This is a genomic window from Methylopila sp. Yamaguchi (genome assembly GCF_002897035.1).
Lineage (GTDB): Bacteria > Pseudomonadota > Alphaproteobacteria > Rhizobiales > Methylopilaceae > Methylopila.
The window spans coordinates 112,302-161,366 of the sequence record NZ_BAUX01000011.1; the positions used below are offsets into that span (position 1 = coordinate 112,302).

General features: G+C 65.9%; 37 protein-coding genes (1 of these 37 cut by a window edge). 20 read left to right on the top strand and 17 right to left on the bottom strand.

From position 1 onward, the window contains the following. From METY_RS14030 to METY_RS14085, 12 genes are all read left to right on the top strand, one after another. A protein-coding gene (locus tag METY_RS14030; protein ID WP_244593653.1) for a PAS domain-containing sensor histidine kinase crosses the window boundary here: on the top strand, positions 1-1,726 show its 3' portion. The gene continues 128 nt to the left of window position 1, outside the view; the window shows 1,726 of its 1,854 coding nt (coding positions 129-1,854); its start codon lies beyond the left edge, outside the window; its stop codon occupies positions 1,724-1,726. Beyond that, entirely contained in the window at positions 1,723-2,388 is a 666-nt protein-coding gene (locus tag METY_RS14035; RefSeq protein WP_103122007.1) for a response regulator transcription factor, read from the top strand. The genes METY_RS14030 and METY_RS14035 overlap by 4 nt, the downstream gene beginning before the upstream one ends. A gap of 101 nt (positions 2,389-2,489) precedes the next feature. Further along, entirely contained in the window at positions 2,490-2,861 is a 372-nt protein-coding gene (locus METY_RS14040; protein ID WP_103122008.1) for a response regulator transcription factor, read from the top strand. A 248-nt stretch (positions 2,862-3,109) separates the two neighbouring features. Then, positions 3,110-3,367: a hypothetical protein gene (locus METY_RS14045; RefSeq protein WP_103122009.1), complete on the top strand. Its 258-nt coding sequence runs from the start codon at positions 3,110-3,112 to the stop codon at positions 3,365-3,367. 371 nt (positions 3,368-3,738) lie between these two features. Continuing rightward, a complete protein-coding gene (locus METY_RS14050; RefSeq protein WP_103122010.1) occupies positions 3,739-4,371 on the top strand; it encodes a hypothetical protein in 633 nt (210 codons plus the stop codon). Between the two features lie 116 nt (positions 4,372-4,487). After that, on the top strand, positions 4,488-5,345 hold the full coding sequence (locus METY_RS14055; RefSeq protein ID WP_103122011.1) for a cytochrome b/b6 domain-containing protein: 858 nt from the start codon (positions 4,488-4,490) through the stop codon (positions 5,343-5,345). Next, positions 5,342-6,115 carry a molybdopterin-binding protein gene (locus tag METY_RS14060; RefSeq protein WP_103122012.1) on the top strand — a complete coding sequence of 258 codons (774 nt, stop codon included), beginning with the start codon at positions 5,342-5,344 and terminating at the stop codon, positions 6,113-6,115. The genes METY_RS14055 and METY_RS14060 overlap by 4 nt, the downstream gene beginning before the upstream one ends. Positions 6,116-6,212: 97 nt before the next feature. Further along, positions 6,213-6,647 carry a chorismate mutase gene (locus tag METY_RS14065; RefSeq protein ID WP_244593654.1) on the top strand — a complete coding sequence of 145 codons (435 nt, stop codon included), beginning with the start codon at positions 6,213-6,215 and terminating at the stop codon, positions 6,645-6,647. Between the two features lie 335 nt (positions 6,648-6,982). Beyond that, positions 6,983-9,832, top strand: coding sequence for a PAS domain-containing protein (locus METY_RS14070; RefSeq protein WP_200819685.1), 2,850 nt, complete (start codon positions 6,983-6,985; stop codon positions 9,830-9,832). A gap of 384 nt (positions 9,833-10,216) precedes the next feature. Further along, on the top strand, positions 10,217-12,394 hold the full coding sequence (locus METY_RS14075) for an ATP-binding protein (RefSeq protein ID WP_103122013.1): 2,178 nt from the start codon (positions 10,217-10,219) through the stop codon (positions 12,392-12,394). A 161-nt stretch (positions 12,395-12,555) separates the two neighbouring features. Next, complete coding sequence (ligD, locus tag METY_RS14080) at positions 12,556-13,497, top strand: non-homologous end-joining DNA ligase (protein ID WP_103122014.1); 942 nt, start codon at positions 12,556-12,558, stop codon at positions 13,495-13,497. Between the two features lie 150 nt (positions 13,498-13,647). After that, positions 13,648-14,559 (top strand): PhnA-like protein, encoded by a 912-nt coding sequence (locus METY_RS14085; RefSeq protein ID WP_103122015.1) that lies wholly within the window; start codon positions 13,648-13,650, stop codon positions 14,557-14,559. A 672-nt stretch (positions 14,560-15,231) separates the two neighbouring features. On the opposite strand, the gene METY_RS14090 is transcribed toward METY_RS14085, so the two are convergent. Together METY_RS14090 and METY_RS14095 are read right to left on the bottom strand one after the other, a co-directional pair. Further along, positions 15,232-18,948, bottom strand: a complete 3,717-nt coding sequence (locus tag METY_RS14090) for a CheR family methyltransferase (protein WP_146035725.1) — start codon at positions 18,946-18,948, stop codon at positions 15,232-15,234. Between the two features lie 170 nt (positions 18,949-19,118). Next, positions 19,119-20,126, bottom strand: coding sequence for a chemotaxis protein CheB (locus METY_RS14095; protein WP_103122017.1), 1,008 nt, complete (start codon positions 20,124-20,126; stop codon positions 19,119-19,121). A 665-nt stretch (positions 20,127-20,791) separates the two neighbouring features. Here METY_RS14095 and METY_RS14105 point away from each other — a divergent pair. Beyond that, complete coding sequence (locus METY_RS14105) at positions 20,792-21,313, top strand: ferritin-like domain-containing protein (protein WP_244593655.1); 522 nt, start codon at positions 20,792-20,794, stop codon at positions 21,311-21,313. A 333-nt stretch (positions 21,314-21,646) separates the two neighbouring features. Continuing rightward, positions 21,647-22,393 carry a Crp/Fnr family transcriptional regulator gene (locus METY_RS14110; protein WP_103122019.1) on the top strand — a complete coding sequence of 249 codons (747 nt, stop codon included), beginning with the start codon at positions 21,647-21,649 and terminating at the stop codon, positions 22,391-22,393. A gap of 106 nt (positions 22,394-22,499) precedes the next feature. On the opposite strand, the gene METY_RS14115 is transcribed toward METY_RS14110, so the two are convergent. After that, positions 22,500-22,685: a hypothetical protein gene (locus METY_RS14115; protein ID WP_103122020.1), complete on the bottom strand. Its 186-nt coding sequence runs from the start codon at positions 22,683-22,685 to the stop codon at positions 22,500-22,502. A 446-nt stretch (positions 22,686-23,131) separates the two neighbouring features. Between METY_RS14115 and METY_RS14120 the strand changes: the two genes are divergently transcribed. From METY_RS14120 to METY_RS14140, 4 genes are all read left to right on the top strand, one after another. Beyond that, on the top strand, positions 23,132-24,010 hold the full coding sequence (locus METY_RS14120; protein ID WP_103122021.1) for an MBL fold metallo-hydrolase: 879 nt from the start codon (positions 23,132-23,134) through the stop codon (positions 24,008-24,010). A 602-nt stretch (positions 24,011-24,612) separates the two neighbouring features. Next, on the top strand, positions 24,613-25,074 hold the full coding sequence (locus METY_RS14125) for a (2Fe-2S)-binding protein (protein WP_103122022.1): 462 nt from the start codon (positions 24,613-24,615) through the stop codon (positions 25,072-25,074). Further along, positions 25,071-27,389, top strand: a complete 2,319-nt coding sequence (locus METY_RS14130; protein ID WP_103122023.1) for a xanthine dehydrogenase family protein molybdopterin-binding subunit — start codon at positions 25,071-25,073, stop codon at positions 27,387-27,389. The genes METY_RS14125 and METY_RS14130 overlap by 4 nt, the downstream gene beginning before the upstream one ends. Positions 27,390-28,045: 656 nt before the next feature. Continuing rightward, the gene (locus tag METY_RS14140; RefSeq protein WP_103122025.1) at positions 28,046-28,465 is read left to right on the top strand and encodes a DUF6894 family protein; all 420 of its coding nucleotides are present in this window, start codon (positions 28,046-28,048) and stop codon (positions 28,463-28,465) included. 72 nt (positions 28,466-28,537) lie between these two features. On the opposite strand, the gene METY_RS14145 is transcribed toward METY_RS14140, so the two are convergent. The 5 genes from METY_RS14145 to METY_RS14165 all read right to left on the bottom strand — a co-directional run bounded on the left by METY_RS14145 (position 28,538) and on the right by METY_RS14165 (position 36,935). Then, positions 28,538-29,131: a sigma-70 family RNA polymerase sigma factor gene (locus METY_RS14145; protein ID WP_103122026.1), complete on the bottom strand. Its 594-nt coding sequence runs from the start codon at positions 29,129-29,131 to the stop codon at positions 28,538-28,540. 441 nt (positions 29,132-29,572) lie between these two features. Next, positions 29,573-31,516, bottom strand: coding sequence for a hybrid sensor histidine kinase/response regulator (locus METY_RS14150; RefSeq protein WP_103122027.1), 1,944 nt, complete (start codon positions 31,514-31,516; stop codon positions 29,573-29,575). Between the two features lie 409 nt (positions 31,517-31,925). Beyond that, positions 31,926-32,675 (bottom strand): universal stress protein, encoded by a 750-nt coding sequence (locus METY_RS14155; RefSeq protein WP_103122028.1) that lies wholly within the window; start codon positions 32,673-32,675, stop codon positions 31,926-31,928. Between the two features lie 1,108 nt (positions 32,676-33,783). Then, positions 33,784-34,017 (bottom strand): c-type cytochrome, encoded by a 234-nt coding sequence (locus METY_RS21425; RefSeq protein ID WP_244593659.1) that lies wholly within the window; start codon positions 34,015-34,017, stop codon positions 33,784-33,786. Between the two features lie 323 nt (positions 34,018-34,340). Continuing rightward, entirely contained in the window at positions 34,341-36,935 is a 2,595-nt protein-coding gene (locus METY_RS14165) for a cation-translocating P-type ATPase (RefSeq protein ID WP_103122029.1), read from the bottom strand. 122 nt (positions 36,936-37,057) lie between these two features. Here METY_RS14165 and METY_RS14170 point away from each other — a divergent pair, with 122 nt between their 5' ends. Beyond that, a complete protein-coding gene (locus tag METY_RS14170) occupies positions 37,058-37,900 on the top strand; it encodes a universal stress protein (protein ID WP_103122030.1) in 843 nt (280 codons plus the stop codon). Positions 37,901-37,926: 26 nt separating this feature from the next. On the opposite strand, the gene METY_RS14175 is transcribed toward METY_RS14170, so the two are convergent. Then, on the bottom strand, positions 37,927-38,697 hold the full coding sequence (locus tag METY_RS14175) for a Crp/Fnr family transcriptional regulator (RefSeq protein ID WP_103122031.1): 771 nt from the start codon (positions 38,695-38,697) through the stop codon (positions 37,927-37,929). A 140-nt stretch (positions 38,698-38,837) separates the two neighbouring features. On the opposite strand from METY_RS14175, the gene METY_RS14180 reads away from it, so the two are divergent. Further along, positions 38,838-39,362: a hypothetical protein gene (locus tag METY_RS14180; RefSeq protein WP_103122032.1), complete on the top strand. Its 525-nt coding sequence runs from the start codon at positions 38,838-38,840 to the stop codon at positions 39,360-39,362. Positions 39,363-39,375: 13 nt separating this feature from the next. On the opposite strand, the gene METY_RS14185 is transcribed toward METY_RS14180, so the two are convergent. From METY_RS14185 to METY_RS14220, 8 genes are all read right to left on the bottom strand, one after another. Continuing rightward, positions 39,376-42,078 carry a bifunctional acetate--CoA ligase family protein/GNAT family N-acetyltransferase gene (locus METY_RS14185; protein ID WP_103122033.1) on the bottom strand — a complete coding sequence of 901 codons (2,703 nt, stop codon included), beginning with the start codon at positions 42,076-42,078 and terminating at the stop codon, positions 39,376-39,378. Between the two features lies 1 nt (position 42,079). Further along, the gene (locus METY_RS14190) at positions 42,080-42,919 is read right to left on the bottom strand and encodes a universal stress protein (RefSeq protein ID WP_103122034.1); all 840 of its coding nucleotides are present in this window, start codon (positions 42,917-42,919) and stop codon (positions 42,080-42,082) included. A gap of 162 nt (positions 42,920-43,081) precedes the next feature. Beyond that, a complete protein-coding gene (locus METY_RS14195) occupies positions 43,082-44,131 on the bottom strand; it encodes an Ldh family oxidoreductase (RefSeq protein ID WP_103122035.1) in 1,050 nt (349 codons plus the stop codon). Then, the gene (locus tag METY_RS14200; protein WP_103122058.1) at positions 44,128-45,108 is read right to left on the bottom strand and encodes a phosphoglycerate dehydrogenase; all 981 of its coding nucleotides are present in this window, start codon (positions 45,106-45,108) and stop codon (positions 44,128-44,130) included. Before METY_RS14200 ends, METY_RS14195 begins: the two co-directional genes overlap by 4 nt. Positions 45,109-45,118: 10 nt before the next feature. Further along, positions 45,119-46,003 carry a dihydrodipicolinate synthase family protein gene (locus METY_RS14205; protein WP_103122036.1) on the bottom strand — a complete coding sequence of 295 codons (885 nt, stop codon included), beginning with the start codon at positions 46,001-46,003 and terminating at the stop codon, positions 45,119-45,121. A 93-nt stretch (positions 46,004-46,096) separates the two neighbouring features. After that, positions 46,097-47,086, bottom strand: coding sequence for a Bug family tripartite tricarboxylate transporter substrate binding protein (locus METY_RS14210; RefSeq protein ID WP_103122037.1), 990 nt, complete (start codon positions 47,084-47,086; stop codon positions 46,097-46,099). A 59-nt stretch (positions 47,087-47,145) separates the two neighbouring features. Beyond that, positions 47,146-48,276, bottom strand: coding sequence for an iron-containing alcohol dehydrogenase (locus tag METY_RS14215; protein ID WP_103122038.1), 1,131 nt, complete (start codon positions 48,274-48,276; stop codon positions 47,146-47,148). Then, on the bottom strand, positions 48,273-49,065 hold a 793-nt coding region (locus tag METY_RS14220; RefSeq protein WP_103122039.1), incomplete at its 5' end, for an IclR family transcriptional regulator. The genes METY_RS14220 and METY_RS14215, both read right to left, overlap by 4 nt.

Genomic DNA, 49,065 nt, shown 5'->3' on the forward strand with positions numbered 1-49,065 from the left:
CGTCGCTTCAGCGGCGAGCGTGGCGTTGGCGGCGCTGGCTTACGTCTACATGCACGGCGTCGATCAATTCGGATCGTCGACGATACGTCTGGCTGTGAGCTTCTCTGCGATCGGCATCGGAACGGTGCTCTCGCTGCAGAACCTGAAAGCGACGAACAGGCTCCGCGAGCAGGCCCGACTGCTCGACCTCTCGCACGACATGATCTTCGTTCGCGACGCGGCCGGGGTCATCCGGTTCTGGAACCGAGGAGCCGAAAATCGGTATGGGTGGCCGGCCGAGTTGGCGATCGGCAAGGTCGCGGACGAACTGCTAGCCACGGAGTACCCGGCGAGGCGGGCCGACATTGAGCAACAGCTGCTCCGGACCTCGCGCTGGGAAGGCGTGCTGCGCCAGCGCACGAGCGCGGGCGCGACCATCGTCGTGGAAAGCCGCTGGGCGCTGCAGCGCGGCGGTCCGGGCCAGCCGTTCAGGGTCCTGGAGACGCACCGGGACGTCACTGAGCGCGAGGCGTCGCACAGGGCTCTCGCTCAGAGCGAACGCCGCTACCGGCGCATGTTCGATGCGAACCGCGTGGGCCTTCTCCAGGAGGACTGGTCCGAGCTCCGGACGGAGCTGCGGCGGCTGACCTCCACGGATGAAGCCGATCTCCTCCGCTACATCGACGCGAACCCGGCCTTCGTGGAGCGGGCGAAGGCGCTCGTCCGCATCACCGACGTCAACGCCGCCTTCCTCGAGATCACCGGGGCCGACAGCGCGGTGAGCTTGCCCGGATCGCTCGACGGCATCCTCGGCGAGGCCGACCAGACCTTCGTGGGCTCGCTCGCGGCCTTTTGCCGGGGCGACAGGTTCTTCGAGGGCGAAACGGAGATACGGGCCTCCGACGGACGGCGCGTGCCCGTGATCTTCGGACTGACCTTCCCGGCCGTCGAGGAGGGTAACGACGGCGAGGTGCTGGCCTTCGTCGTCGACGCCTCGGAGCGCAACGAAGCCCAGAACGCGCTTCTGGCGGCTCAGGCGGAGCTCGCCCACGCCGCCCGCGTCGCCACCCTGGGCGAGCTGACGGCTTCGATCACCCACGAGGTCAACCAGCCGCTCGCCGCGATCGTCACCAATGGCGAGGCCGCGCTCCGCTGGCTCCGCCGGGCGGAGCCGGACCTCGAGGAGGTCTCGACCGCGCTCGTCCGGGCGATCGAGGAGGGTAAGCGGGCGAGCGCCGTCGTCCGCCGGATCCGGGCCTTCCTCACGAAGGGGCCAATCAGGCGCGACGTCCTCGACGTGACGGAGCTGGTGCAGGACGCGCTCCTGCTGGTCGAGCGGGAGCTGACGAAATCCGGGGCGACCGTTCACCTGCAGCTCGACCCGAAGCTGCCGAGGATCTTGGGCGATCGGGTGCAACTGCAGCAGGTGCTGGTGAACCTCGCGGTGAATGCGACGCACGCCATGGCCGGCGCGCCGGATGGCCGGCTGTGGGTCGGAGCCGCGACCGACGGCGCCGGTCATGTCGCCGTGACGGTCGCCGACAGCGGGCCCGGGATCCCCGAGGCGAACCTCGGCAAACTGTTCGATCCGTTCTTCACGACCAAGGAGGACGGCATGGGGATGGGCCTTGCGATCTGCCGCTCCACCATCGAAGCTCACGGCGGTCAGCTCTCGGTTGAGAGCCGGGCGGGCGAAGGCGCTCGCTTCATCTTCACGATCCCCACCGCCGCACAGGGCCCAGAATGATCCGGCAGGGCGGCAAAAGTTCGGGCGGCTCCGAGCCTGCGGACAAGCGCGTCGTCGTGGTGGTGGACGACGACGCAGGAATCCGCGAGTCCCTCGGCAGCCTGTTCCGGTCGGTGGACCTTCACGTCGAACTGTTCGGCTCGCCGGCGGACCTGCTTGCGCGACCGGCGCCGGACGTCCCGAGCTGCATCGTCCTCGACGTTCGGCTTCCAGGGATCAGCGGGCTCGACTTCCAGCAACAGCTCGCGGCCGCCGGCGTGCATCTGCCAGTCATTTTCATGACCGGGCACGGCGACATCCCGATGTCCGTGCGCGCCATGAAGGCGGGCGCCGTCGACTTCCTGGCGAAGCCGTTCAGAGACCAGGACATGCTGGACGCGGTCATGAGCGCGATCGAGCGCGATGCGCTGCGGCGGCGCGACCTGGCGGCCGAGACGGATCTCAAAGCCCGTTACGCCGCGCTCACCGCCCGCGAACGCGAGGTCATGGGTTACGTCACCGCCGGCCTCATGAACAAGCAGATCGCGGGTGAGATCGGTCTGAGCGAAATCACAGTGAAGATCCACCGCGGCTCCGCCATGCGCAAGATGAACGCGAAGTCGCTCGCCGAGTTGGTGCGGATGGCGCAAGCGCTGGGCGTGACGGACCCGCGGTCGTCGTGACGCAAACCTGTGTATGATTTTCGGGCTCTGCGGGCTGCCTTAAATTGAACCGGAGCTGAGCACCGCTCGTTGCGTCCGCGAGGGACGCACAGAGGATTCCCATGGCCGAGGCGCCGACCATCGCGATCGTCGACGACGACGAGGGCGTCCGCATGTCGCTAGCGAGCCTCGTGCGCTCGCTCGGCTACCATGCGCGCACCTACGGATCAGGCCCCGAATTCCTGCGCGCGGACAGCGCGGAGGAGCCCGCCTGCATGATCGCTGACGTGCAGATGCCGGCCATGACGGGCGACAAGCTGCAGGAAGCCCTGGTCTCAGCGGGCCGCCGCTTCCCGATCATCTTCATGACGGCGTTCCCGACCGAAGATGTGCGCTGCAGGGTGATGGCGAACGGCGCGCACTGCTTCCTCGTCAAGCCAACCGACGGCGAGACGATCATCCGCTGCATCGAGGACGCCCTCGCCGTCCCATGACTGCGCCCCGCGTCGCTTAGTCCCCGCATGCCCAGCCGGCAGGCCGACCTATCGCGGTCCCTCGCCGTCGAGAGGGCGGGCACATGGGCAGTCTCGCGTTCGCGACCAACCTATACGAAGGTTTTGTGTCGCCTTCTTCAATGGTTATGACCTTATCCCGCGAGATAATGTCCGAACGTTGCTTGGACCTCCATCTTATCTCGCAGATCAGAGCCGCATGGGCGGCCTGATGAAAAAGGATGGATGTCATGAACGCCAAGTCTTTCGCTGTTGCGGCTCTTGCGGCCGTGGTTTCGCTGTCCTCCGCCTCCACGTTCGCCTTCGCCCAGGGCGGCGGCGCCGCAGACCGCCTGCAGCACTTCACCAAGCCCGTCCGGCACGATGATGCGGCGAAGCCTGCGCCCGTTGCGACACGCACCGTCTCGATGAAGCGCGAGGTCGCCGTTCCGGCCGCCCGCAAGGCCCAGCCCGCCCTCGTCTGGGACGGCAACGACAACAACGGCTGATCCCGGCCACGATCGGCCCGGCCCTTTGGCGGCCGGGCCGGCCGTGGTCCGCTCCGGCGGCAGCTCCGCACGCCCCGGACAGGCTTCCGCTCCCCGGAGCACACCTTCGTATGACCAGCTGATATCCAAGTAGGATGCCTTTATCTTCTTGCTTGCCTAGGTTTCATCCGCAGAACGACGTTACGCGGAAGAACTCGTCGAACGTCCAAGACCACGTCATCGGTGGCGCGGCTTCGACCTCAAGCCCATAGAGGCGAGAACCCGCCCCGCGGCGGCGTCGCGACGTCGAATGACAAAGCGCGGCCCGATCCGCCGCGCGGCGTCTGCGACCCCGCAACGATCAGCCAAATCTGTTCCGTCGAGGAGACGACATGCTTCGCAAATTTGCTCCGGCGCTTTTCGCCGCCATGGTCAGCCTGCCGCTCTCCGCGGCCTTCGGCCCGTCCGCTTTCGCCCAAAACGCCGTGGGCGATCCGATCCGCGTCCGCGGCGCGATCGTCGATTTCAGCGGCCAGGTCCTGAAAGTGAAGACCCGCGAGGGCCAGACGGTCGACATCGGTCTGGCCCCCGGCTGGACCGTCTCGAGCGTGGCCCGCGCCAGCGTGGGCGACATCAAGCCCGGCGACTACGTCGGCGTCGCCTCTCTCCCCGAGAAGAACGGCGGCGACGGCGCCCTTGAGGTTCTGATCTTTCCGGCCGCGCTGAAGGGCCTCGGCGAGGGAAGCTATGGCTGGGATCTAAAGCCCAACAGCACCATGACCAACGCCACGGTCGCCGACGCGGTCAAGGACGTGAACGGCCGATCCCTAACCGTGTCCTACCACGGCAAGGAGAAGAAGATCGCGATCCCGGACGGCACGCCCGTGGTCACGCTGGCGCCGGCGACCCAGGCCGACCTGAAGCCGGACGCGGTGGTCTTCGTTCAGGGTCAGAAAGCTCAGGACGGGGCGATCGCGGCCCAGAGAGTTGTCGTAGGCAGCAACGGCGTCGTCCCGCCGATGTAAGCCCGCGGCGCAGCCGGCCCGGCGCGCTGTCCCCCGCGCCGGGCCGTTCGGCCCTGCAAGCTCTACCTCCACAGCTGCGCTCGCCCGATCGGCGCTCGGCTCTTCAGGATGGATCGATGATCGAGGAAACCACGGATCTGCAACCCGAGACGCGGGTGAGCACCGTACTCATCCGGCGCCATTCCGGGGTCACGCGGCTGACGCATTGGCTGAACGTGCTGTGCCTCGCCGTGCTTCTCGCCAGCGGACTTCAGATCTTCAACGCCTATCCGCGGCTGCACTGGGGCCAGTACGGCGCCGACGCCGATCCCGCCATGCTCGAGATCGGCGCGCGCGGCGATCCGGGAAAACCGCGCGGCTTCGTGAGGGTCGGCGGCGCCTCGGTCGACACTACGGGCGTGCTTGGCCTGTCAAAGGCGGACGGCGAATGGACGCCCCGGGCGTTCCCGGACTGGCTCACGCTGCCGTCCTATCAGGACCTCGCCGCGGGTCGGCGCTGGCACTTCTTCTTCGCCTGGGCGTTCGTCATCAACGGCCTGATCTACCTCGGCTACGGGCTCCTGAGCGGGCATCTCCGCCGTGACCTGGCTCCCGCCGCGAAAGAACTCGCGCCGCGCCACCTCTGGCGGGAGATCGTCGATCACGCGCGCCTGCGCTTCCCCTCGGGCGACGACGCCAGGCGTTACAATGCGCTGCAGAAGCTCGCCTATGTCGCCGTGCTCGCCGGACTGCTCCCCCTGATGGCCTTGACCGGCCTGACGATGTCGCCCGGCATGAACGCGGCCTTCCCCGTTCTTCTCGACATCTTCGGCGGGCGGCAGTCCGCCCGGACCATCCATTTCGTCACGGCGTCGCTGCTCGTCGCCTTTGTCCTCGTCCACGTCGCCATGGTGGTTCTCTCCGGCCCCTGGAACAACATGCGTTCCATGATCACAGGCCGCTACGCCATCCGGCGGAAAGGGCCTGACGCATGATCTCTCTGACACGCCGCCGGCTCCTGATCGGGAGCGGCCTCGGAGCGGGCGCGCTTGCTCTCGGAGGCTGCGACCTGCTGGAGCCGAACGATCAGACCCAGGCGGTCCTCCGGTCGGCCGAGACGCTGACGATGAAGATCCAGCGACTGCTTCAGGGTCGAGGGGCGCTCGCGCGCGAGTACTCGGAGGCCGACATCTCGCCGACGTTCCGCGTGAACGGGACGAGCGCGCCCGACATCGACGAGTATGCGCGGCTCCTCGAAGGCAAGTTCGTGGACTGGCGGCTGAAGATCGACGGCCTCGTTGAGCGGCCGCAGGCGTTCTCGCTGGCGGAGCTGAAGGCGCTTCCGGCGCGCACACAGATCACCCGTCACGATTGCGTCGAGGGGTGGAGCGCCATCGGCAAGTGGACCGGCGTTCCGCTCGGAGGCCTGCTGGATAGGGTCGGGATCAAGCCTTCGGCGCGATACGTCGTGTTCCATTGCGCCGACGAGCTGGAGAAGACCCTCGACGGCAGCGGCCGCTATTATGAAAGCGTCGATCTGATCGACGCCTTCCACCCGCAGACGATCCTCGCCTACGCGATGAACGGCCAGGACCTGTCCGTGGGGCACGGCGCGCCGCTGCGACTGCGGGTCGAGCGCCAGCTCGGCTACAAGCAGGCGAAGTATCTGATGCGGATCGAGGTCGTCGACAGCTTCGCCTCCTTCTGGGGCGGCGGCGGCGGTTACTGGGAGGACCGCGGTTACGAGTGGTACGCGGGGATCTGACCGGACGGTCGGTCCGCCCTGTCATGGTCAGCGCCTTTGAAGGGATCCCGCCTGATCCTAACGGAGCGCCGGCTCTACCCCGGGAGGGATCAAGACGATGAACATGCAAAGCGCGATCAGAATCCTTGTGATCGGCGGTTTCGCCGTCGCGGGCGTAAAGGCCGCACTCGCGGACACGCGCGCGGACACCGAGGCGCCCGCCTTCTGGGGAGCGCCAACGGTGGACGGCGGGAAGTGCTGCGCGAGCCTCGGAGAGGTCCGAGAGAACATCGACCGGATCGACGCCGCTCTCATCGCACTGATGGCGGAACGCGGTCGCTACGTGCACGAAGCCGCCCGGTTCAAGCCGAACCCGGCCGCCGTCGAGGATAAGGCTCGGGTCGAGGCGATCATCCGCAAGGTCCGAAGGCTCGCCGAGGAGCGGAAGCTGAACCCCGGCGTCGCGGAGACGACGTATCGGGCGATGACCGCGGGCTTCGCCGAGGACGAGCGCCGGGTCGCCGCCGAGATGATGCGCCATCCGGCGCGCTGAAGCGCGGGCCGACTGGTTCGCGCTTAGGACCATCACCGCGGAGCGTACTACCGCTCGAACCCGCGCGGCCGCCGGGCCAAGCGCCAGCGTCGCGCGGCGTCACGATGACGCGAGCGGCCGTGGCGGGTAGTATCCCCGTCGCCACTTCTTCGTGTTCAAGTCGGTGGCGGCGCAGGACGGTCCAGTTGGAACCAGCAAGTGGAGAAACGAACAAGGCGTCGGCACTGATCGCGAGCGGCGAGTTCCCCGCGTTCGTGCGCGATTGCGTCTGGAGTGACACGCCGCTCGGTCCAATGAGCAGTTGGCCGCCCGCCCTCCGCACGACCGTCGAACTGATGCTCGCGTCCCGACAAGCGATGTGCCTGGCTTGGGGGCCTGAGCTCACGCTCATTTACAACGACGCCTACGCCCCCGTGCTCGGCCTCAAGCATCCTGCGGCGATCGGCCGACCTATCCAGCAGGTCTGGTCCGACGTCTGGGCCGACATCGAACCCATGATCCGACACGCGCTCTCGGGTCAGGCTGTGTGGTTCGAAGAGCTTCATCTCGTCATGGAGCGAAACGGCTACCCCGAAGACACGTGGTGGCAGGTCTCGTACAGCCCGGCGCGCGACGACGAGGGCCGCATCGTCGGCATGCTGAACGTCGCCACCGAGATGACGGGCAAGGTGCAGATCGAGGCGGCGCTCCGCGCGAGCGAGGCGCGGCTCCGCTTTCTGAGCGAGCTCGACGAGGCGCTCCGCTCGTCGCGGGACGCGCCGGCGGCCATGCTCGCGGCCGCCGAGCTGCTCGCGCTGCGGCTTGGCGCTACGCGCTGCGCCTATGCCGACGTCGATCCCGACAACGACCGCTTCGTCATCCGCAACGATTTTTCGGCGCCGGGCGTCGCGACTTCGGCCGGAACTTACCGGCTCGACCTTTTCGGTTCTCGCGCCTCCGCCGACATGCGTCACGGGCGAACGCTGGTCGTGGCCGACGTCTCGGAGGAGCTCGCTCCCGAGGACGGCCGCGACATGTTCCAGTCGATCGGGATCAACGCGGTCGTATGCTGTCCGCTGATCAAGCAGGGGCGCCTCGCGGCCATGATGGCGGTTCATCAAGACCGGCCGCGGCAGTGGCAGGACGACGAGGTCGCCCTGGTCGAAGCGGTGGTCGAGCGGTGCTGGGCGCACATCGAGCGGGCGGGCTCGGAGGCGAGGCTGCGCGAAAGCGAAGAACGCCTCCGGCTGTCCGTCGAGCACGCGGAGATCGGCTTCTGGGACGTCGACCTCGTCCGCAACGAACTCATCTGGCCGCCGAGGACCAAGGCGCTGTTCGGGATCAGTCCCGACGTGCCGGTGACGATGGCGGACTTCTACGGCGGGCTGCACCCGGACGACCGCGACATCACCAGCGAGGCCTTCGCCGCCTCGGCCGACCCTGCGCGCCGCGCCGTCTATGACGTCGAGTACCGAACGATCGGCAAAGAGGACGGCGTCGTTCGCTGGGTCGCCGCCAAAGGCCGCGGCGTATTCGACGACACGCGAGACGAAGCCCGCTGCATCCGCGTCGCCGGCACAGCCGTCGACATTTCCGCGCGCAAGCGGGCCGAGGAGGAACTGCGCGCTCTCAACACCCAGCTCGAGCAGCGCGTAACCGAGCGTACGCTCGAGCTGCGCCGCTTCCGTGACATCGTCGACGCGACCCGCTCCCCAATCTGCGCCTTCGACGCCGACTACCGGCTGATCGCGTTCAATAGAATGCACAACGCCGAGTTCCGCCGCGTCAACGGCTTCGACACGAAGCTGGGCGACGTCTTGCCAGACCTGTTCATCCCCGAGCAGCGCGAGGTCATGCGCGCCTTGATGACCCGCGCGCTGAGCGGGGAAAGCTTCACGGTCGTGGAGCAGTTCGGCCGGCCGGAGTACGGCACACCATTCTGGGAGATCACCTACACGCCGCTGTTGGATGAGGACGGCCGCGTCATAGGGGCTTTTCATCTGGCGCTCGACATCTCGGATCGCCTTCGCGCAGAGGCCGAACTCGAGACCGCCCAGGAGGCGCTCCGCCAAAGTCAGAAGATGGAGGCCATGGGCCAGCTGACTGGCGGCGTCGCGCACGACTTCAACAATCTGCTGACGCCAATCGTTGGATCGCTCGACCTGCTTCAGCGCAGAGGCGTCGGCGGCGAACGCGAGCAAAGGCTGATCGCGGGCGCGATCCAGTCGGCGGAGCGCGCCAAGACGCTCGTTCAGCGGCTGCTGGCCTTCGCGCGCCGTCAGCCGCTTCAGCCAGTTCCCGTCGACGTCGCCGCCCTCGTCAACGGCATGGCGGATCTTCTCTCAAGCACGACCGGGCCGCAGGTGCGGGTCGTAGTGAACATCGCCGAGGATTTGCCCCCCGCTAAGGCCGATCCCAACCAACTCGAGATGGCGCTCCTCAATTTGGGCGTGAACGCGCGCGACGCGATGCTCGACGGAGGGACGCTTCGGATCACGGCGACCCGCGAAAGCATGCGCCAGTCCCGGGGCGATCTCCGGCGCGGACAGTACGTCCGCCTGTCGGTCGCCGATACAGGCGTCGGCATGGACGAGGCGACGCTCGCCCGGGCCGTGGAACCCTTCTTCTCGACCAAAGGCATCGGCAAAGGAACGGGGCTCGGATTGTCCATGGCGCACGGGCTTGTGGCCCAATTGGGCGGGGCGCTCACCATCGAGAGCCAGCTTGGCGTTGGGACGAATGTGGAGCTTTGGCTGCCCGTCAGCCCGAACATCGTCACGGCGACGGAAGCGCTGGCGGCGCCCCTCGCTTCGCTCGTTGAGCGGGGACTGGCCCTTCTGGTGGATGACGAAGAGGTTGTCCGGGCGAGCACCGCGGACATGCTGGAGGAGCTTGGCTACCGGGTTCAGGAGGCTTCGTCCGCCGAGGCGGCGCTGGCGTTGGTTGCAGAGGGGGCACGGCCGGATCTGCTCGTCACGGACCACTTGATGCCGGGCATGACCGGGGTCGATCTCGCGCGCGTGCTGAAAGAGCGGCTGCCTGACCTGCCGGTGCTCATCGTCTCCGGTTATGCCGACGCCGAAGGCATCGCGCCGGACCTGCCACGCCTCACCAAACCGTTTCGAAGCGCGGAGTTGGCGGCGAGCGTGATGGGACTGACCATCTATGCGGGCGCCTCAAAAACCCATGGGTTCACCCCCACGTGACCGCGGGGGCTTACCCAGAAGCGCAAATGAAGGCGAGGTTCAGCCCTCTTTCTCTCGCCGTGCTCCTTGCTCGGCAGGCTGACGGGTTGTTGATCGAGAGCATTCGAGGGATGGAGCACTTGTGCGATGGCCCTTCGCGGCCGCTCACCGCCCGACCGATTTCGCTTCGTGGATGCTATCAACCCGTGGAAAAAGGCTCGGTCAGTCTAAAAAGAACGGCCGCGATGATAAAAATAATAATGCTGCTTTTCCGTTTGCAGGGAGCTGCGGCCGCTTGGGCGGCTTAAGCCCGAGACCCCACTAGCGGCTTCAACCAGCCGCGCGGGCTGGTCGACGTTCGTGTCGGCCCAAGCCAGCAAGAAGCAGCTTTGACGAGCGTGCCGCATGACCGAACTGAACACGAAGACCCTCTCGAAGATCCTCGACAGCGCGATCGACACTGGGATTATCACTCTCGACGCTCAGGGCTTTGTCGTCGCTTGGAACGCCGGGGCCGAGCGGCTGCTCGGTTGGACTGAAGCCGAGATGAAAGGAGCTTCCCTCGATCGCCTTTTCGAGGCCGAGGATGTCCAATCCGGACGGCTCGCCGCCGAGATCCAGGACGCGGCTCGCCATGGACGCGGCGGCCAGGAGGGGTGGCGCATCCGCAAGGACGGCGAACGGATCTGGGCGATCGGGGAAATGGCTCCCATCCGTGAGGGCGATGGTCCGATCGAAGGGTTCGTCAAGATCGTCAGGGATCGCACCGATTGGAAGCGCGCCGAGACCGCTCTCCAGGAAGAGACCCGCATTCTAGGCGTCCTGCAGCGCGCCGGTTCGGCCTTGAACCGCGAACCCGACCTGGATCGCCTCGTCCAAGCCGTGACCGACGCCGGCGTCGAGCTGACCCGGGCGCAGTTCGGAGCCTTCTTCTACAATGTCCTGAACGAGGCGGGCGAGAGCTACATGCTCTACACCCTCTCCGGCGCGCCCCGGTCGGCGTTCGCCTCGTTTCCGATGCCGCGCAACACCGCCGTGTTCGCGCCGACGTTCGACGGAGCGGGCATCGTCCGGTCCGACGACGTCACGCAGGATCCACGCTACGGCCTCAACACGCCGCGCCGCGGCATGCCCGAGGGCCATCTCCCGGTGCGCAGCTATCTGGCCGTGCCGGTATTCTCACGGTCGGGCGAAGTCCTCGGCGGCCTGTTCTTCGGTCATTCATCCATCGGCGTGTTCGACGAGCGCTCGGAGCGCGGCCTGGTCAGCCTCGCCGCTGAAGCGGGCGTCGCCATCGACAACGCCGCGCTCACCAAAGCTGCTCAACGTGAACTCGCCGAGCGCAGGCGCGCCGAGGAGGCGTTGCAGGCGCTGAACGCCACCCTCGAACAGCAAGTGGCCGAACGGACCGAGGCGCTGCGCCGCAACGAGGCGGCGCTTCGCCAGTCGCAGAAGATGGAGGCCGTCGGCCAGTTGACGGGCGGCATCGCCCACGACTTCAACAACCTTCTGCAGGTCGTCGTCGGCAACCTCGAAACGCTTCAGCGAAATCTCGGCGACTCGTCGCCGCGCCTGGCTCGCGCCACCGCCAACGCTATGAAGGGCGCGCAACGGGCGGCCGCCCTGACCCAAAGGCTTTTGGCCTTCTCACGCCGGCAGCCGCTGGATCCTAAGCCAGCCAATCTCAACACGCTGGTTGGGGGACTGTCGGAGCTCCTGCAACGCACCCTCGGCGAAGCGATCGCCATCGAGACGGTTCAGGCGGCCGGCCTTTGGCAGGTCGAGGTCGACGCCAACGAACTGGAAGCCGCCGTTCTCAACCTGGCGGTGAACGCGCGCGACGCGATGCCGGAAGGTGGAAAGCTCACGATTGAGACGGCCAACGCCTCTATCGATGAGGCCTATACGGCCGCGCACGCCGAGGTGGTCCCGGGCCAGTATGTCGTGGTCTCGGTGTCGGACACCGGCGTGGGAATGGACGCCTCGACCCTCGCCCACGCGTTCGAGCCCTTCTTCACCACAAAACCCGTCGGAAAGGGCACCGGGCTGGGCCTCAGCCAGGTCTATGGCTTCGTTAAACAGTCGGGCGGCCACGTGATGATCTATTCGGAGGTGGGCCAGGGTTCGACGGTCAAGATCTACCTTCCCAGGCTCATTGGGGGCGCAGCTTCGTTCACGGCTGACGAAGCGGGCCCCATTCCGGAAAGCGGAACCGAAGAAACGATCCTGGTGCTCGAGGACGACGACGACGTCCGGACCTATTCGGTCGAGTGCCTGCGCGAGCTGGGTTACCGTGTGGTCGAGGCTCACGACGGTCCATCGGCGTTGCGGCTGCTCGAGCGGCAGACCCGCGTCGACCTGCTGTTTACGGATGTGGTGCTTCCTGGGGGAATGACCGGGGCAGAGGTCGCCGCGCAGGCCCGCGTGCTCCGACCCGATCTGAAAGTGCTGTTCACCACTGGCTACGCCCGTAACGCGATCGTTCATCACGGTCGGCTGGATCAGGGCGTTCAGCTGATCACCAAACCGTTCAGCTACAGCGATCTGGCCGGAAAGGTGCGCGACGTACTCGATCGCATGTGACGGGATCGGCCAGCGTGCGACGAGCTCCGGGTTCGACGTCCGAGCGTTGGTCGCGATGCGCTTACACGACGCGGAGGCGAAGCTACGCCGTTCGCTGAACGCGCGGGCGGCGCTGTCGCCTGAACACCCCGCCTTAACCGCGGCCGGCCACGCTCTCGTCCATGACGAGACGCCCGCGGCCGCCACGCGAGATCAAACGCTCAACCGACGCCGTCGACGCCGCGGTCTCGAGCGGCGTTCGCGTCCGCCGTCGCGACGCGCGCCAGGCCGAGCTCTTCACGACCGGTTTCATCCCGCCGTGCAAGCCGACGCTGCGGCCGAAGGCGCCGTCGGGCATGCGGTGGCAGTTCGAGATCAAGCACGACGGCTATCGCGCGCAGTGTCACGTCGCCGGAGACAACGTCCGGATCTTCACGAAGAGCGGGTTCGACTGGGCGGCCCGTATGCCGGCGATCGGCGCCGCGCTCCGGAAGCTGCCTGTGGCGGACGCCGTGATCGACGGCGAGGCCGTGATGGAGGCGCCCGACGGCGTGACCGATTTCTTCGCGCTCCACGCCGCACTGGCGGCGAAGAGCGCGCCCCGCGCCTTCCTCTACGCCTTCGACCTGCTGCACCTGGACGGCGAGGATCTCCGCGCCCTGCCCCTCGATGAGCGCCGGCTGCTGCTGGAGGATCTCCTGACCGACGCGCCGCCGGCGCTCCGCTTCAGCGAGCACGTGCTGTCCGACGGGCCGGCCGTCTTCGAGGCCGCGCAGGCGCTCGGTCTTGAGGGCGTGGTGGCGAAGGTCCGGGACTCGCCCTATCGCTCCGGCCGGAGCGACACCTGGCTGAAGATCAAGAGCACGAAGGTCAGGACCTTCGTCGTCACGGGCTACGACCCCGACGGCTCCCACGGGGTCCGCTCGCTCATGATCGCGGAGCGCGACGGCACGAGGCTGATCCCCGCGGGCTCCGTCGGCTCGGGGCTGACGGCCGCCACCAGCCGCGACCTGCGCCGTCGCCTCGACGCTGGCGAGACGATCAGCGTCGAGGTCGAATACCGCGGCCGCACGCCGAGCGGGGGGCTGCGTCACGCGGCGCTTGCGGGAATTCCGGAGCACTGAAGCGTCCGCAACGTGTTCCCCCTGAGCCGCTTTGAGTTTGCGATGGCGCTCCCATGGACCGATCGTCGCTGCAATTCGCTGGAACATTCGCCGCACGGGTTCGTTTGCCCCGCACGCGCCGCAGCATCTTGCGGTCCAGTGGAGGGCGACATGACGAATATCTCAGGCCATGAAGTTGAAAGACATCCAGCATTTGCTGCGACCGATCGCACAGCAGATTTCAATCAGATTTCATGTGGCGCTGTTTTTGCTGGCATGGTGCTAGCACTAACCGTCCAATTTCTTCTCAATTTGCTGGGCGTCGCTATCGGCACCGCTGTGCTCGACCCTGCAGGAGGCGATAATCCCGCTGCCAGCTCAGCCTCCATTGCGGGCGGCGTGTGGTACGTAGTGGCGGGGGTGATCGGCGCGTTCGCCGGCGGGTTCGTCTCCAGCCGTCTCTCCGGCCGCCCGGTGAAATCGACGGGCTCATACCACGGACTGATCACATGGGCGGCGACCACCTTGGTCGTGCTCTATCTGCTTACGACCTCTGTCGGCGCTCTCGTCGGCGGCGCCTTCAATGGGCTGTCGAGCGCAATCGGCGGGGTCGGCGGCGCGGCGTCCACGGCTCTCCAGACGGCGGCGCCTTCCATCGCAAACATGAACCCTCAGACTGATCTTGAGCAGCAGGTTCGCGAAAGCACCGGTTCCGATCCGCAGGCGCTCCAGTCGGCAGCGGTCGCTGCTATGCAAGCGGTCGTCAATGGCGATCCGGCAAAGGCGGAGGAGGCCCGCGGTCGAGCCGCTGAGGCGCTGGCGAAAGCGCGAAACATTCCCGTTGAGCAGGCTCGGGGCCAAGTCGACGCCTATGAAGCGAGGTACCGCGAGACCGTCGCTCAGGCTAAGCAGCAGGCGACTGAAGCGGCGGAGACCGCCAGCAAGGTAATCTCGAGCGCCGCATTCCTCGGCTTCGTCGCCCTTGTTCTCGGCGCGATCGCCGCTTGGCTCGGTGGCGCAGCGGGCACCGTTCGTTCGCCTGCCGGCGTGACGACGGCCGCAGCGACGCGGTCGCGCGTCTGACGACAGACTCGATATGCGGCGGGCCATTTTTATCGGCCCGCCGCTACATTGCCTTGGGCCTCCTTCGAATGGATCGGCGTGAGCTTCCGGGCGGCTCATTGATCCGCGACGACTGGTTCTCGGGCGCCCGACATTTGGACGACCGCGATCATGAAGATGGATCAAGACCACCCGAACAGTCGCCGATGTGAGGCGGCCGTGAGGAACAGGATCTTGATGATCGGTCGAGATGGGCGTCCCGAATGGAAAGACGTCGAGGCGCTATGCAGACGCCGCGCATCCGAAGGCGGTAAATGCTGGCAGCATGCGAAGCGCGGAAGTTATCGACCTTGATGATCGCTCCGCGGCGCTGACAAGCAGCGGCGGGGCCGCGAGACACGAAGCTTCGGAACAAACGCCCCGTTAAACACTTAGGCTGCCCGGGCAATGCTGGGGAACGGGATGCGGCTCTACGACGTGGTTGAGCGTCTGGTTCTGCAAGACATAGAAGATGGCGCGGAGCTCTCTTGGGATGCGAGGCGACGCTTCAGCGTCTGTTCGCCCTGGGCCTCATACGATCCGAAGATGGGAAGTGGATGATCACGCCGCAAGGCCGCGTTGTAGGCCGCGCCGCAGCCGGTCCCTGACCTTCTCCGTAGTCCCCGACGCCTGTCGGGCTGGCGTTTGTTCTTACTACTTGCCGCCGGTCTCACTATCGAGGACGAGTATTTCCTTCGTCGCGGGGAAATCGATTGTACAAGACAGACCCCCAGCGCCAAAATCAAGCGAGGTGGCGGCGCTGAAATCGTAGGCCAAGCTTCGTTCCAGAAGCTCCGTTCCGAAACCCCGGCGCCGGGGTACCTCGCTCGACAGCTCGACGCCCTGCTCGCTCCAGCTGAACTTCACCCAGCGGGAATCATCCTTCACATTCATCGCCCAAGTCACCGCCAGGCGGCCTTTGGGGGTGGCGAGCGCGCCGTATTTCGCGGCGTTGGTCGCAAGCTCATGGATGGCAAGCCCGAACGTCTCAGCCGCTTTGGATTGAAGCCTTATTTTTGGACCGTCGATCTCGATGCGATCCGCTGCGCTGCCGTGATAGGCGCCGAGTTCGTTCGAAATCAGGTCGCCGAAATCCACGCCCTCCGAGGGCTCGCGCGTCAGCGTCGCCTGAACGCGCGCGAACGCGCCAATGCGCCCGTCGAAGTTCTTGACGTACTCGTCGATGGTGCCGGTGCTCTGCGCCGTAAGGCGAGCGATCGAGCGGATCACTGCGAGCGTGTTCCGCACGCGGTGCTGGAGTTCCGCCAGAAGCAGCCGCTGTCGCTCGTCCATCAACTGGGACTGGGTTTCGTCCCGCAGTATCTTCACGAACCCGATAACGTCAGGGTCCTTCAGAGGCGTTAGCGTGCCCGAACCCCAGAACCGAGACCCATTCTTCCTTCGGTGCCAGCGCTGGTCGACGGCGCTGCCGTCCTTGATGGCTTCCTCGATCTCCCGATGGACGGCGCGCGCCGCGCGGTCCTCTTCCGTGAAGATCAGGCCCAGATCCTCTCCGACCGCTTCGGCGGCGCTCCACCCAAAGATCACCTCCGCTGCGGGATTCCACGCCGTTATCCGCCGGTCGGAATCGGTGGTGATCACCGCGTATTCGGCCGCGCTTTCGAAGATCGCCCTGAACCGGGCCTCGCTCTCGCGGAGCGCCTGCTCCGCCCGCGTCAGAGGCGTCACATTGGTGAAAGTGACCACAACGCCGGCGATGAAGTTGTCGACGCTCCGGTATGGCAGGACCCGCGCGATGTAGCGCGTGTTCTCAACCGGATCGACGACCGGGTGTTCGACGCTCGCCAGAGTCCGCAGGACCCGACGCATGCTGTCGTAGATCTCTTCGACGGGGATCCGGGCCTTGATGTGAGCAAGCGGTCGACCAACGTCGCTGTCGACCAGATGAAAAAGCTCGGTTGCAGCAGGGGTGAAATTCATCACCCGCAAATCGTTGTCTAGGAACACAGTCGCGATCTGCGTGCTTTCGAGCAAGTTCTTCAGATCGCTCGTGGCCCTGGTCAGCTCATTGACGCGGTGCCCCAACTCCCCGTTGACGGTCGTCAGTTCCTCGTTGATCGATTGAAGCTCCTCCTTGGAAGTTTCCAGCTCTTCATTGGCTGATTGCAGCTCCTCGTTCAGGGATTGATATTCCTCATTGGAGGATTTCAATTCCTCGTTGGTGCTTTCCAATTCTTCGATCGTGGCCTGGAGACGCTCACGGCTCACACGCAGGTCGCTCTCAAGACGCTCGATTTGTTCGTTGAAGTTCGAGCGCGCCGCGCGTCTGATCTCGCCCAGCGAACTCGGCCGCACGACGCCGTCCCGGAAGACGACGACCAGGTTTCTGGTTTTTCCCGAGCCATCTTTGATCGGCTCGACATTGATTCCGACCAGCGCATCGAGCCCGTCGATCTGCATTTTTAGACCGTCGATTACGACCCCCTCACGCGTCTCCGAGGCGCGCTGTAGGGCGTCGCGCAGATCCATCCGCAGATCGCGGTGGATCAGGTTGATAAGGTCCAGCGTGGCGGTCCCCGTGGTCGGTCCGAGGTAACGCTCCATCCGGCCGGAGAAATGAACCACCTGCCCCCCCGCATCGACGATCACGTAGGCAGGGGCGAAACGCGCCACGATGCGATCCGCTTGTCTGGCGACCGCCCCTTCGGCCGCGCGCACCGGCACTCTGACGACGTCGCTCCGACGAGGCTGCGCCACCACGGAGATCGGAAACGATGGCAGAACGTGCGGGTCTCCGCTGAGACGGCGGAAGATGCGAGAGCGCGGCTCTATGGCCTCGAAGTGCTTCACGTGCTTTGTCGCGTTCTCCGAGTTGCCTAGGAAGAGAAAGCCGTTCGGCGCGAGAGCGAAATGGAACAGCGGGATGACCTGACTTTGCAGATCGCTGTTCAGATAGATCAGCAAATTTCGGTAGGAGATCAGATTAAGCCGCGAGAATGGAGCGTCCTTAAGGATGTTGTGCGACGAAAAAATGCACATTTCCCGGAGTTCTTTCACGACGCAATAAGTCTCGCCCTCTTTGACGAACCAGCGCGCCAGTCTCTCCGGTGAAATGTCTTTTGCAATTGACTTAGAGTAACGGCCAATGCGCGCAGCTGCGAGGGCTCGCACGTCGATGTCGGTGGCAAAGATCTGTATTTGAGGCGTCTGGTCGATCTTGGCCAGATGCTCTCGAAGCAGGATGCCGATCGAATAGGCTTCCTCCCCGGTCGCGCAGCCAAGCACCCAAATGCGGACCTGATCGGTCGCGCCCTTGCCTTCGAACATACGAGGCACGACCTCGCGCTCCAGCCGCGCGAACTCCTTCGCATCTCTGAAAAACCGGGTCACGCCGATCAGGAGATCGTTGAAGAGATTCTGCACCTCTTCGGAGTTTTCCTTGAGGTACGCGAGGTAGTCGCTGACCTCGTCGAGCTGCACGACCTGCATCCGGCGCTGCACGCGCCTCATGACGGTGCCCGGCTTGTAGCCGTGGAAGTCGTGTCCGGTCTTGTTCCGAAGCACCGTCGCGATCTGCGCGAGCGCCGCCCTTATCTCCACCGCGCTCTGATCGAAGGTGTGCTGGCCTTCAAACTTGAGCAGCTGCGCGACATGGGCCTGGATCCGCCCCGGGACTTCTTCGGGCGGGAGCAGGAAATCGGCCAGCGAGCCGGGCGCGTCCGTCGGCGCAGCCTCGCCGTCGCTCTCTTCCGGTCCCCTCTCGGCGATCGTTAGTCCGCCGAGCTCCTTGATCCGCGCCAGGCCCAGCGTGCCGTCGCCCGCTGTCCCTTTCAGCACTACGCCGATGGCGCGATCGCCCTCGTTCTCCGCGAGCGACACGAAGAAGCTGTCGATCGTGCCGCGGAGGCCAGGCTGCTCCTTGGCGGCCCTGACCTGGAAGCGATGGTCCTCCATCGTCAGCAGGAGATCAGGCTCGAGCAGATAGAGCTTGCCGCCCTCGACCGGCGCTTTGTCCTCGATTCTGGTCAGTCGCCGACCCGCGAGCATGCGCTCCAGCCGTGCGGGGTCCAACGCCTCCCTGTGCTGGAGCACGATGACGATCGACACGTCGCCCATAGTGGTGAGCGCGCCGACGAACTTCTCGACGCCGTCAGGCGCTGCGCCGGAGGCGCCGAGCGCGACCACGAACGGCCGTCCCGACGCGGGCCCGACGTCGTCAGAAGCCTCGCGGTCCTCGGTCTCGCTCTGATCTGCGCCCGTCATCTCAGTCACGCCTTCAACATCCGGCAGACACCCAACACCCCGCCAGCCGTCCACGTTCCAGACGTCGCGGGAGATCGCCAAAACCTGCCACTGCGGCCTCACCGCGCTCGTTGAAGATGCTCTCCCGGCGCTGGTGCGAACAGCCATATCACGCGCTTCGATGAGCGTCGCCAAATGCCATGGCGAACGCAGAACTCGAGGCGGCCGGCGAAACCTTCAAGCTTTTGGAGCCTGTCGCCGGCTCCACTCGGGAAATTTCATCTCCTAAAGAGGAAAAACCACGGCCGATGGCAGGTAATGACGGCCGGACGCAACGCCTAGTTCTTATCGTTGGTCGCGTCCGGCGGCAGTGATCTCAGCGCCGCCTGGCGGAGCGTTTCGGCGTACCGTCGATACTCCTCAGCACGACCGTCGTACATGTCCGCCACGGCCCCACGTCCGGATTTCCGGGCGTCGTCCGCCATCCGACTCACGAGTTCCGCCCGCTCCTCGATTATCCTCAGCGCGACCCGCAAGGCCTCATCGACTCGTCCCTCCTGTTCGCTGGCGAGCGCGTCGGCGGCGTAGGCGTGGCCGACCTGGCAACGAAATCTCAGCGGTCGGCCCTCGTGCATATGCGACAGAACCCCGCCGCAGGCGGGACAGGTGAGCGCTGCCGGCGAAGCGACCTCGCGCAGAAAATCAGCGCCGACGCGCTCTCCCGAAGCGATGTCGACCTCGAGGCGCAACTCGGGCGGGCTCGGCAAACTAGGACCGGGCTCCTCGCGGGATAGGTCCGCGAGCACGTCCCCGAGCAACGCCCCTCGCACGCTAAGATCGACCGTCGTCGCTTCTGCGGCGCGGCGCGGCATCTCATCGGCGATGGCGTCAGCAGGATCCTGAACCAGGGCTACCCCGCCACAGCGCTTGATCGCGTTCAGGCCCGCCGCTCCGTCGCTCAGCAGCCCGCTGAGGACCACGCCGATGACCCGAGCGCCATAGGACAGGGCGGCTGACCGAAAGAGAGGGTCGATCGCAGGACGGGCCATGTTCTCGCGGGGCCCGCGGCCGAGCCTTATCACGTCGTGGCCCAGGAGCATGTGGTGATCAGGCGCCGCGAGATAGACCTTTCCCGGCGTGATCGGCATCTCATCTTCGACCTGCACGACAGTCAACGGACCAGCTGCGCTCGCCACAGTGGCCAGAATGCCGGTGCTTCGGGGCGGGATGTGCAGGATGACGAAGACGGCGGCTGGAAGATCCGCAGGCAGGGTTCCGAGGATCGCTTTGAGCGGGATCGTAGCTCCGCTCGAGCCGCCAATAACGATGATGTCACGGTTGGCCATATCGCCTCGCTCTTCGATGTTGAAGCGCTCGCGGGACGATTGGTTCCGAGCCCAGGGGAATAGCCCAGGGGCGAAATTTTCGGCCGATGGTCCATCGACGAATTCTGGGACTGAGACATAACCAGTGCGAACGGAGGGCTCGCGCCAGCCGGGGCGTTACGATGGACTGACGGGCGAAGGCATGACGTTGAACGGGCGACGCATCCTCGTGGTGGAGGACGAGTTTCTAATCGCTAAAGACATCTTGAGGTCCTCGACTCTCTGGGCGCTGAAACGGTCGGACCGGCGGCCACCCTCGACAAGGCTCTGCAGTTGGCGTCATCGCAGGACGCGTTGGACGCCGCGATTTTGGACGTTCACGTTCACGGCCAGCTGATCTTCCCTGTGGCCGAAGTCCTGCAGAGCCGAGGTGTCCCTTTCGTCTTCGCAACGGGATACGATTCCAGGTTCTTTCCTGCGTGGTTGACGGATGCGCCGCGGCTGCAGAAGCCGTTCGAGCCTGAAGCGGTTGCTTCTGCGTTGGTTGCGCTAATGCCGTGTTGACACGCTTACCGAGGGCGAACCGTGCTCCGCGGGCTCCGTCGGAGGCCTCCCGGCGCGCAGCCGGGGAACATTGCCTCGCCGCGGCGCTTTCAGGCGTCCACGACCAGGGAGATGCAGAACCAGTGGCCGCCATCGATCATGAAACCGTCCGCTCGAATTTTGTCGTCGGCCTTCGCGACGTCCACGCCGTTGAGAATCAAGCGCTGGCTCTAATCGATCGCCAGCTCGACAGGCTCAAGAACTACGATGACGTCGCGGAGCAGCTCCGGCGCCACCGCAGCGAGACGGAGACGCAGATCGAGCGGGTTGAAGCGATCCTTGATTCGCTGAGCGAGAGCCACTCGGCGCTCAAGGACGTCGGCATGAAGCTCACCGGCAACCTCGCGGCCCTGGGGCACACGATCGCGGACGACGAGATCCTTAAAAACACCTTCGCCAACTTCGCGTTCGAGAACTTCGAGGCTGCGAGCTATCGCTCCCTGATCGCCATGGCGGACGCGGGCGGCTTCGGGAGCGCGCTCGATCCGCTGAAGCAGAGCCTGGACGAAGAGCTCGCCATGGCGGCCTGGATCGAGACGCGAATCCCGGCGTTGACCCTGAAATACCTCGATCTCGCGTCACGAGGCGAAACGGCCGGTCGGTGACACGGCCGGCGGCCCCGACCGCCAGCGCGTGGCCGGGGCTGTATCCGGCGCCAGTAAGGCTTCCGTTTTTCCGATCGCGACGGCCTTCGCGGCTGGCGGCGACGTTCGAAGCGGCGCGCTTATTCTAGCGAGCGCAGGATCTTGAAAGTTGACGCTGTGGGGCAGCAAGGTTTAGATCGGTCCTGTCGATGACGTGCTATGTTGCCTCGTCGCGGAGCAAGTACGTCTGCTGCCGCACGTTGATAATAGAGACATTCTATAGTTGAGCCGCACCGGCAGCACGAACTAAGTAGCCGTCAGCTGACCGTATCTGATTTTTATGAAGGATACGCCATGTCCGCCCCCTCCCCGCAGCGCGACTTGCGGAACCGACCGCTCGCGTCGCTTCCCGACGCGGACTTTGAACTTTTGCGTCCTCGTCTGCGCTTGGTCACGATGGAAAAGGGAGACATGCTGCGATGGCAGGAAGGCCCGGTGCCTTCCGTCTGCTTCCCGCTCTCCGGAACGATCTCGACGATCGTCAATCTCTCAGATGGTCGATCGGTCGAGGCCGGGATGACCGGGTTCGACGGGATGATCGATCTTTGCGCTCTCGGGAGCGGAGTGGCCTTCGGCGACCATATCGTGCAGGGAAGCGGCGAAGCCTACATGGTCGATGCCTCCTTCCTCTTTCACGCCGCTCAAAGCCGACCCGCAATTCTCAAGATGATCTTTTTGGCGGCCGAAGCCTCCGCCGCCTATTGCCATCAATCGTTGGCCTGCAGGACGTTTCACCAGCTTGAAGCCCGCTTCTGCCGTTGGCTTCTGATGGCCCGATACCATCTGAAATCCGACAGTCTTTCGCTGACGCATGAGTTTCTCGCTACAATGCTTGGCGCGCAGCGAAGCACCGTCACCGGAATGGCGTACAAACTTCAAGTCGACGGATTGATATCGTATCATCGCGGCTCGATCGTATTGGCGGACATCAGCCGCCTTAAGGCTCGATCGTGCGAGTGCTACCAACGGGTCGTCGACCGATCCGAATTGGCTTTTCCCTCGGCTCCGTCCGAGCACACGCAGGAGCCGACTGCGCCGTAGCCATCTCCCGGAGCTCCTGATCCAGGCGCCGAAGCGCCGAGAAGGACGTCTGGCTGACGCTGATGCGCCGGCAGGCGACGTGCGCGTCTCAGAACGCGGCCGAGGCCTAGTCGTCCAATGGATCCTCGTCGTCGCGCTGGGCCCGCTCGGCCAACGCTCTGTCGAGCTCTTCGGCGAGTTTCTGAATTTCCGCCGGGACGGGCTCGTCTAGGATCGCTCGCCAATCCAGCTGAAGGTCGGCGCCCAGCTTCATCATCGTCGCCAATCCGATACCATTCTTCTTCATCTTCATCTGCGCGGCCTCTGAGAGGTGCCCAGATGAAACCGGGGACGGTCCGTTTGTTCCGAGCGCTGGGTCGAAGCTTCTGCTTGAAATGAGGCGCTGGGCGCGCGCTGCGTTTAGGGCCGCCGCCGCGGGAACAATCGGAGGGGATGGGGCTTAGGAATTCGTGGAGCCTTTCCTTCTGCTCCGCAGACTATGGCTGGCCCGCCCGCCGGCCATCTTTTTGTTTGTGGACCCTTCGTCCTGCGAAACGTGCTTGGGAGCGCCGGGTGCGACCGCGAGAGGGATCGAAGCGCTTTCCGAGCGCCAGAGCGCTTGGCCCCCCAAGAAGGCTCTTCGTCACGCCGAGCGGGAGCCAGCGAGCGCGCGCCCGGCGAAGCTTGAAGCGAAACGAAAGAGGAGGCGGAACATCTCCGACCTTCCGCGCTTGGCGATGAAACGACAAGCGAGGCCTCATGTCCGTTCAGCTGCCCATGTCCGACCGCGCTGTTGTGGCGGCTGACACGTCGGAGGCCGCGCAGGAGATCGCGGCCGAGTTGGCCTACAAGCGTCTGCTGATGGTCAATGTGGTGTTCATCGGCCCGAGACACGCCGCCGACCGTGGGTGGACCATGGTGGACGCGGGGCTGGCCGGAACGGCGGGGGCGATCCGGCGCGCAGCGGCGGAACGCTTTGGGCCCGCGTCGCGCCCCTCCGCCATCATACTCACCCACGGTCATTTCGATCATGTCGGCGCGCTGGGGGCGCTCGCGGAAACTTGGGACGCGCCGATCTACGCGCACCCGCTCGAAGCCCCTTATCTCACTGGGCGCTCGGCCTATCCTCCGCCGGACCCGAAGGTTGGAGGAGGGACGCTCGCCATGCTTTCGCGGTTTTACCCGCGAGGCCCGATCGACGTCTCCAAGCGGCTCAAATCTCTGCCGCCGGGAGGGGCGATCCCGCATCTGCCCGAATGGCGGTGGATCGCGACGCCCGGCCATAGCGTCGGGCATGTATCTCTCTGGCGGGAAAGGGACCGCGTTCTTGTGGCCGGAGACGCTTTCGTCACGACCCGCCAAGAAAGCGCCTATGCGGTCGCGCGGCAGACTGCCGAGCTTCATGGGCCGCCAGCCTACTTCACCGTGGACTGGGGCGCGTCCGAGTCATCGGTCCGAAGGCTCACAGAGCTCAACCCGGAACTTGTCGTCGCCGGCCACGGGCGGCCGATGCGCGGCGAGGAGATGAGGGCGGGATTGGATCGCCTCGCCGCGTCCTTCGCCGCCGTCGCAGTCCCGAAGCGGGGGCGTTACGTCGCCGCTCCCGCCCGTGTTGATGATGGAAGCGCTTACTGTTGACGCTAAGGAGGCGACTTCCCGACCTGGCGACCTGCGGGGCCGCCCAGCGCTGACCCCGCCGGGAACTCAGCCCGAGTTTTCGCGAGCCTCGCCAACATCTGACGCTCGGCGGAACCTATTCGGCGCAATCAACTTTTAAATTGGCCGAAGCAGGAGAACAGGCGATGCGGCCTTACGCACTAGGGGTTATGGTAGGTTTAGCGACCTCGCCGGCCCTTGCTCAAAACACGAACTCGAGCATCGACCCTCCGGCGCCGTCCGGCATGGAAAGGAAAGCTGATCCAAAGCAGTCTTCGCCGAAGGAGACTGGCGCCATGCAGAACGAAAGCGCCGGTGTCGCGACCGACCCCGACCAGGTCCGCGCTCAGTCGAAAGGCGGCGTAGATGCAGGGCGGGGCCAGACGTCGCCCGGGACAGTCGGGGCGACGCCAGGCAGCGACGAGCCTAGACCCGAGAAGAAGTAACTTCGCCGATCCGTGCCGGTCCGCGCGCCGCTATTACCGATCGAACGCCTATTCTTCGCGGATACTTGACGTCCACAGCGTTTCATGTTTCACCATCCGCCCGATGATGAGGGCGTCCGTCACATCTGAGGTGGGCCCATGGTCGACTTTACCGTCAATGGCACAGACAAATCCTACGACGGCGATGAGGCGATGCCGTTGCTCTGGTATTTGAGGGACGAGCTCGGACTTACCGGCACGAAGTTCGGCTGCGGCATTGCCGCCTGCGGCGCCTGCACGATCCACATCGACGGCGAGGCGGTCCGCGGCTGCGTGACGCCAATCTCCGCCGCCGCGGGCAAGGCTGTGGTGACGATCGAGGCGCTCTCGAAGGACGGAGACCATCCAGTGCAGATCGCTTGGCGGGAGCTTAACGTCGCCCAATGCGGTTATTGCCAGCCGGGGCAGATGATGCAGGCCGCCGCCTTGCTCGCCACGACGCCGGAGCCGACCGACGACGACATTGACGAGCAGATGTACGGCAACCTATGCCGATGCGGCACCTACCCGCGGATACGGGCAGCGATCAAGCTGGCCGCTGCCAAGGCCGCGCGGCCATGAGGCCCGGTATCGCCGCCGACGCGAAGACGCAGGCGCTGGGCGCTTCGTCCGAGCTGAGCCGCCGGACGGTGCTTGGGGCAGCGGCTGCGCTCATCGTCTCTGCGGCGCTTCCTACGGGCAGCCTCGCGCAGGAGTCGAACGCCCCGCTGAAATTCGGCCGCGACGCCATGCCCAACGGCTGGCGCGACGATCCTAGAGTGTTCGTCGCGATCGACCGCGAGGGCATCGTGACCGTAACGTGCCATCGCTCCGAGATGGGCCAAGGCGTTCGAACCTCGATCGCCATGACCGTGGCGGAGGAGCTCGGCGCTGAGTGGTCCAAAGTCCGCATCGCGCAGGCCTGGGGAGACGAAACGCGGTTCGGCAACCAGGACACCGATGGATCTCGCTCGCTCCGCCACTTCTTCATGCCGCTGCGGCGTGCGGGGGCGGCGGCGCGGATCATGCTCGAGCAGGCGGCGGCCAAGGAGTGGGGCGTTTCCGCCTCCGAGGTTCGAGCCGAGGACCACATGCTTCGCCACGCGGCCTCGGGCCGCGAGGCCGGCTGGGGCGAGTTTGCGGAGCGCGCCGCACGCCTGCCGCTGCCGGACGAAAAATCCCTGACGCTGCGGCCCGCAGCCGAGTTTCGCTACCTCGGCAAGGACCACACCGGGCTGATTGACAACCACGACATCACCACGGGCAAGGCCACCTATGGCATCGATGTCCGTCTCGACGGGCTGCTTTACGCGGTCATCGCTCGCCCGCCGGTGTTCGGCGGCGCGGTGAAGTCGTTCGACGGGGCCGCCGCGATGAAGGTGCCGGGCGTCCTCAAGGTCTTCGCCATCGAGCCGTCTCCGCCCCCGACGGAGTTCAATCCCCTCGGGGGCATAGCCGTCGTCGCGAAGAACACCTGGGCGGCGATCAAAGGTCGCGAAGCGCTGAAGATCGAATGGAACGACGGGCCGAACGGCTCCTACGACTCCGCGGCGTTCCGCGCGTCGCTGGAAGATGCCGCGCGCAAGCCCGCAAAACCGGTGCGCGCCGACGGAGATGTGGACGCGGCGCTCGCAGGCGCGACGAAGCGGGTCGTCGGCGAGTACTACATCCCGCATCTGGCGCAGGCCCCCATGGAGCCCCCGGCGGCGACGGCGCGGGTGGCGAACGGGACGTGCGAGGTGTGGACCTGTACTCAGGCTCCGCAGGCGACGCACGACCGGCTCGCAAAGCGCCTCGGCCTGAAGCCCGATCAGGTTCGAGTGAACGTGACGCTGCTCGGCGGCGGCTTCGGGCGGAAGTCGAAGCCGGACTACGTCGTCGAGGCGGCGCTGTGCAGCCAGGCTATGGATGGCGCGCCGGTGAAGCTGACCTGGACGCGCGAAGACGACATCCAGCATAGCTACTACCACACGGTCTCGGTCGAACGCATCGAGGCGGCGCTTGACGAGAAGGGGATGCCCACGGCTTGGCTCCATCGCAGCGTGGCGCCCACGATCGGTTCGATCTTCGTCGACGGCGCCAAGAACGAACTTCCGTTCGAACTCGGCATGGGGCTTGTGAATCTCCCGTTCGCCATCCCGAACGTGCGGATCGAGAACCCGGAAGCGGCCGCTCATGTGCGGATCGGCTGGTTCCGATCGGTCTCCAATATCCCGCACGCCTTCGCCATTCAAAGCTTCGTGGCGGAGCTTGCGCACGCCGCGAGCCGGGATCCGAAGGAGTATCTTCTCGAGCTCATCGGACCGGATCGAATTCTCGACGCAGTCAAGCTCGGCGATGTCTGGAACTACGGCGAGGACCCGTCCGTCTACCGTTTGGACACCGCTCGCCTGAAGCGCGCAATCGACGCCGCCGCCACCGGGATTGGATGGGGCCGAAAGCTCGAGAAGGGCCGAGGCCTCGGCATCGCCGGCCATTACAGCTTCGTGACCTACACGGCGGTTGCGGCCGAGGTCGAAGTCACGGACGGCGGGATCGCCGTGCGGCAGGTCGACATCGCGATCGACTGCGGGCCGCAGGTGAACCCCGAACGCATTCGCTCCCAAATGGAGGGAGCCGTCGTGATGGGCATGGGCCTCGCCCTGAGCGCCGAGATCAGCTTCAAGAACGGGCGCGCGGAGCAGGGCAACTTCGACGCCTACGACCTCACGCGGATCGACGCTGCCCCGCGGATCCTGAACGTCCATCTTCTCCCCGCCACGACCTTCGATCGGCCTCTGGGAGGCGTCGGAGAGCCCGGCGTTCCGCCGGTCGCGCCCGCCATCGCCAACGCGGTCTTCGCGGCCACCGGCAAACGCATCCGCGCGCTGCCGCTCAACAAGGAGTTCAGCGCGTGAGGGAGAGAACCTTGAAGATGCGGACGTTTATCGTGGCGATGGCTCTCGCTCTCGTCGCAGGGACTCCGGCTGTCGCGCAGTCCTGCGGCGACGAGATCACCGCGCTCGAACAGCGCATCGACCGTGAGGGACGCGAAGCGGTCTCCACCTCGACAAGCGGCAAGGAAACCAGCGCCCGGCGCGAGGCTCAAGGCGTCGAAGCCCACCGCGCAAACACGTCGCCGTCAAACCTCCCAGGCGGTCCTGCTCCGGGGACAGGCGAGGCGGCCGCCCAGAACGAAGCGGCTGATGCGGGAGGGGCCGGAACCGGCGTCATGAGCGCCAAGGCGAGCTTGAACGAGGCCCGGACCGCCCAGAACGCGGGGGACGACGCGCAATGCCGTCGCTTCGTTGACGAGGCAAAGAGGCAACTGGAAGGAAGGCCCTGACGGCAAGTCGGGTGATCGACGATGAAGTCTGGCGGATCATCGCAGACGAAGGGAGCGCCGGAACTAAACGACCCATGAGGTTCGATGATATGCGGTGAGGGCGACACTGCTGACGCGGGGGAACTTGGTCCGACGACGCTTCCGGCGCGTACCGTGAGTTCGATCCGCTAGGTCACTACGCTGGCCAATAGGATCAGGACGCTCGCGGGCGATACGAGGATCGAAGCGATGCCTCATTACTTCTTGAACATCAGGGATGGAGATCGGCTGATAGCTGACTGCGAAGGGGGGCCTTACATCAATCTCGAAGCCGCCAGAGAGGCCGCTGTCGCGGCGGCTCGGGAAATGCTCTCCGAGCACATGCGCGTCGGTCGGTTCCCTATCGGATTGCGAATTGAGATCTGCGGCGCGGACAATGACGTGCTGACCGTGGTGCCCTTTCGTCACGCTTTGACCGGCCTATCTGGCGCAGATGACGAAGCCGAACTTGGCGCGCGGCTGGATCGACTGCTCAGCGAGAATATGGCGCTCCGGCTGGAATTCGAGCGTCACAAGCGGAGAGCCCGCACGCTATGTGACGCGCTATCGAAATTCGCTATTGCAGGAAAGCAGGCCAACCTCCGCCCGCGTGCGGAGCGCGGGGCCTAATAGTCCAAGGCAATAGCGCTGTGCGGCGCGCTTGAGCAATCGAACCTATGAGCTTCGGCTTTGAGGGTTCTGCTACACGAGGTCGTCGGCCGTCTCCGCCTCAAGTATTCGTCGCAGTCCCTCGCGCCCCCGATTCAGGCGGCTTTTGACGGTGCCGATCGCGCAACCACAGGTCTCTGCGCATTCTTCATAGCTCAGCCCGAGACAGGAGATTAGGACAACCGTCTCCCGTTGATCAGGCGGCAGCTGAGATAGCGCCTTCGCCACAACCTGCGACGCGCTTGACCAACTCTGCGGCGCCCAGCTTCCGGCGACGGCCTCACAGTCCGCCGGCCTGAACATCCGGGTTTCCCGCGACGATCTCTTGCCTTGCGAGATGTAGGTGTTCCGCATGATCGCAAAGATCCAGGCCTTCAGATTGGTCCCAGGGCAGAACTGGTCAATGTGCCCTAAAGCCCGCACGAAGGTTTCCTGGAGCAGGTCATCCGCCGCAGCGTGGCTCCGTGTCAGCGAACGCGCAAATGCCCTTAGTCGTGGAACAAGATCGACAATCGACGCTTCAATGCCGAGAATTTCTTTGGTTTTGACTGGAAAGGGCGCACGGGCAAAGTTGTGAGCCTCGCTTCCAAGGGAAACACCTTTCGTACGTGTCAGTGCTTCCGCCACGGCTGTCCTCCGGTGAGCGACTGATTAACGCGGCGTGGCGCGCGCCCCGTCTGTCGGCTAGCCAACAAACCATAACATTGAGCTTTGTTCCGCAGAGCACGAGGGATACGGCCATGTTCGCAGCCGTCGTCTCAGACCCGATCGTCGAACCTCGTCTCCGCGGGTGAGCATGCTGGCTCCCAAGTGGGAAATCCGGTGTTGGGGGCCTACCGGAATGCATCGAATACGATCGAAATATCCGGGAGATAGCGCTTCTTCAGCGTCCGGTTCTGCACCGCGGCGGCGATGGAAGAGCCTTCCGGCATGCCAGCGGGAGCTTCCCTCCTAGGGACGTCGACGGCTCGGGGAAAGACGCACTTCGGTCTTCGCGCCTGTAAGACCGGAGCGCGAGCCTGACCGCCGCTTCAATGGCTTCCGGCGATCTCAGCGGCGCCGACGCTGTCAGTTGGGCGACGGCATGGCATCGTTGATCGCCCGCTCGATCTCGTGCCGCCGGAAGGGCTTGGAGAGCCTCGGAAATTGCCCAGTATCAGGCGCTAGTTCGGCAAAGCCGCTTACGAGAATGATCGGCAGCGCAGAGTGACGGGCGCGGGCCACTTCTGCGAACTCCAGCCCCGTCATTCCTGGCATCATCACATCGGTGATCACCAGATCGAACAGGTCTTGGCCTTCCAATAGCGTGAGCGCCGCCGCTCCCGAGTTCGCCACGTGGACGTTGTGTCCGAGATCGTCCAGCAACTCGGCTGTACTGGCGAGGACGAGACTGTCGTCATCGACCAGGAGAACCTTCAGCGCACGTGATCGTTCAAACTCGGCTCGTCCGATCTCTTCCGGCCATGGTCTGCCCGCGGGTTTAGTCGCGACGGGAAGCCACATCTCGGCGGTCGTCCCGGCGCCGAGCGCGCTCCGGAGAACGAGCTTCCCGCCGACCTGCTCCGCCGTCCCCTGCACCATCGACAACCCAAGACCGGTTCCTTTGCCGACCCCTTTGGTGGTGAAAAACGGCTCCGAGGCACGCTCCAGTGTCGCCTCGTCCATGCCCGAGCCGTGATCCTTCACCGACAGGCATACGTAGCGTCCGGCGGCGAGCCCAAGACCATTGTCGGCGGGAAGCTCGGCCTCCCGGCCCGTGATCTCGATCTCTCCTCCTTCCGGCATAGCGTCACGCGCGTTCACGACCAGGTTCAAAACCGCAAGCTCGAGCTGGTTGGCGTCGGCCTGGGCCGGGGCGAGACTGAGCGGTAGGCGCGTCTCGATCTTGCACCGCATGCCGAGCGTGCGGTCGATGAGTTCGGCCATCCCTTGGACCAGAACGTTCAGATCGACCGGCGCGAGCCTGAGTTCCTGCCTGCGCGCGAACGACAACATCCTCTGGGTGAGCGAGGCGCCGCGCTGCGCCGCCTGGACAGCGTTGTCCAGCAGGGGAGCGGTCCGCGGATCCGAAGGCAGCCGCCGCTTGAGCAGATCCAAGCTTCCGAGAATTACCATAAGCAGGTTGTTGAAATCGTGCGCCACGCCGCCGGTCAGCTGGCCGATGGCCTCCATCTTCTGCGACTGGAGAACGGCCTCCCGCGCCTGCTCAAGGGCGATCTGCGCCTCGCGCTTCTCGGTGATGTCGCGGGTGATCTTGGCGAACCCGACCAGCGCGCCGTCGTCATCGAGAATCGCATCTATGACGACGTGCGCCCAGAAGCGTGAGCCATCCTTGCGGTGGCGCCAGGCTTCCGTCTCGAACCGCCCGTCCCTCAGCGCGGTCTCCAGCCCGACGCCGGGGAGGCCGGCCTCGCGGTCCTCGGGGCTGTAGAAGGTGGAGAAATGACGCCCGATGATCTCGTGTGGAGCATAGCCTTTGATGCGCTCCGCCCCAGAGTTCCAGTTGGTCACCATGCCCTGGGGGCTGAGCATGTAGATCGCATAATCCGACACACCCTGCACCAGCAGCCGGAACTGCTGCTCGCTCCGCGCCAGGGCGATCTCCGCATTCCTGCGTTCGGTCAGGTCGCGCGTGATCTTGGCGTAGCCGAGCAATCCGCTGTCGGGCGCGTAGATCGGGTCGAGCACGGCGAGCGCCCAGAAGCGCGATCCGTCCTTGCGTATCCGCCACCCTTCGCTCTCGAACCGGCCCTCGCTCCGGGCGGTGGCGAGCGCTCTCTCCGGCAGGCCCGCCTCCCGATCCTCGGGGGTGAAGAACTGCGAAAAGTGCTGGTTGAGGATCTCGCCCGGCGCGTAGCCCTTTAGCCGCGCCGCGCCGGCGTTCCAACTCATGACCCGGCCGGAAGGGTCGAGCATATATATGGCGTAGTCGGTGACCGCCTCCACAAGCAGCCGATACTTGTCGTCCGATCCGGCCGAGAGCGCCACGTCCGAAAGAGCATCAGCGGTCATTTGTGGATCCAAACACGCACGACGTGAGGCTAGAGTCGCCGCTTTCGAACCGACGTACGCAGTTTTACGCTATGTGCTTTGCGCCCGCGCGTCGAGACGACGCAATGACGAACAAGGCCACTGGTCGCCGGGTTCGTGGGCGCCGTGGTCGTGATAGACCTTGATCGCGCTGGCGCAGACGGCGAGCTCAGCCAATTCGGGCGTTCGTCTTGTCCCTCCGTCCGCTCGGCGAATTCGCGACATCACGGGCGGCGCGGACGGCGGAGGACCACGATTTGCGAGCGTCGGACCGCGCGTCGAGACCGCCGCGGTGGTCGGGGCCTGCCCTCGCGCGGCTTGCTTCGGACGCGGCCACGCTCGATTCTGGACGTGCAGGCCTGGGCGTCGCGGACCGGTCGTCGTGGCACGGTCAGTGCGACATCAGCAGACAGACGTTCGAACTCTGCAGCAGGTCGTGGGTGACGCCGCCGAAGATCCACTCGCGGGTCCGGCTGTGCCCGTAGGCCCCGGACACGATCAGTCCGGCTTCCGCTTCCCTGGCGACCTCGAGCACCTCGCCCGCGATCGAGGAGATCTCGCCGGCGCGCACGACGGAACGCGCCGTGACGCCATGACGGCCGAGATAGCTGACGACGTCCTCCGCGCCGCGATCTCGGAGCTCCAGCGTCGCGCTCACCACCAGGACCTCCTCAGCCCTCTGTAGGAACGGCATGCTGTCCCGGATGGCGCGTCGCGCTTCGCGCGTGTCCTTCCAGGCGACCACGACGCGCTTGGCTGAGAGCCGATCGATCTTCGGCGGCGCGACGAGTATGGGGCGCCCGCACTCCATCGCCGCCGCGCCGGGCGATACGCTGAGCCCTCCGTCTCGAGGGTCGCCGCCGGCTTTTCGGCCCACCACCACGAGATCCGCGGCGCGCGCTTGTTCGGCCAGGAAGCGCCGAGGGTCGCTGATGTCAGAGCGCCATTCGACATTGTTCCCGGCGCCGACAGTGGAGACGAAGCTCGCCCTGGCGGCGGCGAGGTCGCTTTCGACCCGCGCCCTCTCGTCATCCATCAACGTCACGGACACGTTCGGCGTCATGTCTGTGTAGATCGGCACCAGCATCTGTTCGGCCGCGACGCCGATGAGATGGGAGCCGAAGTCGGCGGCGATCCCCATTGCAAGCCTGCCGCGAGACTTTGACTGCGGCGTCAAATCGAAATGGACGAGGATGCTCGCAAAACTGGCTGTGGGTTGTGTCGAGAGAGGCATCGTAGTCTCCCGTGGTCGATCCTTGTCTAACCGTCGGGCTGAACCTGATCCGCCGCCTTGACTTGGCTCAACGACGCCTGAGGGGGAAACCTGCTTCGGAGCTGACTCCTACGAAACTCCATCCGGTCGTTTGCAGGAGGTCATCGTGAAAAACTCTTCGCCAAAGGGGGATGAGCGCTCGCCTCGATCGATCACGGGAGAAATCTTGACCGGCACTTATCCTCCGACTTGCCGCCAACGTAAGCCGCAGCCGCGACAGATATTCTATTGCGGCTAATTACTTCAAGATTTGAACGCAAGTAACAGCGCTTTTGATCCAGATCAACATGCGCGTCCAGCTTGGTCTACAAACTGCCGCACTGTCTCAATTGCTCGCCAGGGTGAATGATGGACCCCAATAAGTGGATCAAAATGACCTGCAAATGCAATGAACCCATCCGCCGGAGGACAATCGAACGCAAGTCCCTATCTGAAGGACAGTGGGTGGTTGTCGACGCCTATTGCGAGCGCGCTGCAGGTGATGGCGGGAAATGCTGGCAGCACTCGGGGCGAGCAAACGCAAGTACGTCAGCGCGAGGCGCTTGAACGCAACCCATTCCGGTCAGGCGGAGAAGGTCTTCCCCCGCCCTGGGCCGCCTGCGTAAGTCCGCATCACCGCAAAGTCTGATGCGGAGCCGGGCTGTCGAAACTCGACGCGCCTCCCAAAAAAGCGATCAGTCAGCGGCGTCTCGGTCGTTGGGCGCGCCGTTCCTGTTGGCGGACAGCGATCCGGTCATCCGGGGAACAAAGCCGAACTTTCTGTCCGGGCTTCGGGAACGACCTCAGCGCTCCTACGCGCGCCGTGGCAGGCGAGCAGGCCGGCGGTCATCAACACCGAAGCCAAACTGGCGACCCGGATGCTGCTCATGTCCGCGACATGGTCTGGGGCCTCAAATCCGCTCGCCTTCTAGTCGTCGCGCGGATGTTGAAGTGTTGTGAGATTGGCGATGAGGTCTGCGATCTCAGCGCTGTCGAGCTAAAATGTCGGCATTGTGGGGTGCCCGGTGACGATGCCTTCGGCAAGCGCCTCGGCGAGCATGTCGACCGAATATCGTGTGTGAAGGTCTCGGAACGGCGGCGCAATCCTTAGCGCGCTCACGCCGGACCTGCCGATCGCGTGGCAGCCGTCGCAGTTGGTCTTCGCAAAGGCGAGACCCCGTTGTTCTGCTGGCTCGATGGCAAGCGGCGATCCACCCGAGTGGCGGCCCAGAGGACCAACGACGGCGCGCAGGACCTGGGCCCCGTGCAAACCTCACGGCCTCGCGCCGAGTGGGGCGCGCGCAAGATCCTGGAGCCGCTGTAGTTTTTTGCGCAGCCGGGCTCGGGCGACCTGGCGCCGACTACGCCGCACGGCCTCCAGATTGCCGCTCAGATGGGTCGCGATCGAGACGACCCGACCTGTCCCGGGCACACGCGCGACCGCCGGTTTCCGACGCACGCGATCGCCAAGTCCAACATCGGCTTTCCGTTTGTGGGCTATGAAGATCCCGTCGCCGGCGCCGCCGATGGGCGGCGGCCTTATCGGCTGGCGATCTAGGCGCTTGCGCCGGTCGCCAATGGTCGGGGCTTCGCTTTGAGCCGTTTCGTCACTAGGCTCCACCCGCCGGCCAGCATCGCCACGGCCAATGCGGCAGTTTCGATCGGCGCGGGCGGCGCGGCCACCTTCAGCAACGAGCCGGCGGCCGGAACGTAAAGCGCCGCCCCGACGACGATCGCCGCTGCGCCGACGACGCCATAGAACACCACTCGGTGGGGTTCTATTAAGCGTTGGCCCGGAACCGACAGTTCGGCATAGGCCATCGACAGGTTCGCCACGATCAGCATCGAAAGAAGCACGCCACGAGCTTGCTCCTCCGGAAGCCCGGATCGAAGAGCGAGGGCGAAGCTGGACATCGTGACCGCGAGCACGACGAGCCCCTGGAACAGCCCACGGCCTATGTCCTGAGATCCGAACAGCGAGCGCGTGGCCGGACGCGGCGGTCGCTCCATGACGTCCGACGCCTCGGGCTCGGCCTCGAAGGCAATAGAGCATACCGGATCGATGATCAGCTCCATAAGCACGACGTGCATTGGGAAGAACGCGGGCGGCATGCCGATCAGGATCGGCAGCAGAGACAATCCGGCGATCGGCACGTGTATTGCCGTGATATAGGTCATCGCGCGCCGCAGGTTTTCAGAGATGCGCCGCCCCAACCGGACTCCATTCACCACCGATGTGAATTGGTCGTCGAGCAGCACGATGTCGGCGGCCTCCCTCGCGACATCAGTGCCGCGTTCGCCCATCGCGATCCCGATGTGGGCGGCGCGCAGGGCGGGCGCGTCGTTCACGCCGTCGCCTGTCATGGCGACGACTTCGCCGCTCTCCTTCAGGGCGTTGACGAGCGCGAGCTTCTGGTCCGGCGTCAGTCTCGCGAAGACCGAGGTCCTCGCGGCTCGCAACGCCAGTTGGTGCGGCGTCAGGCCGGCGATGTCCGAGCCGGAAAGAACTTGGTTTTCAGACGCGATCCCAGCTTCGCGCGCGATCGTGGCCGCGGTCAGAGCGGCGTCGCCTGTCATCATGATCACCCGGATGCCCGCGCGCTGGCAAATCGCGACGGCCGCCGGGACTTCCGTTCGGACCGGATCCTCGAAGCCGATCAGACCGCGAAAGATGAATGCGAGATCGTCGATATCGTTCAGTGCGGACGCTGGCGCCCATTCCGCCTCCGCGACGCCCAAGACGCGAAGACCTCGGCGCCCCATGCCTTCGGCGACCCTGTGAGCTCGGTCGCGCTCCACGGCAGAGAGACGGCACATGTCGTAGACCGTTTCGGGGGCGCCTTTGGCTGCGATCACCGAAGCAGAGCCGGGACTGATCCATTGTTGGGCGAAGACCATCCGGCCCGCCTTGAGCGGAAATACGGTCTTGAGACGTTGGTCCGGCGCGGCGGCGTCTTTCGCACCCGAGGCTTGGGCGATGGCCCGGTCCATTGGGTCGATCGCTGGACTCGCGCATGCGAGGACTGCGATGCGCACCAGCGAGGCGTCCGGCTCGATATCGAGGGCCGTCCTCGACGGGAAAGGCGCACCGCCAGCCCATCTTTCCGCGATACGCATCCGATTTTCGGTGAGAGTGCCAGTCTTGTCGACGCACAGGGCGGAAACGGACCCGAGCGCCTCCACGGCGGCCGGCCTGCGCGTCAGGACCTTCTGGCGCGACAGCCGCCAGGCCCCGAGCGCCAGAAAGATGACCAACACCATGGGAAACTCTTCCGGCACCAGAGCGATGGCGAGCGTCAGGCCTGCGAGGCCGCCTTCGAACCATTGGCTTCGGAGGAACCCATAGGCGGCCGCGACCACGGCGCAGAACCCAAGCGCTGCGATGCCTAACCTCATGACGAGCCGATTGGTCTGAACCTGCAAAGGCGCAGGCGTCGTTTCGATCGACGCCAAGGACGCGCCGATGCGGCCCAGATGGGTCGCGCGCCCCACACGCGCCGCCTCGACTGCGCCCTGCCCTCCCACGACCATAGCCCCGGCGAACACTGCGGCGGCCTCGGCACCCCCGGGCTCCATGTTCACGGCAGCCTGCCGTGCGGCTTCGTCCCGCGCGGCGGTCTTTGTGACCGGAGCCGACTCTCCGGTGAGCACCGACTCGTCGACGCGGAGAGGCCCCCCGTCAACGAGGACGCCGTCCGCCGGGACGCGGTCGCCCTCGACGAGAATCACAAGATCGCCGGGTACTAGGTCGCGCGTGGCAATACGGGCCACCGCACCGTCTCGCATGACCTTCGCCGTTGGCTCGGCGAGCGCCTTCAGCGCCTCAAGCGCGTGTTCCGATCGCACCTGCTGAACGACGACGAGTCCTATCGACAACCCGGCCGCGGCGACCATGATCGCGCCTTCGGCATGGTCGCCCACAGCGAAGTACAGGCCGGCCGCGCCTGCGAGCAGCAGGAACATCGGCTCACGGATGACGCCCAAGGCGATCCTGAGCGTGCTTCTGTTCCGGCTGGGCGCTTCATTCGGGCCAAAGCTCCGCAGACGGATGGCGGCTTCGGCACTCGAGAGCCCGCGCCGACGAGAGGGAGGCGGCTGCTGAGCCGCACGACCTGATCGAGCTGTTCCGTCCGGGTGGAGCTGGGTCATGGCCTGATGTCCGTCCACGGGACGCCAAGCTTCCTTGATCGGGCGCCGAAGATGTTTGATCTCGATCAGAGCGCCGCCGAGGAACTCGGCTTCTGATCGGCTCCGAACCGGAGATCCGCGCCATGCCGAAAGTCGCAAACATCAAGAATGTGCTGATCGCGCTGAACGAAGAAGGCGAAGGTCGTCCCTCCGACGCGCTCAGTTATGGGTTGGCGCTCGGGAAGGCGACCGACGCCCACGTTTCCGTGCAGGCGGCGTCGGTGAAGCTGGACATTCCGAGCGCCCACGGATCCGCGGTCGTCGCGGGCTTGGTCCATCAAGAGAACCGCCGCCTTCAAGAGCTCACCCGGAGGATCGCCGAAACCACGCGCGCAGAAGGCGCCATGGCCGGCCTGATATGCGAAGTCGACGCGCCGCAGTTGACCTATGCGGAGCTGAAAGCGGCGGCCTTGGCCCAAGCACGCGTGAACGACGTCGTCGTCGTCGACGCAGATCCCAGCGCAATGACGGTCGACGGCGGCCTGCTCCGCGCGCTTGTTTTCGAAAGCGGGCGCCCCGTGATCGTCGTGCCTCGAGGCTCTCAAACGTTTGCCTGCGATCGCATCGTCGTCGCCTGGGACGCCAGCGCGGCGGCGGCGCGGGCTGTCGCGGCCGCCCTTCCCTTCCTCAAGGCCGCTGCGAGCGTCGAGATCGTCTGCTATGTCGGCGACAAGGACGTTCCCCGCAGCGCCGCAGGAGCGGATCTGGCCGTCGCACTCGTCCGCCACGGGGTCAATGCGACCGTCAAGGAGCTACCGGCAGGGAACGACGTCGGCGCGCGTTTGCGTGAGCAGGCGGGCATCCATCGTGCGGATCTGATCGTGATGGGGGCCTTCGTCCACTCGCCGATCCGCGAATGGATCTTCGGCGGAGTGACGCAGGAGATGCTGAAGAACAGTGGGGCGCCTCTTCTTGTGGCTCGTTGAAAGACGGGAGAGCGGACCCGGCGCGCCTAGCTCGCTCCAAGCTCCTCGAGCCGCGCCGAGTTCAGGATTCGGATCCCGTTCGGAACGACGAGGAGGACGCGTTCGCGGCCAAGCCTCGAAATGACACGACTAACCGTTTCGAGGGTCAATCCCAGATAATCCGCCAGATCCTGACGGGTCATGGGCAGGGGTATTGTGACTGCGCTGGAGCCTAGGCGGATCAGGCGATCGCGCATCGTGACAAGGAACGACGCCATCTTCTCGTCGGCGGAACGGCGTCCCAGCAGAACCATGTGATCCTGCGCAAGCGTCAGCTCATGGGTGGCGGCCTCATGAAGCTTCCTAAGCAAATTAGGTTTGGCGACCACGAACGAGACAAAATCGGCTCTGTTGAAACGGCAAGCGTGCACCGTATCAATGGCGTCGGCCGAATAACCGTTACGCTCACTAAGTGAAAGACCGATAAAGTCACCCGGCATCATGAACCCGACAATCTGCCGCCGCCCGTCGGGCAGAAGTTTGTACAACCTCACTGATCCAGAAGTCACATTGTAAACCGACAACGCAGAATCATCTTGATAGAATAACGTTTCTTTTGGATTGAAGCATAATTTCTCCTTGAGCAAGTTCAGCGTCGCGAGATCATCGGGCTCCAGCGCGTCGCACACGCTGACGCTTCGTACGGCGCACTCCCTGCAAGCCTCGTCGTTTTCGCGTTTACAACTGCGGCGCGAGGTCCGCTGCGATGGAGCGACGACCTCATATGCTTCGGTATCTAATGCGGCGCGGGTGGACATGGCATGCCCCCTGTGCTGGCAGCGCCAAACCCTATCTCCATCGACAATAGCGCAGCGATCGTTCCGAGGATTGATCTGGATCAAAGCATTCATCCGGCGCCGCAATCCAAGATCATCATCGATCCCATTGGACGAGAATCATGTGCGCGATCAGTTGCTTGTCTGCGCTGCGACTGACGGCTCCCGACATCGCGCCGAGTGACACGACGGTCCGCCGCGCCTTCGCGCTTGTCAGCCTCTGTCATCCGTTCCTGGGCTTCGAAGGCTGGACGCGCTATCTCGCACGCGCCCAGCAACTGGAGCGTTCGCAAGCGGGAGTGGTCGCGATTGAAGACGCGCGCGGATATCTCCACGCATTGTTCAGGTACTTCGTACAGACGGAACCTTCACTGGCCGACAGCCAGCAGCATTCTTCCATACGGATGATCCGGCTTCATGATCTCGTCTTTGCTGAACTTCCGGGAACCGAGTTGCTCGCGCGGATCGCCGCGGAAGGCGAAGCGCTCGCCATCTCACTTAGCTGTCGCGGCGTGATCATAGAATTGCCCGCAATTGCCGGGAACTCCACACGAGCTTTGAACGATTTCCGGCAGACGAGCAGCGGCGTGGTGGTCAAAATTCTTTCGGATAATTGTCCGCCAGACAGCCAAGATGTCGTGGCCTAGTCACCTGCCGAAATCAGGCAATGGAAGTTGCGCGACCCCTTTCGCACTCCTGGCTGACGTTAAGAGAAAATATAGTCGAAGCACCATCCTTTTCCGTCAGCGCCTCAAAGCCGAGCTCGCGGCACATCGCGGACATCTCGGCGTTTTCCCTGAGCACCTCTCCGCGCACTGTCGCCACGCCCTCCGCCTTCGCCCAGTCCAGCACAAGGCCCATGAGAGCCCAGCCGAGTCCTCGGCCCTTCAGATTGCTTCGAACAAGAATGGCGAACTCGCCGTCTGTTCGATCCCCGTTGCAATGGAGGCTGACGACGCCGGACGCTTCGCCTGCGGCATCGAGAGCGACGAAGGCGATGGCGCGCGCGTAGTCGAGATGGACGAGCTGCGTTAGAAACCCGTGCTCGAGATGGCGAACCGGCGCAAAGAAGCGCAGTCGGAGGTCGTTCGGCTCGACCGCCGCCAGAAACCGGCTAACGAGCTCTTCGTCTTCGGCCCGCAACGGCCGCACATCGTAGGCTGCGCCGGACTTCGTCTTAAGCGATCGCATCCAACCCGACGGATAGGGCCGGATGACCAGTCGGGACGCTCCGCCGGCTGCGATCGCGACGCGCGCGTCCACGGCCAGCACGCCCGCTTCGTCGGCCAGCAATGGATTGAGGTCGATCGACCGGATTTCCGGACAGGCGGAAGCAAGCTCGCCCAAGGCGATCAGCACCCCTTCCACGCCCGCCCGGTCGGCTGCGGCCACGTCGCGGTAGGCGGCGAGGGTCCGTCCGACATCGGTCTGATCGATCAGATCCCCGGCCAATGTCCGATCCAGCGGCGGCAGGCCGACCGCGGTGTCGCGGTAGATTTCCACGCCGACGCCGCCCCGCCCGAAAAGGATGACGGGACCGAACGTCGGATCGTCGGACAGGCCTGCGATCAGTTCGCGCGCGCCGGGGCGTCTGACCATGGGCTGCAAAAGGAAGTCTGCGTCTTCGGCGTCGGGTCGGGCCGCCCGCACCCTCGCCAGCATGTCGGCCGCCGCCCGAGCGACGGCGGCGGGAGTTTCGAGACCGAGGCGAACGCCGCCGACGTCCGATTTGTGGACGATCACCCGCGAACGGATCTTGAGGACGACGGCGTCCACGCTGCGCAGGATCTGGCGGGCGGCTGCGGCCGCCTCATCGGGGGTCGCCGCGGTCACGCTCTTGACGATCGGCACCCCGAACGCCTTCAGGAGCCGGCTCGCCTCGATCGGGTCGAGCCACGCGCGCCCAGCTGCGACGGCGGCGCGGACGCAGGCGATCGCCGCAGTGGTCGCAGGGGCGTCCGGAAGAACCGCCGAGGCGGGCGTAGCCTGCAGCGCAGCCTGCGCACGCCGGTGACGGGTCAGATAGCCAAACGCCGCGACGGCGTCGCTCTCGGTGTCAAAATGGGGAACTCTGGCTTCGGCGAAAAGCCGGTTGATCTCTTCGCCCGCTCCAAGCCATGAGGCCAAGACCGGCTTCGGAGGCGCGGAACGCTCTCTCGCCGCGGCGATCGTCGCGATGACGGCCCGCGCGGTCGCCTCCGAGGACGCCAGCGCCGTTGGAACGTCGAGGGCGACGACGGCGTCGACCTGTTCGTCTCGGAGCAGAGCGTCGAGCGCGCCGGCGAAACGCGCCGCATCGGCGTCGCCGATGACGTCGACAGGATTGGAGCGCGACCATGTGCTGGGAAGCAGTTGATCGAGCGCAAGCAGCGTGCGGGAAGAGATCGCGGCGACTTCCCCGCGAGCGTCGAGATGGCGATCGATCGCCAGGACGCCAATCCCGCCGCCGTTTGTGAGGATCCCCAACCGATCCCCCCGGTCGAACTGACCGCGACCGAGCGCCTCGGCGGCGACGAAAAGCTGATCCAGATCCAGAACCCTCAAAAGCCCCGCGCGTCGGAAGGCCGCGTCGTAGACGCCGTCGGCGCCCGCAAGCGCGCCGGTATGGGTGGCCGCCGCTCTGGCGCCTTCGACGTGCCGGCCTCCCTTGACCACGACGACCGGCTTGACGCGGGCGGCCGCGCGGGCGGCCGACATGAACTTCCCGGCGTCGGTGATGGCTTCGACGTAAAGCAGGATCGCGCGTGTCCGGCCATCCCCGGCGAAGTGGTCGAGGCAGTCCGCTACATCCACGTCGAGCGCGTCTCCAAGGGACACAACAGCGGAGAAGCCAAGGGCGCGTTTGGTCCCCCAGCCGACGAGGGCGGCGGCCACGGCCCCGGACTGGCTGACGAGGGCGAGATCGCCCTCCAGGCACGGGCCCGCCGAAAAACTCACGTTAAGGCCGGCCGGCGGCGCGAGGAGGCCAAAGGCGTTCGGGCCCAGAAGCCGCAGGCCATGCGCCTTGGCCGCCTTGGCGATCGCCTCGGATTGCGAGCCCGGGCCGCGTGACAGGCCGGCGGTGAGGATGACCGCGGCCCCTGCGCGGGCCGCCGCCGCGTCCGCGATCACGGCCGGCACCGCCGTCGGGGGCGTGCAGACCACGACGAGATCCACCGCCTCGCCGATGTCCGCGAGCCTTCGCAAGCACGCGGCGCCCGACACCGTCGCATGCTTGGGGTTGACCGCAACGATGCGGCCGGCGAAGCCGCCCGCGGCCAGATTGGCCATCACGGCCCGGCCCAGCGAGCCGGGGCGGTCGCTTGCGCCGACGACCGCGACCGAGGCCGGCCGGAAGAGCCGGTCGAGGCCGAAGCTGCTCATCTTAATGCGACATGAACAGGCAGTGTTTCGACGTCTCCAGGAGATCCCGCGTCACCCCGCCGAAGAGCCACTCGCGGGTGCGGCTGTGACCGTAAGCCCCCGCCACGATGAGGTCGGCGCCGATGTCGTCGGCTTGATCCATGAGGTCGTTCGCCACGGTCTCCAGCTGCCCGGAGTGGACCGAGGCATGGGCCCGCACGCCGTGCCGATCAAGCCACGCCGCCACGTCCTCAGCGCCGGCATCGCGAAGCGCCGGCGTCGCCGCGAGAATGACCACCTCGTTAGCCTTCTTCAGAATGGGAAGCGCGTCACGCACCGCCCGTCGCGCTTCTCGCGTGTCCTTCCATGCGACGACGACCTTATGGGCCGCGAGGTAGTCTTTTTCCGGCGGCACTACGAGGATCGGCCGGCCGCATTCCAGCGCGATCACGCCGGGGCGAACGCCCAGCGCCCCGTCCTGGACGTCATAGCTCGCGCGCCTGCCCACCACCACGAGGTCCGCGGCGCGCGTCTGCTCGATGAGAAACCGTTCCGGATCGGTGACGCAGGCGCGCCATTCAGCGTCGTTGCGCGAGCCGACGACCGCGTCGAAGGTTCGTCGCGCGGCATGCAGGTCTCCCTCGACGCGGCCCCGCTCTTCGTCGGACACGGACGCCGAGATATTGATGGCTCCGCCCGCATAGACTTCGAGCAGTTGCTGCTCGGCTGCGGCGCCGACGAAATAGGAGCCATACCGTTCCGCAAACTGAGCTGCGAGCCGCCCTCGCGCCTCGGCGTAGGGCGTAAGATCGAAGTGCACGAGAATGCTGGCGAAACCGGCGCCGGCTGGGGTGGAGTTCATGAGCCGCTCCTCCTGCGATCTGACGCACGAGCATCTGCAGATCGCTCCCCAGAGCCTTGATTTCGATCAAACCTCCCATGGCCGGCGCATGTCGGCGCCGCCCATCGGCCTTTAGGTGTCCCGATGAGGCCTGAAGCGACCCTGCGGCGAGCGTCCGACGCCTCAGATCGCGATCGGCGGTTGAACGCCGAGACGCGCGGCGTGCGGCTCCAGCGAAGCAAGGACGCCATCGTGGATCGCGACGCCGTTCGCGAGCGCCTCGCGCTTCCGCGTCAGCGCGGCTTCGCCCGGCAGCCGCACCGCGTTGACGCCCGGCCGCGGCGGGTTGGCGCGGCAGGCGTCCACGAGCCAGCCGGTCTGGCGCAGGAACCCATCCCGCCCGCCGAAGGCCTCGGGATCGTAGACCTGCACGGTCACCGCCGCGTTGGTGCCCTTCGGCGCGTCGGCGCGGCCGTATCCCGCCAAGCCCTGCGTCACGGCCTCGACGTGGAGCGCCATGCCGTAGCCCTTCTGGCCATGGTCCAGTCCGCCGGTCGGCAGCAGCGTGCCGCCCTCCTGCATGACCTTCGGGTCGCGCGACGGCTTGCCGTCCTTGTCCATCAGCCAGTCATGCGGGAACTGTTCGCCCGCCTTGATCAGCCGCTGGCTCATGTTGACGGTGGTGATCGAGGCCGAGATGTCGATCAGGATCGGGTCGCCCGGCGTCGGAATCCCGTGCGCGACGGGGTCGGGCGTGTAGAGCCCCTTCAGCCCGCCGAAGGGCGCGACCTGCGCGCCAGAGGGGCTGGAGCTGGCGATGGTGACCATCAATCCTTCGCTCGTCGCGATCGGCAGATAGGCCGCCAGGCAACCGATGTGGTGGCTGTCGCCGATGACGATCGTTGCCGCGCCGTGGGTCTTCGCGCGCTCGCAGCCGAGCTTCACCGCCTCCGCCGTCAGCCACGCGCCAGGCAGGCGTCGCCCGCGCCAGCAGACGACCGCGCCGCGATCGGACACGATCCCGGGCGCGCCGGCCTTGGTCATCACGCCGTCCGCAACTGCGTCGAGATACCAGCCCGCGAGCGCGAGGCCGTGAGTGGTGTGACCCATCAGGTCGGCCTCGACCAGATAGGTCGCGACCGCTTTCGCCTTGTCGGATTCGAGACCGGCGGCCGAGAACAGGGCCTCGGCGTACGCGACCAAGTCCTCGGCGCGGAAGCGGGGCGCCGTCATGCCGGCGCTCCCGCCTGCTGAAACACCTGGGGGTTCAGCACGCGGGTTGGGCGACCGCCGGCGAGCAGCGTCTCGATGTCCTCGATGTTCATGAGCCCGACGCGTTCGACCGACTCGACCGTGTCCGCGCCGGTGTGCGGCGTGAAGACGACGCGCGGCTGGCGGAAGATCGGGTGAGAGACGTCCGGCGGCTCGACCACATAGGCGTCGATCCCGGCCCCCGCGAGCTTCTTGGCGGTGAGCGCCGCATCGAGCGCGTCTAGGTCCACGACCTCGCCGCGGGCGAGATTGAGCAGGCACGCGGTCGGCTTCATGAGCGCCAGGCGCTCAGCGTTGATCAGCGCGGCGTTGTCCGCCCCGCCGAAGACGTGGAGCGAGACGTAGTCTGAACGCCTCAAAAGCTCGTCGAGCTCCACGATATCGACGCCGTTCGTCTCCGCGAAGCCTCGGTCGGGATAGAGGTCGGAGGCCACGACCTTCATGCCGAGACCTACGGCTTTCAGCGCGAGCGACCGGCCGATCGCGCCCAGGCCGACGATCCCGAGCGTCTTGCCGTCGATCTCGCTGCCGACGACGCGCTTCCAGCCACCGGTGACGACGCCCTGGTGGCCCGCCGGGATGTTGCGCGCGAGCGAAAACATCATGCCGACGGCGAGCTCCGCGACCGCGGCCGCGTTCGCGCCGGGCGTGTTGAGCACCGGAAGTCCGCGCGCCGTGCAGGCCGCGACGTCGATACTGTCGACCCCGACGCCGTGCTTCAGCACCGCCTTCAGTTTCGGCGCGGCCGCAAGCGTCTCCTCAGTCACCTTGACGAGGCCCGCGACCAGAAAATCGACGTCGGCGAGATGCTCCAAAAGACCCCCGTCCGGCTTCGTCATGTCGACGCAGCGGAGGACGGTCCAACCCTTCTGCGCGAGTTTGTCCGGGACGGCTCCGTAGCGGCCGAAGCCAGGCGATGTGGTGGCGACGACGGTCATCGGGTCCTCCTCAGGCGAGGCCATGAATCTTCAGCAGGGCGGCGATCTTCGCGTCCTGCTCAGGGCTTGGCGGCAGCGCCGGCTGGCGGCTCGCGCCGACGGAAGGGTCCATCAGGTAGAGCGAGCGCTTCACGAGCGCCGGCGGGTAGCCGAGCTTGTAGAGGTCGGTGCGGAAGGCCGTGAACTTCGCCTGCGCGGCTTCGGCTTTGGAAAGGTCGCCGGCGTTGTAGCCTTCGGCGATCTCCGCCAGCACCTTGGGCATGACGTTGCCGAGCCCGGAGATGCACCCCTTGGCGCCGTTCTGGAACGCCCAGAGCACGAGCGAGTCCGGGCCCGAGTAGACGTCGAAGGAGCCTTCCGTTTTGGAGACGCCGAGATAGGCCTCGAGCGTCGCCTGCTGGCCGCCGCTGTCCTTGATGCCTGCGATGTTGCCGTGTCGGGCGAGGACGCGCGCGGTCTCCGGCTCGATGTGGTTCTGGGTGCGGGCCGGGATGTCGTAGAGATAGATCGGCGTCTTCACGGCGTCGGCCACCGTCGAGAAGTGGCGGACCAGCCCGTCCTGCGTGCATTCGATGAAGAACGGGGTGATGACCGCGATCCCGTCGACGCCGATGCGGTCGAATTCCCGCGCGAGCTTCACCGTCTCGTAGGTCGCCGGCATGCCGGCGTTGACGATGACGCGCGCCCGGCCGCCGGCCTCATCCACGACCTCTTCGGTCAGCCGCACCTTTTCCTCGAAGGTGAGCGCGGTGAAGTCGCCGTTGGTGCCGGCGCACATGATGTTATTGCCCGCCTCGACCTGCCGGCGCACCTGCGCGCGGGTCGCGCGGAAGTCGATCTCCTCGGCGTCGCCGAAGCAGGTCACAAGGGCGACGAAGGTTTCGCAGGTGGTCATGGATCTCTCGGGGGCATTGAGGGCTCGGGAGGCGAAGACCGTCATCCCGGCGCTTTTTAGTCGGGATGACGGTCGTGGTTCAGGCGTCAGCCGTCACTCGGGTTTTACGCCGGCGGTTTCGATGACCTTGCTCCACTGCTGGGCCTCATCGCCGATCAGCTTGGCGAAGGCCTCCGGCGACGTGTGCATCGGCAGCACGCCGAGCTCCTCGAAGCGCTTCTGCGTCTCGGGTCGCTCCATGAAGGCGTTGATCTCCTTCGCGTAGGCCTCGATCAGCGGCTTTGGTGTCTTCACCGGCGCGAGGAAGCCGTGCCAGGCGACGGCCTGGAAGCCCGGCACTGTTTCGGCGACGGTCGGCAGGTCCGGCGCGACCTTGAGACGCTCGGCGGTCGCGGTCCCGAGCGCGACCAGTTTCCCCGACTTGATGTGCGGCCAGAGCAGCGGCGCGTTGTCGAAGGCGATGTCGATCTGGCCGGCGATCAGGTCCGGCATCATCTGGCTCGACCCCTTGTAGGCGACATGCGTCATCTTCGTGCCTGTGCGCTGCATGAAGAGCTCGCCGGCGAGATGCTGCGTGGTGCCGACGCCCGACGAGCCGAACGCGACCTTGTCGGGATTGGCCTTGAGGTAATCGATGAGCTCCTGAACGGTGCGGGCTTTGACGCGCTCCGGGTTCACAACCAGGAGGTTCGGCACGAGCGAGACCTGGGTGATGGGCGCGAGGTCGCGCAGCGTCTGATACTGGATGCGGTCCTTCAGCAGCGTCGGATGGATGGAGAGGTTCGAGGTCGAGGCGATCGCGATCACCGAGCCGTCGGCCTCGGAGCGCGCGAGCCGGCCGAGCGCAAGCGTGCCGCCGCCGCCGCCGATGTTCTCCGCCACGATCGGCTGGCCCGTGGCCTTGTTCAGGTGGTCGCCGATCATGCGGGCGAAGATGTCGGCGGTGCCGCCGGCGGTGAACGGCACAAGCAGCGTGATGGGCTTCGTCGGCCAGTCGCCCTCGGCCGCGGGCGCGGACGACGTCAGGGCGAGCGAGAGCGGCGTCGCGAGCGCGAGGCCCGCGATCAGCAGGGATTTCAGCATCGAGCGTCCTCCAGTTTCGATCGGCGGCCTGGCGGCCGCCTCGTGACGACGGCCGCTTCTCAGGCGGCCTTGGCGTAGATCGCGAGGATGTCCTCGCGGCTCATGTCGCGGGGGTTGTTGTCGAGCAACCGGCGGATGGCGTGGGCCTCCGTCGCCATGGTTTCGAAGTCGTTGTCCGGCACGCCGAGCGCGGACAGCCGCATCTCGACCCCGAGATCTGCGCAGAACCCGTAGGCGCCCGCGAAGGCGGCGTCGGGAGCGGTCGCGCCCTTCACGCCGAGCGCCTCGAGCACCAGACCGGTCTTCTGCGGAACGGCCGGCGCGTTGAACGCGAGCGTGTGCGGAAAAATGAGCGCGCAGGCGAGGCCGTGCGCGATGTGATGGCGCGTGCCAAGCGGATAGGCGACCGCATGGCCCGCGGTCGTGTTCACCGGCCCGAGGCAGAAGCCGCCGTAAAGCGAGGCGAGCGCCAGCCCGACGCGGGCCTCACGGTCCGACCCGTCGGCCACCGCGCGAGCGAGATAGCGGCCGACGAGCCGCGCGCCTTCGAGCGCGTAGACGTCGATGATCGGATGCGCCTTCTTGGAGGTGAAGGCCTCGACGCAATGCGCCATGGCGTCGACGCCGGTCGCCGCGGTGACGGACGGCGGAACCGTCATGGTGAGATCGGGGTCGACGATCGCGAGGTCCGCGAGCATGTGGCGGCTCTGGACCGCTAGCTTGTTCTTGGTCTCGGGGTCGGTGACGAGCGAGCGGGTTCCGCCCTCGGAGCCCGTGCCGGACGTGGTCGGGATCTGGATGAGCCCCACGGTGCGGCCCGACACTCTCTCCGGCCCGACGACATCCTTGAGCGTCTGACCCGAGCCGGGCAGCACGGCCACGAGCTTGGCGAGGTCCATGGCGCTGCCGCCGCCGAAGCCGATCACGACGTCGGGGCGGGCTTCGGCTGCGAGCGCCAGCGCCTTGTCAAGGTTCGGCGCGTCGGGCTCGGGCTTCACCTCGCCGAAGACCGTTGCGTCGCCGCGCAAGCCGAGCAGGTCGACGCGGGCGGCGTTGAAGGGATCGGCGACGACGAGCGGTCGCAAGTAGCCGCGCTCAGCCACATAGGCCCTGAGGCCGGCGAGCATGCCGGGCCCGAAGTCGATGCGCGCGGGGCGCAGAAGCTCGATCGGGGAGACGAGCGACGTCATGACCATCCTCCGGCGGGCGGGACGGCGATCGCGCCGAACGACCGGCGCGCGGCCTCCGAGAGCGCGCCTGCGATGCGAACCGCATGCGGCGCGGCGACGTCGACGAAATCGTCAACGCTCATCCGCTCGGCGCGGATCGTCAGGCTGACGCCTGCGACCGCGCGGCCCTCCGCATCGAATACAGGAGCGGCGACGGTGCGTAGCCCGTAGGCGTTTTCGCCGTCCGAGACCGCGAAGCCGCGCGCCCGCACCTCGTCCAGGCGCGCTGTCAGCGCGCCGAGGTCGATCAGCGTTTGCTCCGACAACTTTACGCGCGGGGCGGCGTCGAGATGCGCGATCTGCGCATCCCGCGGCAGATGGGCGAGGATTGCGTGGCCGAGCGCCGCGGCGTAGGCGCCGGTGCGGCTGCCCGGGCGGCGGCTGACCGGCTGCGGGCCGGACTGCTCGATCCGCGCGAGATAGACGACGTCGCCCTCGTGCAGGGCGCCGAACGAGGCGCTGTCGGAGATCGACGGCACGACGTCCGCGAGCAGCGGGCGGGCATGGAACGGCATGTCGCCCTGGTTGAGCGCAGTGAAGCCGAGCTCCAGGCATTTGAGCGTCAGGCGAAACTTCCGCGAGCCCGCGACCGGCGCGAGATAGCCGAGCGCGACAAGCGTATGAGCGAAGCGGAACGCCGCCCCCCGGTCGAGCCCAGCGCGCTTCGCGATCTCGGCGCCCGTCAGCTCGGCGGCGTCGGGGCCGAAGGCTCTCAGGACGGCGAACGTCTTGGCCACGCTGCCGACGAAA

Bases quoted from the DNA above. Each gene is read 5' to 3' on its own strand.
- METY_RS14035 (WP_103122007.1), top strand. From the start codon at position 1,723: ATGATCCGGCAGGGCGGCAAAAGTTCGGGCGGCTCCGAGCCTGCGGAC.
- METY_RS14040 (WP_103122008.1), top strand. From the start codon at position 2,490: ATGGCCGAGGCGCCGACCATCGCGATCGTCGACGACGACGAGGGCGTC.
- METY_RS14045 (WP_103122009.1), top strand. From the start codon at position 3,110: ATGAACGCCAAGTCTTTCGCTGTTGCGGCTCTTGCGGCCGTGGTTTCG.
- METY_RS14050 (WP_103122010.1), top strand. From the start codon at position 3,739: ATGCTTCGCAAATTTGCTCCGGCGCTTTTCGCCGCCATGGTCAGCCTG.
- METY_RS14055 (WP_103122011.1), top strand. From the start codon at position 4,488: ATGATCGAGGAAACCACGGATCTGCAACCCGAGACGCGGGTGAGCACC.
- METY_RS14060 (WP_103122012.1), top strand. From the start codon at position 5,342: ATGATCTCTCTGACACGCCGCCGGCTCCTGATCGGGAGCGGCCTCGGA.
- METY_RS14065 (WP_244593654.1), top strand. From the start codon at position 6,213: ATGAACATGCAAAGCGCGATCAGAATCCTTGTGATCGGCGGTTTCGCC.
- METY_RS14070 (WP_200819685.1), top strand. From the start codon at position 6,983: ATGCTCGCGTCCCGACAAGCGATGTGCCTGGCTTGGGGGCCTGAGCTC.
- METY_RS14075 (WP_103122013.1), top strand. From the start codon at position 10,217: ATGACCGAACTGAACACGAAGACCCTCTCGAAGATCCTCGACAGCGCG.
- ligD (WP_103122014.1), top strand. From the start codon at position 12,556: ATGACGAGACGCCCGCGGCCGCCACGCGAGATCAAACGCTCAACCGAC.
- METY_RS14085 (WP_103122015.1), top strand. From the start codon at position 13,648: ATGACGAATATCTCAGGCCATGAAGTTGAAAGACATCCAGCATTTGCT.
- METY_RS14090 (WP_146035725.1), bottom strand. From the start codon at position 18,948: ATGGCTGTTCGCACCAGCGCCGGGAGAGCATCTTCAACGAGCGCGGTG.
- METY_RS14095 (WP_103122017.1), bottom strand. From the start codon at position 20,126: ATGGCCAACCGTGACATCATCGTTATTGGCGGCTCGAGCGGAGCTACG.
- METY_RS14110 (WP_103122019.1), top strand. From the start codon at position 21,647: ATGTCCGCCCCCTCCCCGCAGCGCGACTTGCGGAACCGACCGCTCGCG.
- METY_RS14115 (WP_103122020.1), bottom strand. From the start codon at position 22,685: ATGAAGATGAAGAAGAATGGTATCGGATTGGCGACGATGATGAAGCTG.
- METY_RS14120 (WP_103122021.1), top strand. From the start codon at position 23,132: ATGTCCGTTCAGCTGCCCATGTCCGACCGCGCTGTTGTGGCGGCTGAC.
- METY_RS14125 (WP_103122022.1), top strand. From the start codon at position 24,613: ATGGTCGACTTTACCGTCAATGGCACAGACAAATCCTACGACGGCGAT.
- METY_RS14130 (WP_103122023.1), top strand. From the start codon at position 25,071: ATGAGGCCCGGTATCGCCGCCGACGCGAAGACGCAGGCGCTGGGCGCT.
- METY_RS14140 (WP_103122025.1), top strand. From the start codon at position 28,046: ATGCCTCATTACTTCTTGAACATCAGGGATGGAGATCGGCTGATAGCT.
- METY_RS14150 (WP_103122027.1), bottom strand. From the start codon at position 31,516: ATGACCGCTGATGCTCTTTCGGACGTGGCGCTCTCGGCCGGATCGGAC.
- METY_RS14155 (WP_103122028.1), bottom strand. From the start codon at position 32,675: ATGGGGATCGCCGCCGACTTCGGCTCCCATCTCATCGGCGTCGCGGCC.
- METY_RS14165 (WP_103122029.1), bottom strand. From the start codon at position 36,935: ATGACCCAGCTCCACCCGGACGGAACAGCTCGATCAGGTCGTGCGGCT.
- METY_RS14170 (WP_103122030.1), top strand. From the start codon at position 37,058: ATGCCGAAAGTCGCAAACATCAAGAATGTGCTGATCGCGCTGAACGAA.
- METY_RS14175 (WP_103122031.1), bottom strand. From the start codon at position 38,697: ATGTCCACCCGCGCCGCATTAGATACCGAAGCATATGAGGTCGTCGCT.
- METY_RS14180 (WP_103122032.1), top strand. From the start codon at position 38,838: ATGTGCGCGATCAGTTGCTTGTCTGCGCTGCGACTGACGGCTCCCGAC.
- METY_RS14185 (WP_103122033.1), bottom strand. From the start codon at position 42,078: ATGAGCAGCTTCGGCCTCGACCGGCTCTTCCGGCCGGCCTCGGTCGCG.
- METY_RS14190 (WP_103122034.1), bottom strand. From the start codon at position 42,919: ATGAACTCCACCCCAGCCGGCGCCGGTTTCGCCAGCATTCTCGTGCAC.
- METY_RS14195 (WP_103122035.1), bottom strand. From the start codon at position 44,131: ATGACGGCGCCCCGCTTCCGCGCCGAGGACTTGGTCGCGTACGCCGAG.
- METY_RS14200 (WP_103122058.1), bottom strand. From the start codon at position 45,108: ATGACCGTCGTCGCCACCACATCGCCTGGCTTCGGCCGCTACGGAGCC.
- METY_RS14205 (WP_103122036.1), bottom strand. From the start codon at position 46,003: ATGACCACCTGCGAAACCTTCGTCGCCCTTGTGACCTGCTTCGGCGAC.
- METY_RS14210 (WP_103122037.1), bottom strand. From the start codon at position 47,086: ATGCTGAAATCCCTGCTGATCGCGGGCCTCGCGCTCGCGACGCCGCTC.
- METY_RS14215 (WP_103122038.1), bottom strand. From the start codon at position 48,276: ATGACGTCGCTCGTCTCCCCGATCGAGCTTCTGCGCCCCGCGCGCATC.